Origin of the sequence: Streptomyces atriruber, from assembly GCF_001418325.1 — a bacterium.
Lineage (GTDB): Bacteria > Actinomycetota > Actinomycetes > Streptomycetales > Streptomycetaceae > Streptomyces > Streptomyces atriruber.
The window spans coordinates 1-56337 of sequence record NZ_LIPN01000002.1 but is presented as its reverse complement, the minus strand read 5'-3'; the positions used below and the strand labels follow the sequence as shown (position 1 = coordinate 56337).

Below are 56337 nucleotides of genomic sequence, written 5' to 3'. Positions count from 1 at the left end.
TCAGGGCGTGATCAACACCGCTCTCGGCAACGAGAAGGATCCGATCGACTGGCTCGGCGATTCCGACCTCAACCTCTGGATGATGATGCTGGCCGCGAGCTGGCGGCACACCGGATACGTCATGATCCTCTACCTCGCGGGCCTCAAGTCCGTCGATCCCGCCCTCAAGGAGGCGGCCGCGATCGACGGCGCCGACACCCGCCAGACCTTCTTCCGCGTCGTCTTCCCGACCCTGCGTCCGGTGAATGTCATCGTCGGCGTGATCACGGTCATCGAAGCGCTGCGGGCCTTCGACATCGTCTACGCGGTCAACAAGGGCCGCAACGGCCTGGAACTGCTCTCCGTGCTCATCACCGAGAACATCATCGGCGAGGCGAGCCGCATCGGATTCGGCTCGGCCATAGCGGTCGTCCTGCTCACCGTCTCCCTGGGATTCATCGTGACGTTCCTCGTCCAAGAGCTGAGAGGTGCGCGCGACCGATGACCGCAGACGTCCGCACGACCCATCACGGTGGCCCGCAGGCCCTTCCTCCCCGTACCCACCGCTCCCGGGCCCCTCGTCGCCGAGGCGCATTCGGAGTCCCCCTCTTCCTGACCGCCGTGTCCCTCGCTTTCCTGGCCCCACTCCTGCTGGCCGTCTACGCCTCGCTGCGCCCGTACGAAGAGACCGCGGAGAACGGCTACTTCTCCTGGCCCGACCGCCTGTCCTTCGACTACTACAACCAGGCCTACACCGAATCCGGTATGGGCCGGTACTTCACCAATACGCTCCTGATCGCCGTCCCCGCGGTGATCGTGACGCTCTTCCTCGCCTCGTTCGCGGCCTTCGCGATATCGCGTCTGCGGATCCGCGGCGGCGTCATCCTCCTGATGCTGTTCACTGCGGGCAACCTGCTTCCCCCACAGGTCATCGTCACCCCCCTCTACGCCCTTTTCCTGAAGATCCCGCTGCCCTGGTGGATGTCCGACTCGCTCACCCTCTACGACTCCTTCTGGGCGCTCATCGTCGTCAACATCGGCTTCCAGATGGGCTTCTGCGTCTTCGTCCTCTCCAATTTCATGCGGACCCTGCCGAGGGAGATCCTGGAGGCGGCGATCGTCGACGGCGCGGGAGTCTGGACCCAGTTCTGGCGCATCACACTCCCTCTGTGCCGTCCGGCCCTCGCGGCCCTGGCCACCCTCGAATTCACCTGGATCTACAACGACTTCCTCTGGGCCCTGATCTTCATCTCCAACCCGGACAAACTCCCGATCACGTCATCCCTGAACAACCTGCGCGGCCAATTCTTCACGGACTACAACTTGCTGGCGGCAGGCTCGGTCCTGGTGGCCCTCCCGACGGTCCTGGTGTTCCTGCTGCTGCAGCGGCACTTCATCGCGGGGCTGACGTTGGGGGCGGGGAAAGGATGACGGACCTCGGCCGCTCCAGTGGGCACGGAATCCGCACGGGCACGGACAACCTGAGCTGATCACTCTTGCGTAACTCTCCCGTGTCGGCGGCTCGCGCGGGCGAGGATCCGGCTCATGGAGATGACCGAATCGTTCGCCACGACTGCCGCCGCAGTCGCCCCCGTCGTCCTTCTCGCCGCGGCAGTGGAGGTAGCTGTCTACCAGAAGGCTGTCGAGACACAGATCAAGAGCATCGTCAGAACAGCCAGTGAGAAGGCCCGGGAGAGCGGATCCAGACAGGACGCACTCGATTACTTGACCAGTGCCGGTGGCGACTTGAGGAGGTCGGCCCTGCAGACGATCGCCGGGACTATCTGGGGATTCATCATGCTGGGGCAGGCCCTCGTGACCATCGGGTGTCTCGCCTGGCTCTCGGACCATCGGGATCCGATGCCCTGGGCGACCCCCAAGCTCGTCACGCTCATTGTGGGGGTGGGGGTTCTGACCGTCGCCGTGGTGCCCGTGCTGAGGCTGACCTTGGCGCCCGTCACCGCATTCAGGGCCGCTCGTGCCGAACTCCGTGCAGCCGTCCGGGAGGCGGGAGAAGGGGGTGAGGCGGGAGAAAGAGGTGGGGTCGCCGAGAGCGCGTGACCCCTTCGCCGCGGAGCCGCTGGGATCATGCTCCGCGCGGGAACGTACACCGCGCGGAAAATCCGCCCCGGCAACGCATCCATAACCGCCCCCGGCCACGAAGTAACTGACGCAGGGACGTGCCCGGCACCCCCGACCGGGCGCGACCCTGTGTCACGGTGCCGCCGCTGGCGCCGGGCGCCGAGATACCCCGACGCCAGCGGCAATCGCCAGGGGTGGCTGGCACGACGGCCGAGAGCGGGTGGCCCGCGCCGCTCGGTAACGCCCTGCCGCCGCCACCCGGCAGGGCGGTGTCGCGTCAGGGGGCGGTGATCAGGTCACGGTGCGGTCGGCAGGGAGGGCCGGGACCGGCCCCTGATCCTCCGCGCCATGAGGCTCCCCGCTGCCGCCAGCACCGCCGTCAGCGCGAACGTCGCCGTCAGGGCGACCGACACCGACGAACCGTTCGCGTCCGACAGGGCGACCGCCGCGCCTCCGAGGCCGCTGAGGACCGCGACCGACAAGGTCTGCGCGAGCTGCATCGCGCCGCTCGCCTCGCCCTGCCGGTCGGTCGGGGCCTGTTCCATGGTGTCGGTGGTCGCGGCGTTGAAGGCGACGCCCATGCCCGCACCCCCGATCGCCCAGCCCACCACGGCGGTCAACTCGGGCGTCGCGTCGACCAGGACACCCAGGGCCATCACCACGATGCCGACGAGCAGCACCGCGAACCCCGCGGCGATCGGCACCGCCCGCGACCGGCCGCTCCAGCGGCTGTCGGCCCTGCCCTGCCAGACCGCGCCGAGGACCCACGTGATCGCGCCCGCCGACAGCCCGAGCCCGGCCTCCGTCGCGCTCAGCCCGCGCAGCTCGACCAGGCCGAGCGGCAGGAACGCCTCGCTCCCGAAGTAGGCGCCGCAGAGCAGGAAGCGCAGCACGACGCCCGTCGGCACGCCGCGTCGCCCGCTGAGCGTGCCCGCCGGAGTGACCGAGCGCAGCGCGCCGACCGCCGCGGCGCCGCCGACCAGGACCAGCACGGTCAGCAGGACGGGCCGGCGCAGTTCGAGGCCGGCGAGGAGGACTCCGGTGCCCGCGGCGAGCAGAACGCTGCGCGCCACCGGTGAAGACCACCACGGTCCGTCGTCCGAGGCGGCGGGCGCCCGGTCGGGTCCGCTGAGGCGGCGCAGCGGTGGCAGTGCGAGCGCGGCGGCCAGAGCCACCAGCGGCAGCAGGAGCACGAACACGCCCCGCCAGGACACGTGGTCGGAGATCAGCGCGGCGATCGTCGGGCCGATCAGCGATGGCACGGTCCAGCCGCCCGACACGAGCGCGAACATACGGGCGCGCAGCCGCTGCGGGTAGGCGAGCGCGATCGCCGTGTACGCGAGGGCCATGACGGCGCCGACGCCGAGCCCTTGCAGGAAGCGTCCGCCGAGGAACAGCGGCCAGTTGGGCGCCGACCCCGCCAGCGCGCAGCCGACGGCGAAGACGGCGAGGCCGAGGGCCAACGGGCGCGCGGGGCCGCGCCGGTCGGCGGCGCGGCTCGCGGCGATGGTGCCGATGAGGTTGGCGAGCATCAGCGCGGACAGGCCCCAGCCGTAGGCGCCCAGGCCGCCGAGTCTCCCGGCGATCTCGGGGAGGACGGTGGCCACGCCCATCGACTCGAAGGCGACGAGGCCGACCGAGAGCACGGTGCCCCAGGTCAGTGCCGCGTAGGGGGCGCGGAAGACACTCTCGCGCGCGGCGTCACGCATCTCCGTGGACGCGGTGGGTGTGCTGGGTGCCGTGAACTCCCTGAACTCTGTGGACTCCGTGGACTCGGTGGACTGCGTGGACTCCATGGACTTCGTAAGCGCATGGTCGGCGGCCGACTCCTGCTCGGGCAAGGCAGCCCCTCCTTATGTTTCGATCCGGAGCGGAACGAAATGACATGCTACCTATACTGACTCCCATGGCAACCCCCGACCCTTCGCTCTACGCGGGCGGCGCAGGAAACGCAGGCGATGCGGGTGGCGCGGTCGGCGCGGACCGCTCGTCCCGCGCCACCCGCCCCGCGGGGCGCCCTCGTGACACCCGGCTCGACGAGGCGATCCTGACGGCCACGCAGGAGTTGCTGGAGGAGGCGGGCTATCCCGGCCTGACGATGGAGGCGGTGGCCCGGCGCGCGGGCACGACCAAGCCCGCCATCCGGCGTCGGTGGCCGTCCAGGCAGCACCTCGTCATCGCGGCTCTGGCCGACACGATGGGGACGGCGCCCACGCCGGACACGGGATGCACGCACTGTGACCTGATCGAAGGCATCGACACCCTCAGCCGCGCCTTCGGCGGCAGCCTCGGGCGGCGTACGCTGCCTGCGCTGATGGCCGAACTCGCCGACGATCCCGCGCTGGACCGCGTCTTCACCGAGACGATCTTCCACCCCAGGAGGGCCACCACGGAGGCGGCCCTGCGGCGCGGCATCGAGCGCGGTGACATCCGTCCGGACGCCGACATCGACCTGCTGTTGGACATGCTCGGCGCCACCACCTACCACCGGGTCCTCTTCGGTCACCTCCCCGTCACGGACTCGCTCGCCCACGACGTCGTGATGACCGTCATGGGCGGCGCGGCGACCCCGAGTTGGCGTGCGCACTATCAGCTCCACCACGAACCGGCGAAGCCCCTGAAGCCCCGGAAGTACCTCAGGAAGTCTGCTGGTCAGTCGGATCGAGGAGCGCCGCGCTGAGCGTCGGTGCCGGTGACAGGGCCGCGGTGAGCTGAGTGACGCGCAGCATGCGCAGCGTCAGCGGGTGCGTGCAGACGATGCGCAGCCGCCTGCCTCTCGTCGTCACCCGCCGGTGGGCCCGCATGAGCAGGGAGAGTCCGGAACAGTCGATGAACGTGACCTGACTCAGGTCGATGATCACGACGGGCTCCGGCCCCGCGGTCACGGCGTCGACCAGCGAGACCGACCGCTGGTAGGCCACGACGTCGACCTCGCCGTGCAGTTCGATCACGATCGCTTCGTCCAGTCCGTACACCCGCGGAGGCTGATCGGATTCCTCCCGCGCGTATGCCTTCAGTTCGTCTTGCCGCATTCATCCCCCCAGCGCCGGCGCCGACGGGCTCACGAAGGAGCGTGGCGCAACGGGAGTGCCAGTATCGAGAGGCCACCGGGGACTGGGGTGCCTGCCGGGAAAACGCTAGCGGGGGCGGATGCGCCCCGCAGTGCGGGAACGATTCACGGAAGGGCAGTGCCACACGTTGGGGTGAAGAATCGTCAATTCACTTGACGCGTAACGCGCGTTGTCCGGGAACCCGCCGGCCATCAGACGGCCATCGGGTTGGTGATCGGGATGAGCGACCCGGTGCCGGTGAACGTCACCCGGATCTGATCGAGGTCTCGGCTCCGCCGCCCTGCGGCTCCCACTTGGGCAGACCGTATCCCTCGTAGGCCTCGGGGAGCCCGTTGCGGTCCATGTACCGCATGTGGACCTTGGACGCCTCGCCGTACGCGAAGAACGCCGACCTGATCTTTTCGTGGACGGCGGCGTACGCGGTCGAGTCCGGCGTCGCCTTCCTGTCGAAGGTGACCTCGACTTCCCAGTCCCGGCGGGTCTTGGTGTTCTCGCCCACCCGTCCGTGTCGTAGCCCGTGTCGTCTCCCGAGCTCGGCTCGGCCGACCACTGAAACTCGGTTCTGAGTGCACACGGGCGACTGCGGCATGGCGCCCGGCCCGCCGAGGAGCCGCGGGCCGTCCCCCGCCTGCTGCGTCTCGTCGTTCATGCGATCCGGTACGTGCGGGTCCTGCCGGGGCGGCGCCCTCGTAGCCGGTGCGACGGGTCGTGAGCAGCGCGATGGTGATGCGGTCGCGGAGGTTGGTGTCGACGGTGCGGTCCTCGGGCGCGGTCTCGGCGAAGAACTTCAAGACGGACCACTGGGACCCGATGGGGGATGGCGCGGACGAACGCCCCTCGTAGGTGCGGTACGACCGGTGGCAGCGTCCCGAGATCCCCGCAGTGCCCGAGATGGCCGGCGAGGACACCCATCGGCTGCGGCACTGGGCGAAGGCGAAGCCGGATGGGCCGGGCGGCATCGCGAAGGTGGCGATCGAGGCCCGCGTGGGGCATGAACTGCCGGGCGTGGAGGGAACGTACAGTGAGGTGACGCCCGCTATGGAAGAGCGGATCGTAGAGTACCTCCAGTCCGTTTGGGAGAAGGAGGTAGTGGGGGCCGGACTGTGGATGCCACCGTTTCCCATCACGTCCCCAGATGATCTACTCAACGAGCCTCCGCCGCTGTTCAGCGGCCTTCCGGTCCTGGAGAATGAATGATCGTCTGGATCAACGGTGCGTTCGGCGCGGGAAAGACCAGCGCCGCACGGGAACTGATCGAGCTGATCCCGAACAGCACGCTCTTCGACCCCGAGGTCATCGGCGGCGCACTGCCCTGTCTCCTGCCGCCCAAGCGCCTCGACGAGGTGGGCGACTATCAGGATCTGCCGATCTGGCGCCGCCTCGTCATCGACACCGCGGCCGCGCTGCACGCCGAGGTCGGCGGCGTTCTCGTGGTGCCGATGACGCTGCTGCGCCAGGAGTACCGCGATGAGATCTTCGGCGGTCTCGCGGCGCGCAGGATCACCGTGCACCATGTCCTGCTCGCTCCCGACGAAACGATCCTGCGTGAGCGAATATCCGGCCGTCCCGTGCCGTCGGACCTGCCCGACGGCGACATGCGGGTGCGGCAGTGGGCCTTCGACCACATCGAGCCGTTCCGCGCCGCCCGCGCCGACTGGATCGACGGCGACGCCCACCGCGTCGACACCAGCCTCCTCACGCCGTTCGAGACCGCCGAACGTCTCGCCGAGGCCGTCCGCAGCGGCGCCGCTCCCGGCTCCGACATCGTGCAGACACCGGAGCCCACCGCGGAGACCCTCGCCGCCGGGGTGCTGCTCTTCGACGAGCAGGACCGGGTGCTCCTCGTCGACCCCACGTACAAAGCGGGCTGGGAGTTCCCCGGCGGAGTCGTCGAGCCCGGCGAGGCGCCCACACGCGCGGGCGTGCGCGAGGTGGCCGAGGAGACCGGCATCCAGCTCACCGAAACGCCGCACCTGCTGGTCGCCGACTGGGAGCCGCCGAATCCGCCCGGCTACGGCGGGATGCGGTTCCTCTTCGACGGCGGGCGGCTCGACAGCGGCGCGGTCCGCATGCTGCTCCCGGGTCCCGAACTGCGCGACTGGCGCTTCGTGACCGAACAGGAAGCGGCCGACCTGCTGCCCGCCGTGCGCTACGCACGACTGCGCTGGGCGCTGCGCGCGCGGGAACGCGGCGTCACGCTCTACCTGGAAGCCGGCGTCCCGCTCGGCGGATAGCCGTCCGCGGAGGCGCGCGGCACCGGGGAGGCTCGCTCCCGCACCGGGTCGCCGTGCCCGAGGCACGCCACCTCGTACGAAAGGCGCGTCGGCACGGTGCGCGTACACGGGGGGCGCCGCCCGCATCCATCAGGTCAGGACGAGCAAGAAGGAGCCCCGCCCGAAGGCGAGGCTCCTCAGCCGTCGGCAGAGCGCTGCCGGATCGGCGGTCCTCAGCTCGTCGCGTACTTCTGGAGGAACAGCGCCTCGGCCACCGAGAGCCGCTCCAGTTCCTCGGGAGACACGCTTTCGTTGACCGCGTGGATCTGTGCCTCCGGCTCGCTCAGGCCGATCAGCAGGATCTCCGCGCGCGGGTAGAGCGACGAGAGGGTGTTGCACAGCGGGATCGAGCCGCCCTGCCCCGCGTACTGCATCTCCTCGCCCGGGTAGGCCTCACCCATCGCCTCGGCCATCGCCGCGTACGCCGGGCTCGTCGTGTCCGCTCGGAACGGCTGGCCCTGACCGATCTGCTCCGTCCGTACCTGCGCGCCCCACGGAGTGTGCGCCTCCAGGTGTGCCTGGAGCAGCTTCGTGGCCTCGGCCGCGTCCACGCCCGGCGGCACCCGCAGGCTGATCAGCGCCCGCGCGGCCGCCTGCACCGACGGCGTCGCGCCGATCACCGGCGGGCAGTCGATGCCGAGGACCGTGACGGCCGGGCGCGCCCAGATGCGGTCGGCGACCGTGCCCTCGCCGATCAGCTCCACACCGTCGAGGACCTTGGCGTCCCGGCGGAAGTCGCTCTCCTCGTACTGCAGCCCGTCCCAGGCGGCGTCGCTCGTCAGACCGTCGATCGTCGTCGAACCGTCCTCGGCGCGCAGCGAGTCCAGGGCGCGCACCAGTGCGGCCAGGGCGTCCGGGGCCGCACCGCCGAACTGGCCGGAGTGCAGGTTGCCTTCGAGGGTGTCGACGCTGATGCGTACGAGCGTCATGCCGCGCAGCGTCGACGTCACCGTCGGCAGACCGACCCGGAAGTTGCCCGCGTCGCCGATGACGATCGTGTCGGCCGTCAGCAGGTCGGGGTGGGCCTCCGCGTACCGCTCGAGGCCGCCCGTGCCCTGCTCCTCCGAGCCCTCCGCGATCACCTTCACGTTCACGGGGACGCCGCCGTTGGCCTTCAGGGCGCGCAGCGCGAGCAGGTGCATGATGACGCCGCCCTTGCAGTCGGCGCTGCCCCGGCCGTACCAGCGGCCGTCCCGCTCGGTCAGCTCGAACGGCGGGGTGGCCCAGGCGGCCTCGTCGAGCGGGGGCTGGACGTCGTAGTGCGCGTAGAGCAGGACCGTCGGCGCGCCCTCGGGGCCCGGCAGGAAGCCGTACACCGACTGCGTGCCGTCCGGGGTGTCGAGCAGCGCCACGTCCTGGAAGCCCTCGGCGCGCAGCGCGTCCGCCACCCAGCCCGCGGCGGCCTCGCTCTCGCTCTTCGGGAACTGATCGAAGTCCGCCACCGATTTGAAGGCCACCAGTTCGGTGAGCTCCGCCTTCGCCTTCGGCATCAGTGAGGCGACGGTCTCGGCGATCGGATTCGGCGACATGGGCACGCTCCTCGTAGGTGCGACGTTGTGCATGTGGGTACGTGTGATCCTCCCACAGGAGGGGCCCGCGAGGCTCCGCCGTAGGATGCCTGGGGAAAGCGCGGCCAACAGCGGGATCAGGAGCGGTAGACCAACGTGAGCAGCGAGAACTCAGCGGACGACACCCGGCACGTGTGGGACGTCGTGGTGGTCGGAGCCGGCCCTGCGGGGGCCTCGGCGGCCTATGCGGCAGCGGTCGCGGGACGCAGTGTCCTCCTCTTGGAGAAAGCCGAGATCCCTCGCTACAAGACGTGTGGCGGCGGCATCATCGGCCCCTCGCGCGACTCCCTGCCGCCCGGCTTCGAGCTGCCGTTCCGCGACCGGGTGCACGCGGTGACGTTCACCCTCGACGGCAAGTTCTCCCGTACGCGCCGCTCGCGGCAGATGCTCTTCGGCCTGATCAACCGCCCCGAGTTCGACGAGCAGCTCGTCGAGCACGCGCAGAAGGCGGGCGCCGAGCTGCGCACCGGCGTCACCGTCGCGCGCGTGGAGCAGCACGGCACCGAGGTGCCGGACCGGCGCACCGTCGCCGTGATGCTGCAGGGCGGCGAGACGGTCCTGGCCCGCGCGGTGGTCGGTGCCGACGGCAGCGCCAGCCGCATAGGGGCGCATGTCGGCGTGAAGCTCGACCAGGTCGACCTCGGCCTCGAGGCCGAGATCCCGGTCCCCGAGACCGTCGCCGAGGACTGGGCGGGCCGGGTCCTCATCGACTGGGGTCCCATGCCGGGCAGTTACGGCTGGGTGTTCCCCAAGGGCGACACCCTCACCGTCGGTGTGATCTCCGCCCGCGGCGAAGGCGCGGCCACCAAGCGGTACTTGGAGGACTTCATCGCCCGGCTCGGCCTCGCCGGTTTCGAGCCCAGCATCTCCTCGGGGCACCTCACGCGCTGCCGCAGCGACGACTCGCCGCTCTCCCGCGGCCGGGTCCTGGTCTGCGGCGACGCCGCGGGGCTCCTGGAGCCGTGGACCCGCGAGGGCATCTCCTTCGCGCTGCGCTCCGGCCGGCTCGCGGGGGAGTGGGCGGTGCGGATCGCCGAGTCGCACGACGCGGTGGACGCCCGCCGCCAGGCCCTCAACTACGCCTTCGCCATCAAGGCGGGGCTCGGCGTGGAGATGAGCGTCGGACGCCGCATGCTCAAGGCCTTCGAGCGCCGCCCCGGCATGCTGCACACGGCGATCACGGGCTTCCGGCCCGCGTGGAACGCCTTCGCGAAGATCACGCGCGGCTCGACGACGCTGGGCGAGCTGGTGCGTACGCACCCGATGGTGGGCCGTGTTCTGCAGGCACGGGAAGAGCGCTGAGGGGCGCGGTGGGCCGTCGGCGGCCTACCGCTTCTTCTGCACGGTGATGCGGAAGACGGGGTGGTCGGGGGCGGCCGCCAGGATCTCCTCGTCGGAGGAGGCTGCGGTCACGCCCTGGAAGTACTGGTTCACCTCCCAGCCCCACTTCTCCAGATAGCCGCGCAGCAGGGGCAGCTTCTCGGCGTCGGGCACCTCCACGGCGGTGAACTCCCGCACCTTGCTCCCCACTCGCAGCTCCCCGCCCCCGGCGACGCGCATGTTGCGCACCCACTGGGAGTGCCCGCGCGCCGATACGAGGTACTGGGCCTGGTCGCCGTCGTACGTATACGGGTTGACGGGGATCCGCTGCATCTTGCCGCTCTTGCGTCCCCGGACGGAGAGCTCGGCGCTGCCCATCAGGCTGACTCCGTGCCGCGCCAGCCATCCGATCACGCTGTTCAGCCGGACGTTGAGACGGCTGCCCTTGAGGTAGTACGGCGAGCTGGTCGTGGACATGGCGCCCTCCTGGGGGTGGCGGCGTGGAACCGAATTACGAGAGCACTGCTCTCGCTTGAGAGCAGTGTGCACGAGGTCGGTGCTCCAAAGCAAGAGCAGTGCTCTCGAATGTGTGCACTGCTCCACGCGCATGCCACACTGGCCCTCATGAGCAGCAACACCAGTGCCACCCGAGGAGCCCGGGCCCGTGCCCGCGAAGAAGTGACCGCGGCGATCAAAAGCGAGGCGCGCAAGCAGCTCGCGGCCGACGGCGCCGCCAAGCTCTCCCTGCGTGCGGTCGCCCGCGAGCTGGGCATGGTCTCCTCCGCCCTCTACCGCTACTTCCCCAGCCGGGACGACCTCCTGACCGCGCTGATCATCGACGCGTACGACTCGCTCGGCGCCGCCGCCGAAGCGGCGCATGCGGCGGCGGCCGGGCAGGAGCCCATCCGGCGGTGGACGGCGGTGTGTGAGGCGGTGCGTGCCTGGGCGCTGGAGCAGCCGCACGAGTACGCGCTCATCTACGGCTCGCCCGTCCCCGGGTACAGCGCGCCGGACACGACCGTCCGGGCCGCCGCGCGCGTCGGTCTGGTCCTCATCGACATCGTCCGCGACGCCCACCAGGGGCGGGGCGTCGCCTTCGAGCCGCTGCCCGCCGAGCTGCGCACCGAGGGGGAGCGCCTCGCGGCGGACCTCGCGCCCGATCTGCCGCCCGCGACGATCACGGCGATGGTCGCGGCGTGGGCCCAGCTCTTCGGGCTCGTCGGCTTCGAGGTGTTCGGGCAGTTCAACCGGATCGTCGAGGCCCGCCCGGAGTTCTTCTCGCACGCGGCGGCGCAGCTCGCGCACGGGGTGGGCCTGCTGCGGCAGGGCTGAGGCCCCGAAAACGCCCTGGTCCGAACGGGTTCCGCGCCCGGTCGGGGGTCGCCGGACCGTCAACGGCCCCGCATTGTCACCTACTTGATGCTCCGCGCCCACAACTTCTGTCATGCGGCGCAAACTGCTGAAAGGTGGCGGCGGGGGGGCGCCCCGAGGGTCGGCCGCTGGACGGCCCCCACCTCTCTGTGCTGCAGATACCAACGTAGGGGCGCGGGCGACCTGCGGCTCCTACTCCCGTGGGAGTACGTGTGATCACCACGCCCGTCGGACGCCCGCCCCACCGGCTCCGGTCTAGCGTGACCGTCATGGAAGAGCAGCGCGAAGGCAGGCCGGTCGGTCCGCCCCCGTCCTGGGGCGGACCGCCGATGTGGCGGCACGGGCCGCCCTGGTGGAACTCCGGGTCCGACGGATCGACGGCCCGTCGCCTGCCGTGGCTCACGACGGCCGTGCTGACCCTGTTCGTGCAGGTCGGGTCCAGGTTCGCCGAGCACGGCCAACTCGACCGCGTGGACATCAACCCCTTGGCGCGGGTGCTGCTGTTCCTGGCCACGGCGGTCCTCCTGCTGCGTCACCGCCACCCCGTGCCCGTCCTGTACGCCAGTGCGGGGCTCACGCTCGTCTACATCGGGGCCGGGTTCCCCTACGGTCCGATCTTCCTGGCCGTCGCCGTGGGCTGCTTCGCCGCGATCGTCGCGGGGCACCGGCGTGCGGCCTGGGGAGCCGTCGGCGGGCTCTGGGCCGGGCATCTGCTGATCGCGCACTGGCTCTACCGGTGGCTGCCGCCCGGCGGTGACGGCGCCCGGCCCTGGGGCGAGGAGGTGGCGGCAGCCGTCTGGGTCGTCGCGATCATCGCCGTCTCCGAACTCGCCCGCGTACGCCGTGAACAGTGGGCCAAGGAGCGTGCCGAGCGTGCGCAGGCCGCGAAGCGGCGGGCGGACGAGGAGCGGCTGCGGATGGCGCGGGAGCTGCACGACGTCCTCGCCCACAGCATCTCCGTCATCAACGTCCAGGCGGGCGTCGGCCTCGCGCTGCTCGACTCCGACCCCGAACAGGCCCGCACCGCGCTGACCACCATCAAGGCCGCCAGCAAGGAGGCGCTGGGGGAGGTGCGCCAGGTCCTGGGCACCCTGCGCGCCCCCGGGGACGCGCCGCGCGCCCCGGCGCCCGGCCTCGACCGGCTGCCCGAACTCGTCGAGCAGGCCGGGAGCGCGGGACTGACCGTCGAAGTCACCACGGAAGGCGCCCTGGCGCAGTTGCCCCCGGGCACGGACCTCGCGGCGTTCCGCATCGTCCAGGAGGCGTTGACGAACGTCGTACGGCACTCGGGATCGCGCCGCGCACGCGTGCTGGTGCGCCACGAGGCGGCGTCGCTCACCCTGCGGATCGACGACGACGGGCCCTCCACCGGCGCCGAAGCGGGCGGCAGCGGCAACGGACTTGCCGGGATGCGGGAGCGCGCCGCCGCCCTCGATGGCACGATCGAGGCGGGCCCGCGACCGGACGGCGGCTTCCGCGTGACCGCCGTACTGCCCCTGGCGGCGGACGGGGCTGCCAAGGCCCGCACCGCACCTCGGGAGGACCAGTGATCCGCGTACTGCTCGCCGACGACCAGTCCCTGGTCAGGGCAGGTTTCAAGGCGCTCCTCGACGCACAGCCGGACATCGGCGTCGTCGGGGAGGCCGCGGACGGCGACGAGGCGGTGCGGATGGTGCGGGAACTGCGCCCCGACGTCGTCCTGATGGACATCCGCATGCCACTGCTCGACGGACTCGCCGCCACCCGGAGGATCACCGACGAGCCCTCTCTGGGCGACGTGAAGGTCGTCATGCTCACCACCTTCGAACTCGACGAGTACGTCTTCGAGGCGATCCGCTCCGGAGCGTCGGGTTTCCTGGTGAAGGACACCGAGCCGGACGAACTGCTGCGCGCTGTCAGGGCGGTGGTCGACGGCGACGCACTGCTGTCACCGGGGGTGACGCGCCGCCTCATCGCCGAGTTCGCGGCGCGTTCCAAGGAGCCCGCGGCCGCCGGCACCCTCGCAGGGCTGACCGAACGGGAGCGGGAGGTGATGGCCCTGGTCGGCATCGGCCTCTCGAACGAGGAGATCGCCCGCCGTCTGGTGGTCAGTCCGCTCACGGCCAAGACGCACGTCAGTAGGACCATGGTGAAGCTGAACGCCCGGGACCGTGCCCAACTCGTCGTCCTGGCCTATGAGTCGGGGCTGGTCCGTCCCGGCTGGCTGGGCTGATGCGGACCGGGCCCGCGCCCGCGCCCGCGTCTGCGCCTGCTCCCGCGCCCGTGCCCGTGCCCGTGCCGTAAGAGGATCGCCGCCAGGACCGTGAAGAAGACCACGGCCCCGGCGATCAGGCCTGCTCGGACCAGGGTGCCCTCGCTGGGTGACCGCACGCCGAAGAAGAACGCCGGTGATCCCACGGCGAGCATCGTGCCACCGGCGAGGGACGCCGCGACGAACAGGGCGTAGGCGATCTCGACCGTGTCCGCGTCCCGCTCGGCCTGCGTCCGTCGCCCCATTCTCCGAGTGTGCGGTGCGCGTTCCCGGTGGGCAATGACCTGGGCGCGGTCGAACCGCGGGGAACGGCGTCGGTGGGCGGCCCGCTCCAGTGGCGGGGCGAATGAAGCGTGCATAGAACGGGAGACACGCTTACGTGCGGGGCGAGGACGCCCCGCTGAAATGGAGAGACGAGATGGCCGCTGAGTCATTCTCCGCCGCAGGGGAAACATCCGGAACCGGCGAACCGTTGGTGTCGACATCGGTCCACTGGGGCACCGGGCAGCTCGGCGGCCCGGTCCGCGAGGGCACCGCCCAGCGACCGCAGGCAGCAGGCCACGCCACCGACGAGGCTTCCCCGGCAGGAGCCGTGGCCGTCGCCGACGGCGGACGCCCGGAACGGGCCGTGGGCGACGCCGACGGCCGGCCCCCGGAACCGGCGGCACCCGACACCGACGACGACGCCGTACGAGAGCTCATACGCGTGGCCGTGGTGTCGCGGCCCCTGGACGACGTGGTCGACCTCGTCACCCTCCTGGAGCAGTCGCCCGACGGCTTGCCGACAGCGGCCTCGATACTCCGCCTGGCCGCCGTGGCCCGCTCGGTCGACGACGTCACTCGGCTGGTGGAACTCCTCGGCCCGCCGGAACACCCCGCCGACCACATGGACGAGGCCATTCGGCATGCCGCCGAGGAACGGCCCATCCCGGACGTCAGCAGGCTCGTCCGCCTCCTGTCCCGTCCCCCGCACGATCCGCACAGCGGCGCCGAAGTGGTGCACGCCGCGGGCACGACCAGGTCGGTCGAGGACCTGATGCAGCTGATCGGCAGCCTGCGAGAACAGCAGGAACAGCAGGGACAGCCAGGACAGCAGGGACAGCAGCAAGCAACCGGCAGCACCCCGGACGCCGACAGCGCCCAGTCCGCCGACAAGGGCGCCGACAAAGCCAAGGGCAGCGACAGCAACCGCGGCGAGGCCAGGACCACGGCCTCGCCGCTCGCCGCATCCGCCGCCCGCCCCGCTTCCGCCCCGGACACCGCGGCCGCACAGGTGCGGAGTACGACCTCCCTGGTGTGGCTGCGTCGCGTGGCAGGCGTACTCCTGCTGCTCTGCGCGGCGGCCCACTTCCCGCTGAACTGGTCGGACGCGCCCGCCTTCGGCCTGCCCGCCGCACTCGGCGTCTCCGTCCTGTGTGCCGCGGCGGGCGCGGCCCTGTGCCTGAGCGGGTCGCCGTTCGTGGCCGTGGCGAGCACCTTGGTGGCCGGAGCGCTGACCGTCAGCCACCTCGTGGACGACCGGATCGACTCGACGACGCTCGCCTACGTCTTGCGGCCCGACCGTGTGACGGCGCCGCTCCCGACCCTGTCCGCGGCGATCGCGACGCTCGCCTCGCTGCTGGTCGTGGCGCTCACGATCGCCGCTCTCAGGGCCTCGGCCAACCGGGACCGCACCTGACCGCACCGCACCGCGCCCGACGGAGCCCGAGCGGCCGATTGCATCGGCATTGAATGCATGCGCATTTAATGCCGATGCAATGAAGTGGTGAAACTCTGCTAGCGTGCGGTCCCATGGCGGCGAAGAAGGCCGAGCAGGGGCTCGTGGATCAATGGCGCGGCATCCTCGCGGTGCACGCGCGCACGCTGTGCGAGCTCGACCGGGAGCTGCACCCGCACGGCCTGGGCGCGAGCGACTTCGAGGTCCTCGACGTACTGGCCGAGGGATCGTCGGACGACGGCGGCTGTACGTTCCGCGTGCAGGAGATCTCCGCGCAGGTCCATCTGAGCCAGAGCGCCCTCTCCCGCCTCATCGGGAGGCTGGAGAAGGACGGCCTCGTGGAGCGCGGCATGTGCAGCGAGGACCGCCGCGGTGTCCGCGTCTCCCTCACGGACAAGGGCCGGGCGCTGCACCAGGAAGTGCGGCCGCTGCAGCGGGCCGTCCTCGGGCGGATGCTCGACGCCGCCACGGGCTGACGATCACCCCATGACGATGGCGGACCTCTCCCGCCACAGCGACGCCAGCGCGCGGTCCCCGGTCACCTGCGGGAACGGCAGCCGGTTCCACAGCGCCAGATAGAGCCGCGCCGCGGAACCCGACACCTCGCAGTCGGCGGGCGCCGTCGTGCCGTGCTCCGTGACCGGGGGCTCGTCGGAGAGTCGTACGGTCCACGTCCGCTCTTCCCGCGGGTCCGTGGTCCGCACCCGCAGCACGGCCGGGGTGTCGCTGCGCACCCGGCTCCTCTTGCGGGCATGGAAGCCCAACAGCAGCTCCTCGATCCCGTCCACGGCGAAGGCGACGTCCATCGGGGACGGGGAGCCCCCGCGGGCGGACTCCGCGTCGACGCGGTGGACGGTCGTCTCGTGCGCCTGCCGCCGGGCCCAGAAGGCCAAGGGCGAGGGGGCGGGCAGAAAGGCCCAGCACTCCACGTCGGGCGGCGTCGTCTTGAGCGTGGCGACGAGCGTGGCGTGCCCCTCGCGGAACCACTCGACGAGGGTGTCGCCGTCCAGCTCGGGGAGCTCACCGCCGAGCCGGTACGAGGTGCGCCGCTCGGTGATGAACGCGGCCGCCCAGCGGTGGACCATCCCCGTGTGCCGCAGCAGGTCCCGCACCTGCCAGTCGGGGCAGGTGGGCACCTTGGCGTCGGTTCCCGCCTCCGCCGCGGCCCGGGCCAGCAACTGGCCTTCCACGTCCACCACTTGGATGTGCTCGGAAATCTCCATGGCGAAGATTCTGGCGGATTCGGTGCGCTGGAACCGGAACCTCCGGGTGATGTCGGACCAATGGCGTACGCTCCGTGGTCGCCCGCAACTCCGGGGCGCGGCAACGGGGTGCTCAACCACCCTGCATCACAGGCGCGTTGGGGGAGGCCCGTTGCTAGGGTGACACCTATGCGGATAGGTGTGAACGTCCCCAATTTCGGACCAGGGGCGAATCCGGATCACCTCGCCCGTTGGGCCGAAACCGTGGAGGGTCTCGGCTTCGATCTGCTGATGATGTCCGACCACGTGGCGATCACGGAGGACGTGGCCGAGCGGTATCCCGCGCCGTTCTACGAACCCTTCACCACGCTCGCCTGGATGGCGGGCATCACGACCGGGATCAAGCTGGGGACGACCGTTCTCATCACCCCCTACCGACACCCGTTGCTGGTCGCCCGCATGTCCGCCAACCTGCATCAACTCAGCGGTGGCCGACTCGTTCTGGGTGTCGGGGTCGGCTGGGCCCGGAGGGAGTTCGAGGCGCTCGGCGTCCCCTTCGAGCGACGCGGCGCCCTGACCGACGAACATCTGCGGACGCTGCGCGCCGCATGGGAGAACGACGCCGACTACCGCGCCGGACAGATCCCGATCTGGATCGGCGGAAACAGCGACGCGGCCATGCGCCGGGCCGTGCGTTTCGGCGCTCCGTGGCATCCGCTGCGGTTCACGATGCCCTGGTTCAGGGGCGCGTTGACGCGACTCCGGGGAACGGCCGCCCGGTTGGGCGAGCCCGTGCCGGGTCTGGCGCCGCGGATCCGGCTCAGGCTCACGGATAAGCCGGTCGGTGATCCGACGCGCCGAGCGGGAGAAGGCACCGTCGAGCAGTTCTTCGAGGACGTCGAGGAACTGCGTCTCGCCGGTGCCGACACCGTGCTGCTCGACCCCTACCACGGCGATCCCGAGGAGACCCTGCGGCCCGAGGCTGCCTGGCAGGCGCTGGCCGTCGTGGCCGCCCACCGGACGTAGCGACGTATCCGCACACGGCCGCAAGGGACGGAGTGACAGTGACACCCGACGACCCCGACCTTCCCGGAACCGGCGCGACCGCCGTAACCCAAACCGATCTGCCCTACCTCCGCCGCTGCGTCGAACTCGCGGCCGAGGCCCTCGAAGCCGGTGACTGGCCGTTCGGGTCCGTGCTCGTCGACGCGGACGGCGGGATCAGGGCCGAGGACCGCAACCGCGAGTCCACCACCGGCGACCCGACGGCCCACCCGGAGTTCGAACTCGCCCGGTGGGCCGCGCTCCACCTGACCCCCGAGGAGCGGGCCGCGGCGACCGTGTACACCTCGGGGGAGCACTGCCCGATGTGTGCGGCCGCGCACGGCTGGGTCGGACTGGGCCGCATCGTGTACGCGAGCTCGTCCCGGCAGGCCAGGGACTGGAAGGCCGAGTGGGGCGTGCCCGTCACCTCGCCCTTGAGCCCGCTGACCGTCCAGGACGTCGTGCCGGGACTGGAGGTGGCCGGTCCGGTGCCCGAACTCGCCGCTCAGGTCAGGGAGTTGCAGTGGCGCTTCCGTACGGGGAAGGGCGGCGGCGACGTCACACCATGAACTGGTCGTACTTCGCCATGTGCTCCCGCAGCTCCTCCATGCTGGGATTGCGCCCGTTCGCCGTCAGACGGCCGAGGCCCCGGAAGTAGTCCTCGCGGTCGTAGATCGGGTAGAACATGATCAGCAGCGTGGCGTCCTCGGTGCCCCGGTTCGTGAAGCCGTGCGGCTCCCCCTTGGGGATGTACGCGAACGCGCCCGGCTCACCGACCACCTTGCGGTCGCCGATGGTGAACTCGATCTCGCCCTTGACCACGTAGAACATCTCGGTGGACTGCTTGTGGATGTGCGGGGAGGCGCCCTTCGCCTCCGGAGCCATGTGGTGCTCGAAGAAGCCGAACTCTCCGTTGGAGTCGGGCGTGGTGAGCTTCAGATACGTCCTCTTCGTGTCCCGGATGTCGACGTATTCACCTTCACCGGCGGGAACGTACAGCGGAACGGACATCTTTTCCTCCTGGTTGATGTTCAAGCTGGTCGATGCTCAAGCCGGGTGATGTTCGAGCTGGGCGCCGTTGGAGTCGAGCCGCGCCTGGGCCCACCGGCCGATGACCGGCGCCGCGAACCCGCAGGCGGCGAACAGGGCGGCCAGGACGACCCACCCGGTGGTGCCGGTCGTGATGACCACGCCGACCACGACCGGTGCCGCGATCTGCTGGACGGCCACGCCGAGCCAGAAGACCGAGAGGTAGACGCCCTCCTGGCCGGGCGCCGCGAGAAGGTACGACCCGCCCCAGCCCCCGGCGGACTGGAACAGCTCGCCCGCGGTCAGCGCGATCATGGCGAGGAGCAGCACGCTGACCCCGACCACGACGGGCGGCTTCGGCGCCGCGACGAGCAGCAGGCAGCAGACCGCGAGGGAGACACCGGCCCGCACCAGTCCGCGTGCGGACCCGGCGATGGTTTCGGTGCCCCGGCTGGCCCGTACCTGGAGGGCGACCGCGAGCACGGTGTTGACCGCCACGAGGGGCGAGATCACCGCGGCCGGGGCCTCGGTGTGCTCGACGATCCACAGCGGGATGCCGATGCTCAGCAGGGTCATGTGCATGGTGAGCACCGCGTTGATCCCGGTGAACGCCAGGAACGGCCGGTCCCGCAGCGCGTCGACCGAGAAGCGGCGCCGCAGGCTCTTCGCCGGTGTGCTGAGCACCGGTAGCCGGTGGGCCAGGGCCGCGAGCACGGCGAACGAGACGGCGTTGAGCAGCAGGATCGCGCCGTAGCCGACCCGGGTGTCGATCAGCAGTCCGATACCGCCCAGCAGGGCGCCGACGGTGAAGCCGACATTGCGCAGCGAGCGCAGCACCGCGACCACCTTGACCCGGTCCTCGGTCACCGTCACCTGCCCGACCAGGGCCTGCTCCATCGGCGCCGCCGCCTTGTCGACCAGGCCGAGCAGGCACACCACCGTCAGGAACTGCCACAGGTTCTGGACGAACGGGTAGAGGACGAAGCAGGCGCAGCGCCACAGGCTCACGCCGACCAGTACCTTCTTCGGGCCGACCCGGTCGGCGAGGATGCCGATCGGGACGGCCGTGGCCAGTGCGATCGCGGCGGACAGGGCCAGACCGAGACTGAGCTGCCCCACGGAGAGGCCGACGGACCGGGTGATGAACGGCACGGAGACGGCCAGGAAGGCACCGGTGCCGACGGCGTCGATCATCGCCATCACGGACAGCCGGAGGCCGACCCGTCCTCCGGGGACGGCCCGGCGCCACCCCTGGACGCGCTGCCACAGAACAGACATCTGCTTCCTCATTCCGTGGTGATGCGGATGGCGGCGTCGGCGTCCAGGACGCGGCGGCGCGCGCTGTCCGCGTCGGGGCCGGTCGCGATGACGTGTCCGGCGCGGTCCCAGGAGGACGCCCACGGGCGGACCTCCTGCCCGGCCTCGACATCGACCTCCACGGTCCGGACCCCGGGCAGGGCCCGCGCCGCATCCGTCCCGGCGACCTCGGTCACGGTGCCGGGCTCGGCGGCCAGGAACCGGATCGCCGACGTCAGTTGAGCGGTACGGGGAAGGGTGACCGGACGGCCTGCCAGCAGGTCGATGAGGGCCACCCTGATCCGCGTGCCGTAGGCCAGGTCGTTGAGGTCGATCAGGTAGTCGCCGGGGCAGCGTCCCGCGCACTCCACCAGCGCCGGACCGGATGCGGTGAGGATCCACTCGGCGTGCAGGATCCCGGTGCGGTAGCCGGTCGCCGCGACGAGCGCCCGCATGGCCGCCTCGAACGCGCCCTGCGTGTCCCGGTCGACCGGTGCGGGCAGCAGATGGCCGAGCTCCACGGGGTACGGTCCCAAAATCACCGTCTTGGCCGTGATGTTGTGGAAGATGATCTCGCCCTGCCGCACCAGTGCCTCGACGCTGAACTCGGGCCCGCGCAGGCGTTCTTCGGCCAGGAAGCGCCACTTCAGGTGCCGGTCGGGCACCTGCTCGTACTCGGCGGCGGAGGAGGTGCGCTCCCACGCCCGCGCCGCGGTGGCCGCGTCGACCGAGTCGAGGAGCTGTACGCCGACGCTGGCCTGCCGGTTCGCCGGCTTGACCACCACCGGTCCTCCGGCAGCGAAGTCGAGGATGTCCTCGGGCCCGTGCACCTCGCGCCAGCGCGGACCGCGGACGCCTCCGGCGTCGCAGACCTCGCGCAGCCGGACCTTGTCCCGCAGCGCCTGCGCCGCGGATTCGGTCGCGCCCGGCAGCCCCAGCTTCTCGGCGAGGGCGGCCGCCGCGGGCACCGCGTACTCCAGGCCGGGGACGACCGCGGCCACCGGGTGTTCCGCCTCCAGCTCGGCCACCAGATCGAGGGCGCCCGCCGACTGCTGGTAGTGCGCCGGAACGATCCGGTCCAGGCAGGCGAAGCGCGCCGCCGCGTCCCGCAGTTCCCGTTTGCGGATGATGTCGGGCTCTTCAAGCACCACGACGGACCCGGCGGGCACACTTCCGTCGATGGCGCGCAGGTAGGCCGCGTTGTAGCCGACGAACACCACCTGCGCGTCGTCGTCCGGGACGGCCCGCGGCTCCTCGGCCCTGCCGTCCGCCCGGACCGTGGTCCCGTCGATGACGAGCCGGATGGTGGCGAGCACCTCCGCGCACCTGCTCCGGGTCTCCTCGGGCGTGGCGCCGGAGACGATGACGTGCCCGTGGCGGCCCTTGGAGTCAAGGACCTCCTCCACGGTGTCCCCGGGGCGCAGCCGCATCCTCAACTCGTCGACGTACGGCAGCGCTTGCACCCGCTGCAGGCCATGGACCACCTCGACACGGCCGGGCGGGAAGGTGAAGAACCGCACGGCCGCCGTCGCCGTCGGCTCCGGCACCTCGGCCGGTGTGCCCGCGAGCCCCGCGAAGACCGCCTGCTCGATGTCGAGGCCGCTCGCCAGCTCGACGAGCCTCGGGATCCGGTCGCCGCCGAGCCGGGCCTGCGACTCGACGATGCGCGGGCCGCGCGCCGTCCAGATCACCTCGGTGTGCGCGGGACCGAACCGGTACCCGCACACGGTGAGGAAGCGGACCGCCAGTTCCTCGATGGCCTGCCTGCGGTCCGTGGGCAGCGGCGCCGGATGGACGTGCCCCACCTCCACGAACAGCGGCGGCGCTCCCAGCAGCTTCTCCGTGGTGCCGACGACCCGGTGCCCGCCGTCCTGGCTGAGCGTCTCCACGCTGTACTCGGGCCCGCTCAGATACTCCTCGACCAGGAACGGGCCGTCATAGGCGTACGAGTCCACGAGCGCCGTCCAGTGAGCCAGGTCCCGCGGCTCCCGCCACAGGAACACACCCCGGCTGCCGGCCAGCGCGACCGGTTTGACGACCGCAGGCAGGCCGATGCGCTCGACCGCGGCCGGTACCTCGTGGCGCGTCGGTGCCGACTCGTAGGCCACCGGCGACAGTTCGTGCCGTGCGAGCAGCTCCCGCATCGCGAGCTTGTCGGCGAGGCAGCGGACCGCCGTGGCCGGATTCACCTCGGCGTGCAGCTCCTCGGCCACCTCGTGGGCGGCGACCATCGTCTCCTCCCTGCCGAGGTGGTGGATCACCGAGACGCGGTGCTCCGCGGCCACCTCGCGGATGGTGCGGCGCAGCAGCTCCTCGTCCCGGAAGTCCACCGTCACGAACAGGTCCGCCCCGGCGCGTACGTCGTCGAGATAGTCCGGCGTCTCCAGCCGCGGATCCCAGATCGCGCCGACCCAGAACCCCTCGGCCTGTGCCTTGCGCACGAACTGGCGGTAGGGCATCACCATCAGCAGCCGCGGCCGGTCGTCGGCCCGCAGGGCGTCCGGGGCCAGAGGTGTTGTCATCGGGCACCGCCCCGGCCGGCCGCCGCCGTGGGCGTCACGGGCGTCGGCGCCTTGTCGTGGGCGAGCAGGCTGAGATACCGCTCGCCGGTGTCGGGCAGGAGCGTCACGATGCGTCGGCCCCGGTACTCCGGACGGGCGGCCAGGACGCCGGACGCGTGGACGACCGCGCCGCCCGAGACACCGGCCAGCAGGCCGGCGTGCAGGGCGAGCCGCCGGGTGGTGTCCATGGCGTCGGCATCGGACACCGTGATCACCTCGTCGATGAGGCTCTGTTGCGTGGTCGGCGCGATGAAGCCGCCGTTGAAGCCCGGGATGCCGTGCGTGCCGGGCCTGCCACCGGACAGCAGCGGTGAGCCCGCGGGCTCGACCGCCACGATCCGCACCGCGGGGTGGCTCTCGCGCAGATAGCGCCCCGCGCCACTGAGCGTACCGCCGGTGCCCACTCCGCAGACGAACACGTCGATCCGCCCGCCGACGTCGCTCCAGATCTCGGGGCCGGTCGTCTCGTAGTGCGCCCGCGTGTTGTCCGGGTTGTCGTGCTGGCGGCAGAACCACGACCCGGGTGTCCGCAGGTGGAGTTCCTCGGCCTTGTCGACCGCCGCCTGATAGCCGCCGCTGTGCGGGGTCCGCACCACTTCGGCGCCGAGCGAGCGCAGCATCGCCACCCGTTCCCGGGTCGCGTTGTCCGGCAGGACGATGACGCAGCGGTAGCCGCGGTTCGCCGCCAACGCGGCCAGCGAGATGCCGGTGTTGCCGGAGGTCGCCTCGATCACGGTGCCGGAGCCGGGCACGAGCAGCCCCTGCTTCTCGGCGCCGCGCAGCATCGTCAGCGCGGCCCGGTCCTTGCTGCTGGACCAGGGGTTGAACAGCTCCAGCTTCGCCAGCACCTCGGCGTCGGCCGGGGCGCCGTCGACGATGCGATCGACCGGCAGCCGCAGCAGCGGTGTTCCGCCGATCAGGTCGACGACGGAGTCCGCGACCGGACGCCGGGAGACCGGCTCGGTGCGGATGCCGATCTCCTGGGCGGCCGACTCCGCGGTGCGCGCCGCCAACTCGGCCGTCTCGGCCACCACCAGCACATGCCCGGCGCGGTCGCCGTTGCGGCGCAACTCCCGTACGACGGAGCCCGGCTTGGGCTTGACGACGACCTCCTCGACGCCGGGCAGCGCGGCGGCCCGCTCCCGGCCGGTGACCGACACCACCCGGCCGGGTTGCGCGGTCAGATAGCGGATGGCGGCGCCGCGGACCGGACGCCGGGGCAGCACCGGGTCCGGCAGCGGCTGCCCGAGGTACTGGCGGGCCACCAGCTCCAGGGACTTGACGCCCAGTGCCCGGTCGACCAGGTAGGTGATCTTTCCACCGGCGGGACGTGGGTTGATCTCGATGAGCTTGGGGCCGGACCCGGTCAGCTTGACCTCGACATGGGCCATGCCCAGGTCGAAGCCGACCGCGCGCAGCGCCTCCACGGCCACGTCGCCGCAGGCGCGCACGAGCGGCTCGGGCAGCCCGGAGGGGAAGGTGTGCGCCAGCTCGACGAAGTAACCGAGGCCCACGACCGACTTGTCGGTCACCCCGAACACCTCGTACCGGTCGCCGTCGGCGAGCACCTCCACACTGACCTCGGGCCCGGTCAGATACTCCTCGACCATCAACTCGTGGTAGCGCGCCTGACCGCGGGTGTTCTCCGCCCGGGAGCGGATCAGGGCGACGTGCTCGGCGGCCTGCTCCGCGGTGTCCACGAGGCGGACGTCGGCACTGCTGGTCTCGTCGGCCGGCTTCACCACACAGGGCAGACCGATGTCCGCCGCGGCCGCCGCCGCCGCCTCGGGCGTGCGTACGGTGCGGAACGCCGGTATCGGCACGCCGAGTTCGGCGCAGCGGCGGCGCATCAGCGCTTTGTTGCGTGCGGTGGCGACGCCGTCGACGCTCACGGTGGGGAGCCCGAGGTGGACCGCGACCTCCGCGGCCACGACCACGTCGTACTCGGCCAGGGTGAGGAACGCGTCGAAGGGGTGCTCGGCCCCCGCCGCGTGCACGTGCGGCAGGAGCTCCTCGAAGACGTTCGTCTCGCAGCGGACGATGTCGTCGACGTAGCGGTCGAAGTAGGCGGGCCCACCGGGGACCGCGAGGTAGCGTTCGAGGTCGCGGGTGAAGAAGGTGACGCGGCAGTCGAGTTCCTTGATGATCTGCAGGCCCTCGAAGCCGGAACCGGAGAGATTGCTCTCCAGGACTCCGACGTGAATCATCTGTGCCTCCGTTGGCAGACCGGCGCGTGGCCGGGTCGAGCTTCGGTGTATGTCCGTGCCCCGGCGCGTTCCGTGCCGTGGCGCATGTCCGTGCAGCAGGGAGCGGCGGGGTCGTCACCAGCACCCGGCGGTGGCCAGGGTGCGCAGCAGCTGCTCGGACTCCGCGCGCTCCGCGGGCGACAGCGGTACGACGACGTCGGCCACGGGAGCCGTCACCCGGGCCCGGGGCGGCACATCGCCCAGGACCAGCGAGCCGGCGCCGATCAGCGCGTCGTCGCCGACGGTGACGGGTCCGAGCACGATCGCGTTGGTGCCGAGCACCACCCGGTCGCCGACGACCGGGTGCCGCCGGGCCCCCGGCTCGCGCCGCTCGTCCCGCCACCAGCCGACCGCGCCCAGCGTGACCTGGTGGAAGATCGTGACGTCGTCGCCGATCTCGACGGTCTCCCCGATGACGACGGCGGCTCCGTGGTCGATGAACACGCGGCGGCCGAGCCGCGCACCGGGATGGATCTCGATGCCGCCGGTCACCGCCCGCGCCAAGTAGGCCAGAAACCGGGCGAGTTGACGGTGCCCGCGGATGTAGAGGACGTGTGCCGTCCGGTGGGCCCACAGGGCCGGCAGCGCGGGGTGCAGCAGCGCCTCCGCGTGCGTGTGGATCGACGGGTCCCGGGCCACGATCATGGCGAGGTCCTGTCGCACCCTGGTGATTGTCCTGCGCATCGCTCAGCCGCCTCAGTAGTCCGGACTCTTCACCAGATGGCCCGGATCCTCGACGATCTCCGGGATGTAGACCCGCTCGTTCCACGCGTCCTGGGCGACGGGTTCCAGGGCGATGGACACCACGCCCTCGTCGACCGAGAAGGCGGTCCTGACCGCGCTGGTGATCGCGTCCACCAGCGCCGAGATCCGGTTCTCCTCAAGGTTGTCCGGGAAGTGCTTGATGGTGACGTGGGGCATGGGGCTGACCTTTCTGGTGAGTCGCGCGGTCCTGATGGCGGCGACGAGTTCGTCCACTCCGCGCGCACGCAGCAGCGCGTAGTGGTCGGCCCGCAGCCGGTGGATCCTGGGAGGCGTGCTCGACAGCGCGTGGCCCAGGTCGATGAAGGAGTCCTGGTCGCCCGCGGCCCGGAACACCGTGACCGGCGCCGTGACCCGGTGCCCGGCCATGTCCTCGGGGGCGTACTCGAAGAGGAAGGTCAGCCGGACGACGCCGACGATCCTGCGCGCCAGCTCGCGGTCGAGATGCTCGAACCGGGAGCAGAGGCACGCGATGAACGATTCCTCGTCGTGCGTCGATGCCAGGCATTCGGCGATCGCCGCCCGCTGGATGTTTCCGGCGAACACGGAGTAGAGGATCGAGACGAAGGCGGGGTCGGTGAAGTCGACCGTCGCCCCCGTGGGCGCCCCGCCCCTGGCCTCCACGGGCGGCTTGCCGGGGGCCAGGAGCAGCACCTCGTCGACGCGCTCCCCGGCCAGCTCCAGCTGCCGGGCCACCGCGAAGGCGACGCGGGCCCCGAACGAGTAGCCCCACACCGTGTACGGGCCCGCCGGCTGCACCTGCCGGATGAGCTCGATGTCCTTGGCGACCATCTCGTCGAACGTCGGGTACGCGGTCTCGCCCGGGTTGATCCCGTACGCCTGGATGCCCAGGAACGGCCGGGTGAGGTCGAGCCGTCCGGCCAGCAGCCGCAGGCTCATGGGGTAGCCGCCGAGGCCGGGCCAGCAGAAGACCGGCAGCCCGCCGTCCGTGCCGCCGAGGCGTACCGTCCGGGACAGCGCGGTGGCGGGCGTACGGTCGACGAGCCGGGCCAGGCCCGCGACGGTCGGCGCGTCGAACAGCACCTGGAGCGGCAGCGAACTGCCCAGCTCCCGGTTGATCCGGCCGACCAGATTGACCGCGGTCAGCGAATGGCCGCCGACGGCGAAGAAGTTGTCCCGGATCGACACCCGGTCCTGGCGCAGCACCTCGCGCCACAGCGCGGCGACGGCCTCCTCGGTGGGCGTGCGCGGCGGGACGACCGGCGCGTCGGTGTCGTCGACGGCGGCCTTGTCCAGCTCGCGCAGGGCCTGGTGGTCGATCTTGCCGTTCGGGGTGAGCGGGAAGGAGTCGAGGACGGTGACCCGGTTGGGCACCATGTAGGGCGGCAGGATCTCGGCGAGGTTGTCCTTGACGATCTCGGCAGGGCCCCGCATGTGGACGGAGTCCTCCTTCATGCCCTCGCTGAGCCGTTGCTCCGAGCTGACCCGGCCGCCGACGGCGAAGTAGGAGGCCGTGTCCGGGTGGGTGGCCGGGTCCAGGCCGGTGCCGAGGAGGTCCGCGATGCGCCGGGCCGAGCCCAGGGGGTTGCCGGTCTCCGAGCTGTAGCCGGAGGACATCAGCCCCAGGCCGACGTCGTTCATCTGGAGGCGCTGCAGCTCCCGGCCGAGGTCGACGTAGCGCTGCCACGGTGCTGCCGCGCTGCCGAGCATGCTGATCCCGAAGCTCGACCGCCCGTAGACCTCCTGGTTGATGGCGATGACGTCCTGCTTGCGGATCAGGCCGTCGGAGACCCGCACCAGATCCCCGTCCCGGTACCGGTACTGGCCCTCGGGCAGATCGGCGATCCGGCCGGGGTGAGCCTGTACGTACAGCTCGACCGGGCCGGGCGCGACCGGCGCGGCGGCCGCCGCCAGTTCGTACGTGGCGAGGTAGAAGTCCTCGTCCGGGCAGCGCAGCACGTCCTTTATGCCCGGCTCGTCCGCGCGGGCGCCGACGCGCAGCCCGTACTCGGGAAGCACGTGGTCGAACAGGCCGACCATGTGGCCCGCCTCGAACCGGAGGACTTCCTCGATGTTGTTCTGGTAGACCGGCTCGATGGCCGAGCGGTGCCCGATGAAGTGGATCCGCAGCCGGGGCCTGCCGACGGGCGCCGGGCCGATCAGCGTGAGGCGGTGGTCGACCGGGTGGTAGTAGTAGTGGCCCGCCTCCAGACCGGCGATGCCGGACAGCTCCAGGTACAGCTGGGTGGCGTACAAGGAGCCGGGCGAGGCATACCCGTACTTGGGCAGGAGCCGTTCGCCGCTGGAGAACTGGCCGAAGTAGCGCAGCAGGGAGCCCAGTTCGGCCAGGGTGAGGGTGTCCGGGTCGCGGGGCGCGGCGGCTCGCTCCGTCGACCGGGCGAGCAGGGCCAACAGGTCGTCCCGGGTGACCGGGCCGCCCTCGTAGAACCGGTAGGTCTTGCGGGCGAAGACGGTGCGCCGCTGCCGGGCCGTCGCCGCCCGTCCGGGCAGGTCGACGACGGGCAGTCCGTCGTCCTGACGGGCCCCCAGATTGCCCAGCTGGGCCTTGAGCTGCAGCTTGCTCTGCTTGGACTGGTGGTGCGCGCCGTGGTTGCCCTGGTCCATGAGCGCGGCCCGGTGGGGGTCGAGTTCGACGAACGCCACGAGATTGGCGCCGGTCCGCGGGTCGTCGCGGACCAGTACGGCGGCGGACTTGACCCAGTCGTGCTTCTCGACGGACACCTTGATCTCGTCCAGCTCGACCCGGAAGCCCCGCAGTTTGACCTGGCTGTCGGTGCGGCCGAGGAACTGCACGGTCCCGTCGCCGTTCAGCCGGGCCAGGTCTCCGGTGCGGTAGAGGCGGACGGAGCGGGACTCGCCGGTGCCGGTGAACGCGGCGGTGACGAACCGTTCGGCGGTCAGCTCGGGGTTGTTCAGATACCCACGGGCCAACTGCGGCCCGGATATGTACAGTTCACCGGAGTCGCCGGGGGAGACCGGCAGCCGGGCGGTGTCGAGGATGTGGAAGCCGGTGCCGCGCACCGGCCGTCCGATGGGTAAGTGGTCCGGACCTTGCTGGAGGGTCCGCCGGTCCACGCGGTGGGACGACGCGTTGATGGTGCACTCGCTCGGGCCGTACAGATTGACCAGCTCGCACTCCGGCAGCGCGTCGAGCAGCTCGGTCGCCAGACTCTTGGTGAGCGCCTCGCCACCGCTGAATACCTGGGTGAGCGAGGTGCAGTCGGACAGCCGGCCGGTGTCGGCGAGCGCCTGCAGCAGGGTCGGCACGCCCTGGAGAGTGGTCACCCCGTTCGCCAGGATCAGGTCGACGAGCCCGCCGGGGTCGGCGTAGATCCCCGGTTCGCTCATCACCACGCTCGCGCCGCAGGCCGGTGCGAGGATCTCCCACTGGGCCGCGTCGAAGCTCAGCGGTGTCTTCTGGAGCACCGTCCTCGTCCGGTCGAGGCCCTGTTCGTCGGCCAGCCAGCGCAGCTGGTGCACGATGCTCCGGTGCTCGATGCCGATGCCCTTCGGGTTGCCCGTGCTTCCGGACGTGTAGATGACGTACGCGAGGTCGTCGCCCCGAACGGGCGCGGTGGCCGGTGCGCTCGTGGCCCCGCCCCGATCCACGGTGACGATCTTCGTCTCCGGGGGAGTCAACGCCGCCAGTCGGGAGACCAGTGACTGCTCCGTGAGGATGACCTCGGTCCGTGAGTCCGCGACCATGTAGCGCACCCGCTCGTCCGGATACTCGGGCGACAGCGGCAGATAGGCCGCTCCCGCGCGCAGGACGCCCCAGACGCTCACCATCAGGTCGATGGAGGGCTGCAGGAAAATGCCGACCCGGGCATCCGCCGCGGCACCGACATGTCGCAGGCGGTCCGCAAGGTCCCCGCTCCGCTCGCCGAGCTGGTGAAAAGTCAGTCTTTCCGTGCCGCAGGAGACGGCGGTCCGGTCGGGCTGGGCGATTACAGCCGCGCGCAGCATGTCTGGCAGGGACAATTCTTTGGGCCCCGTGGGGTTCGTCATCATTGTCTGACCTGGAATCCGTAGACTTTTGGGATGCGTCATGGGAATGCTTCGCTGCTGAAGCATGCGGAAACGTGGCGATGCGGTCGTGTCGAACGGGCAGCCGGAATCGACCGTCGGTGGCCGACCATCACACGGAAACAGCCTGGTTGGGCTGGAAATAGGAAGGGCGCGACGAAATCAGGTGTGCTTGCGGTACCTGGATTTCGTCTCGACCAGAAAGCGCTCAGGCGTATGGTGTGCGTGTCGTGCATGTCTGGCATATGGGGTGTGACATGCGGAGGCGCACGCGCCTGCCATGAAGGGGAGTTCCGCGACCTAGCGCGAAGCCCTGTCAGCGCTCAGAAGGCCTCAGCAGCGTGAACCGATGCGCCGAGTCGCCTCAAGGAATTTCACGTACATGCCTTTACACTCTCCCCGTTTTGACTGGCCGGATTGCGATCAAGCGTATGGATCAAAGGAACGGTTCGGCTCAAAGGGTCCGATCTCGAATTCCTGATCCCGGCGAGTCATCTCTAGTTGAGCGCTCACCTTAATTCCTGAGAGCGCCGCTTGTAAAACATTATTTTTGATGCATAACTCAGGAGTTGGCCTGACTGCACGAGTTATGAACGCTCGATCGGCATCCGGTTGCATCCCGGGGCGGCGGGCGGGCAGGTGCGTGCTGGCGAAACGGGCGCCCGCTTTACAGAGGCCGGGTTCCGGCAAGCTCCGGAGAGTTGGCCGGAAAAGGGGGTTGACGCGGCGGGCGGTGGGGTTCGCTCCGGTCACTCTTCACACATGACGCGCAGGCGCGCCGCCCGTTTCCCCCGGGGCGTGTCCTCAGTCGCGGGTCGTGTAGCCGATGACGGCGGCGAGACCTGCGAGTACGGCCACGCTGGTCAGGGCGGTGGGCAGGGTGAACCAGTCGGCCATGAAGCCGATGGCGGGCGGGCCGAGGAGCATGCCTCCGTAGCCGAGCGTGGAGGCGGTGGCGACGCCGTTGGGCCCGGCCAGCGCGCCCGCGCGTTCGACGGCGACGGGGAAGATGTTGGCCAGTCCGAGTCCGGTGACCGCGAACCCGAGGAGCGCGAGCCAGACGGTGGGGGCGAGCGCGCCGAGCAGCATGCCCGCGGCCGCCGTGGCGCCGCCGGCGACGAGTATCGGGGTCTGGCCGAGCCGTTCGAGCAGGGTGGTGCCGCTGAGGCGGCCGAGGGTCATGGCGAGGGCGAAGCATGAGTAGCCCGCTGCCGCGACGCCCGGGTGGGCGGCCAGGTCCTGTTCGAGGTGGAGGGCGCCCCAGTCGGCAAGCGCCCCTTCGCCGAAGGCGGTGCAGAGCGCGATGAGGCCGAAGACGACGACCATGCGGCGGGTGCGGCCGTCGAGGCGGCGGGGGCTGCTGGCGCTGCCGCTGTTGCTGTCCGGGTCGGGGCGGTCGGCGGGCGCCGGGGGGTCCAGGCGCAGCAGGGCGCGTCCGGCGACGGCGGTCACGAGCAGGCCGATCACGGTGAGGCCGAGCAGGTGCCGGGTGGGCGACAGGGACCCGGCGATCAGCCCGCCGAGCCCGGCACCGGCCATGCCGCCGAGGCTGAACGCCGCGTGGAAGCTCGGCATGATCGGGCGGCGCAGTGCGGCCACGAGGTCGACGGCGGCGCTGTTGAAGGCGACGTTGATGCCCCCGTACGCCGCTCCGAAGATCAGCAGCACCACTCCCAGTGCCGCCGCCGAGTGCGTCAGGGGAGGCAGCGCGACGCTGAGCGAGAGCAGCACGCCGCAGACGACGGTCACGGGATGGGTGCCGAAGCGGCGGCAGAGCCGCCCGGTCAGCGTCATCGTGATGACGGCGCCGACGGAGACGCCGAGCAGTGCGAGCCCGAGATCGCTGGCCGACGCGCCGGTCTGTTCCTTGATCGCGGGGATGCGGACGACCCACCCGGCGAAGATGAAGCCGTCCAGGGCGAAGAAGACCGTAAGGACGACGCGGAGGCGGCGGAGGTCGGGGGCGACGGCGGAGGGCCGCGACGCTGCGGTCCCGATTTTGTTTAGTAGCGGCACAAAGTCAGAGTAGGGGTGCGCATGGGACGTGGACAAGACGGTTCCGTGGCGGTGTGCGCGACCGTCCCGTGGCGCACGGGACGGTCCGGTGGCGGTGCGCGCGATGGTGAGCCACCGGCGTACGCGACGGTTCTGGGGAGGAACGGGCGGATGACGACTGAACGGCCGGGGCGTGTACGGATCATGGGAGACTCGCCCTCATGAACGGCAAGGCTGACCCCCGTGCCGAGGGGGAAGTGACCACGCGTACCCGCCTGGAGCGAGGGCGCGGCGCGCTGGGCCCCGCGCTCGAACTGGTCCACACCGGGCGCGCCCCCACCCGTGCCGTACTCACCGCGGAGCTGGGCGTCACCCGCGCCACGGCGGGCGCCGTCGCCGCCGAGCTGGAGGCGCTCGGGCTGATTCGGATCGACGCGAAGCCCAGCGCGGCCGCGGGCTCGCAGGGCAGGCCCTCGCACCGGCTCGCCGTCGCGGAGGAAGGGCCGGTGGCGCTCGCCGCGCAGGTGCACGCCGACGGGTTCCGGGCCGCGCTGGTCGGGCTCGGCGGGAGCATCGTGGCGACCGCGCCGGGCTGCGAGGCCGTCGACGCCGATCCCGCGCGGGTGCTCGGCTCGGTCGTCGACGCGGGCGCGCGCCTGCTGCGCGACACCGGCAGGCGCTGTGTCGGCGCGGGACTCGCCGTGCCGTCCGCGGTCGCCCAGCCGGAGGGCACCGCGCTCAACCCGCTGCACGTGGCGTGGCCCGCGGGCGCGCGGGTCAGCGAGATCTTCGCCGGCTGCGTACGGGACGCGGGCATCGCGGGACCGGCCTTCGCGGGCAACGACGTGAACCTCGCCGCGCTCGCCGAGCACCGCCACGGCGCGGGCCGCGGCGCCCGGGACCTGCTGTGCGTGGCGACCGGCCACCGGGGCGTCGGCGGCGCGCTCGTCCTCGACGGCCGCCTGCACACCGGGAGTTCGGGCCTCGCCCTGGAGGTGGGGCACCTCACCGTGAACTCCGAGGGGCGCCCCTGCTACTGCGGCAGCCGGGGCTGCCTGGACGTCGAGACGGACCCCCTGGCCTTCCTGACGGCGGCGGGCCGCGAGCCGGGGCCCGAAGGCCTGCTCGTGCAGGCCCGCGAACTCCTCCGCGGCGGGTACGACGACCCCTCCGTGCGCTCCGCGGCCGAGGCCCTGATCGACCGCCTCGGCCTCGGGCTCGCGGGCCTGGTCAACATCCTCAACCCCGACCGCATCATCCTGGGCGGACTGCACCGCGCCCTCCTGGAGGCGGACCCGGAGCGGCTGCGCGCCGTCGTCGCGGACCGGAGCCTGTGGGGCCGCAGCGGTGGCGTACCGATCCTGGCCTGCACGCTGGACCACAACAGCCTGGTCGGTGCCGCCGAGTTGGCCTGGCAGCCGGTGCTCGACGATCCGCTGGGGGCGCTGGGCCAGGGCTAGCGGGATTCTGCAGGGACCGGTCCGACCTGGTCCGGCGGTGCCCGGTCCGACCTGGTCCGGCGGTGCCCGGTCAGGTCCGGCCGACCGGGTGGACCGCCTCGAACCGGGGCGACACTGACGTCCACGACGGTCGGCCGGACCCGCGGCCCGGCGGCCCGCTCGGTCCGACCGTCACCTCGACTGCCTCTGCGCGGAGGGGCGTGAGAGCCCGGGGCGCGCCCTGGTGAGGGGAATCGATGTCCGTACCGGTCAGGAGGCGCGCCGCACCCGTTCCGCCACGCCGTGGGTCAGCTCCAGTTGGTCGTCCTCGAGGTTCCATGTCCCCTTCTGGTACGCGTGGTTGCTCACCCAGAACACCATGATCCGCCGGTGGCGGAACTCCGCGACCGTCGCCAGCGACCAGTCGTTGCCCCCGTCGTGCCAGGCGACCCGGCCGTCGCCCGGGTCGACGACGACCCAGCCGTAGCCGTAGGACCCGTCCAGCTCGGGCACCCGCACCTGCGGGGCGAACAGCTTTTGTCGGGCGGTCGCGGACAGGACGGTGTCGCCGGTGAGGGCGCGGTGCCAGCGGAACATGTCCCGCGCGGTGGAGAGCATCCCGCCGTTGCCGCGCAGATTCCAGTACGGCCCGTCGGGCGCCCAGGGGTGATCCATCGGCAGTCCCCGCGCGCGCCCGTGCCGGTCGTACTCGACGGCGACCTGAGCACGCTCCCAGGCCGGCAGCACATAGCCGGTGTGCGTCATCCCGGCTGGCCGGAAGAGGTGCTCGGCCAGAAAGCTCTCGTAGCTCTGCCCGGAGACCCTTTCGACGATCGCGGCCAGCACGCTGTATCCGGCGTTCGAGTAGTGGAACTCTTCGCCGGGCGCCGACCGCAGGCGTGCCTTCTTCGCCCCGGCGAGCAACTCCGCGCGCGACGCCGGGTCGTAGTCGTCGCCGAGCGACTCGGGCAGGCCCGACGTGTGCGTGAGGAGCTGGTGCAGGGTGATGTCCCGCTTGTCCTCGGGGACCGGGCCGATGTACTCGTCCATCCGGTCGGTCACCCGCAGTTCGCCCGCCATCTCCAGCTTCAGGACGGCGGCCACGGTGAACTGCTTGGTGATCGACATGACGTCGTACACGGTGTCGCAGGTGGCCGGGGTCTTCGCCGCGCGGTCGGCGAGACCGCGGCCCGCGCAGTGCTTGAGCTCGTCTCCCCGGGCGGCGGCCACGGTGATGCCGGGCCCCTTGGGGAGCGCCTCGTCGAGATAGCGGTCGACAGCGGGGTCGACCCGCTCCCGCGGCGTCGGCGCCCCCCTCGCCTCCGCACTCCCGCCGGTCCCCGCTCCGGCAACGGTACCCACGTCCGAGCACCCGACGAGTGCGAGCACGAGCAACAGCACGAGGGAACCAAGGCGATCCACGCAGGCCTCCATGACAACGACGACAGATACGAGGCCGAGGTTGGCCGCCGCTCGTCGGCTCGTTCAACGGATGAGCTGTTCGAGCTTGTGCGAGTTCCTGTACGCGCAGGTCAGCGGGGCACGCCGGAACCCGGAGGAACCCAGATGATGTCACCGCCCGTGCCGACCCCCGCCGCCGGCGAGGCCGCGTTCATGGCCGAACTGCGCCGACTCAAGGCCTGGTCGGGCCTCAGCTACCGGGAGTTGGAGCGTGCGGCGGCCGCGGCGGGGGAGGTGCTGCCGTACTCGACGGCGGCGACCATGCTCCGCCGGGACCGCCTGCCCCGTGAGGCCCTTCTCGTCGCCTTCGTCGTCGCGTGCGGCCTGGACGCGGACGACACCCGGCGATGGGCGGCTGCCCGCCGGGAACTCGCGGTGGGCGCACGGCCGGACGCCGCGTCCGCGGGGGAGCGGCCCGAGGAGTTCGTCGAGTCCGTGGAGCCCGAGCCGGGCGCGCGGTCCGAGCAGCGCACGAGCCGACGGGACAGCCGTCGCCGAGCCTCTCACCGAGGCCGACCGCGCCTGCGGCTCGCGTTCGTCGGCATGGCGGCGGCCGCGGCGGTCCTCGTCGGCGCGGGCACGGCGGCGCTCGGCGTCACGGGCATGACCGTGCAGGAGGAGCGGACGGTGGAGCAGAGCGCCCCCTGACGCCGAGCGATCGACCCGGCCCCGGGGCGGCGCCCGACGCCCTCGACGGCTGCGGACTCCTTCACCAGCGACCAGGGGCACCGAAACCAACGGTCAGCGCGTGTGTAGCAGCACCCCGACCCACAAGGAGGGGCCGACCCGACGGGTCGGCCCCTCCTTCGTTCTGCTGCGTTCTGCGTGTGGAGCCTGAAGTCGGCGTTGTGCCGTCTCGACGCTGTCCGTACCGCTCGTGTTGAACGCGATGGCGGCCTGCGGCGCATGGCGGTGGATCAGGTTCACGATCAGCTCGAAGAGCGGGAGCAACTGCTCCGTCCCGCGGATCCCCGCCCCGACGACCACCACGTCCCATGCGCGCTCGGTCAGCGACGAGACGAGGGTGGGCTCGGCCGATTCACCGAACGTGACCTACTCGGGTCCCTCCGTGCGTGACCGGCGTGACCGATGCTGCCCATGGGGCTCACACCCCCTGCGGAACCTCGGCGGCGGCCTTCTCCACCGCCGGGGACGGGGCCGGGTCGAGGAGGCGGCGCCGCAGGTCGGGTACGAGGGACACGAGTCCGAGCAGGGCCAGGCCGGCGCCGATCCACAGCGGGGCCCGCAGCCCGACCGCGTCGATGGCGGGGCCGCCGACGGACGTGGCGATGATGATGCCGAGCGTGATGAAGGACGAGTGGACGGTGTTCACCAGGGACCGGGCGTTGCCGACGCGCTGGACACGGGTCACCAGCGCGGGGTTCATGGTGACGCCGACCAGCCCGATGCCCAGCATGAACACCACTGCGGGGACGCTCAGTTCGGCGAACAGCGCGAATCCGACGAGGAAGGTCAGGTTCAGCGCGAGACCGACGACGAGCACGGGGATGGTGCGGCGGTCCGCCAACCGGCCGACGACGGTGTTGCCGATGACGGTGGCGGCGCCGTACGCGATGAGGAGCAGCGGGACGGTTCCGGAGGAGAAGCCCGTGAGCTCGGTGAGGATCGGGTTGAGGTAGCTGAAGGCGGAGAAGGTCGCGCCGATCACGAAGGTGCTCGTGGTGAGGACGAGCCACAGCCGGGGGTTGCGGAGTGCGCCCAGTTCCTGGCGGAGGCTGCCGTTCTCCTCGCTCTCGCCGTCGGCGCTCGGTACGCCGACGAGCGTGGCCACCGCGGCGAGCACGGTCAGCACGGTGATCGCCCAGAACGCGGCGCGCCAGCCCAGGTGTTCACCGACGACCGTGGCGAACGGCAGCCCGAGCAGCGTGCCCAGCATCAGACCGTTGAGGGCCACCGCCACGGCGCGGCCGCGCACTTCGGGCCGGGTGATGCGGGAGGCCAGGGAGATGGAGACGCCGAAGAACGCCTGCGAGGCGATGCCGGTGAGGACCCGGGCGACCAGCATGGTGCGGTAGTCGGGCGCGAGGGCCGCCAGCACGTTGCCCGCGAGGAAGATGCCGAACAACAGCATCAGGGCCGACTTCTGACGCAGTTTCAGTACGGCGACGGTGAGGAAGGGGCCGCCGAGTGCCATCGCGGCCGCGAAGGCGGTGATGAGATAGCCGATCTCGGGGATCGTGGCGTCCAGCCCGTCCGCCATCTGCGGCATCAGTCCTGCGACCACGAATTCGCTGGTGACCATGGCGAAGATGCCGAGGGCCAGTACGTATACGGCGCGGGGCATGGTGGGGTGCTCCTGTCGGGCAAGTTTTGGATGGGTCGGTACAGAAAAAGGGCAGGGGAGGGCACGGCGAGTCCCCGAGTGAACCCGAAGTCGCTTGCGCAAGCCGAAAAGAGCGCAAGCCGGAATGAGTGCGAGCCGGAAAGAGGGAGGGAGTGGGGAGGTGGGTGTCGCTACCGGTCCACGGTGAGCGCGTCCATCGCGGTCTCGGCGATGGCCTGCAGGGTGGCCCGGTCGGCGCCGCCCTGCGCGGAGACCCGCATGCCGCCGATCACGGCGTTGAGGTAACGGGCGAGCGTGTCCGCGTCGCGTCGGGACGTGATGTCGCCGCTCTGCTGGCCGGTGCGGATCACGGTGCGCAGCGCGGTGAGCCGAGTGTCGAGGTCCCGCTCCAGCATTCCCGCGGCCTCGGGGTCGCGCCCGGCGAGCTCGACCGTGGTGTTGACGGTGAGGCAGCCGATGCTGTGGCCGTCCCGGCGCTGTTCGAACTCCCCGTCGATGACCCGGTCGAACAGCGAGCGCACGCGCTCCGTGGCCGACCGCTCCACGTCCTCCAGGATCGCGAGCTGGTTGGCGTTCATGCTGTCCATGTACCGGGTCAGGGCTCGCCGGAACAGGTCGTGCTTGCTGGTGAACGTGTTGTAGATGCTGCTGCGGCCCAGGCCGGTGGCGTCGCACAGGTCCTGGGTCGAGGTGGCCTCGTAGCCGTTCGCCCAGAAGGCATGCATTGCCGCGTCCAGGGCCCGCTCCTCGTCGAAGCTTCTCGGTCGGGCCATGTCGGAACCGTACCGGTTCTGGAACGGTCAGTGCAATACGGGGCGGGGTGAGCCGGGCTTCCAGCCCACTGAGCCGGGCTCCCAGTCCACCGCGAACGCCCGCCCCGGGTTCACCGTCAGGATCTGCTCCACCAGCTCCTCGCCCACGGCGAGCCCGAGCCGGGGGCGCACCCGCCGCAGCAGATGCGGCATGCCGGGACCACCGTGCACCGACTGCGCCCCCGCCGTCGTCGTGTCACCGCCCAGGAGGAGGCGGTCGCCGAATCCCGCGTCCGCCAGGGCGCGCATCGCGTCCGGCATGCGCCAGTCCGTGGCGTGATGGGCGCGGGAGGGGCCGTCGAGGGCCAGATAGGCGCCCGACTCGGCGGCCTGGAGGTGGCCGGTGAGGTCGGGGGAGCGGTTCAGGTGGCCGAGGACGACGCGGTGCGGCGGCACGTCGCAGTCGCCGCAGAGCAGGTCGAGTACGTCGAGCGCGCCGGTGCCGAGCTCCAGGTGGACGGCGATGGGCGCACCCGTCGCGTGATGCGCCTCGGCCGCCGCTGTCATCGTCCAGCGTGCGTGCGCGTCGAGGCCGTGGAAGCCGCCCGCGACCTTGATGAGGCCTGCCCGTACGCCGGACTCCCCGATGCCCTCGGTGAGTTCACGGACGAAGAGGGTCGCGAGGTCGTCCGCACGGAGTCGGCCGAGCAGCTCCTGGGGGTAGTGGACCGCCTGGTGCAAGCCCGTCGCGGCGACGAGCCGCACGCCCGTCGCCCTCGACAGCTCCGGCAGTAGTCCGGCATGCCGCCCCATCCCGTGCGGCGTCCACTGCACGACGCTCTGGCCGCCCGCCCGGCGGAACGCCGTCAGCTCCTCCGTCGCGGCCAGGGGCGAATCCAGCTCCTGGCCCGGGAGCTGGGGGCTGCGGAGGAAGAGGTGGTCGTGGGCGTCGCAGACGCCGAGATCCGCCGGGGCGATGTCCCCGAGGACGCTCCGGATCGTGGGAGTACCGCTGCCGGTCACCACTGCCGCCCCCACCGCAGCTTCTCCCGCTCGGGTGCCGACACGTGCAGCACTTGGAAGACCTCGCCGATGCCCGGTGGCGCCTCGCTCTCCCAGAGCGAGAAGTGCACGGCCTCCCAGGTCCGCGGGTCCACCGCGGTCAGCGCGCTCACCGCACCGTCGGCCCGCGCCAAACGCCGTGCCTCCGCGGCGAGTTCGGCCGCCATTCCTGGCAGGTGCATCGGTGCCGGGATGCGCTGTCGGCGGCGGACCGCCGCTCTCGGTACGGCGTCGGACGCGGGCCCCTCCTCGTACGCAAGCGTCGTCCAGTGCTCCACCACCGGCCGCCCGAAGTCCTCCCCGAGGCCTTGGAAGCCGGGCCCCCAGAGGAAGGAGTTCATGCCCTCGGCCGTGTTCCAGAGGTAGAACGGCGCGTACTGGTTCACCGGCGAGTCGTCCCTGCCGCGCTCGCGCATCAGATACGCCTTGAAGCCGAGTCCGGGAAAATCGTCCAACAGGTGGCCCTTCGACTCGACCCGGTGGCGGATGATGCCCATGTCGTAGTCGGCGGGCAGGGTGATCTCGTACTGCATCGCGTGCAAGGCGTACTCCTTCGGCAGCAGGCTCAGTTGGGGTAGGTGCAGGCGTCGACCAGGTCGCCCCAGTCGACCGTGGTGCCGTCCGCCGCCGCTTCGACCACGGCCAGGTGCGTCATGAACGTGCGCGGCCCCGCGCCGTGCCAGTGCGACTCGCCGGGTTCGATCCAGACCGTGTCGCCGGCCCTGATCGGCTCGACCGGACCCCCTGCGCGCTGCACGAACCCCTCGCCCTCGGTGACGTGCAGGACCTGGCCGTGCGGATGGCGGTGCCAGGCCGTGCGGCCGCCGGGGGCGAAGTGGACGCTGAACATGCGCAGGCGGGACGGCGCGTCGGGCGCGGCGATCTCGTCGAGCCAGACGGTGCCGGTGAAGTGCTCGGCGGATCCCTGGCGGCTGTCGGGCCGGTTCCGGGTGATGTGCAACGTACGCGTCCTCACTGGGTGGTGGTGGTCCCGGACCGGATGTCGTCCGGGGTGCGGGCGGCGGCGAGCAGCGCGAGCAGCCCGCGCACCGCCGTGTCGAACGCGGCGGGCGACCCCGACGACCGGGCCAGGACATAGCCGCCCTGCACCGTCGCGACGACCGCCGACGCGATGTCCACGGGATCGAGCGCCGTCGTGAACTCGCCCTGGACGAGCCCCTCTTCGACGATTCCGGCGATCCGATCGCGGAGCCATTCGAGGGTCTCGGTGACGGGCGCGCGCAGCTCGTCGCTCGCGACGACGTCCGGGTCCATCGTGAGCCGCCCGACCGGGCAGCCCTTCAGCACGTCGCGTTCGCGCAGCAGATAGGACTCGATGCGCGCGTACGCCGAACCGCCGCCGCTCAGGGTCGCTTCGGCGGTGGCGCGCATCTCCTCGGCGGTGCGCCGGATCGCGGCGAGCGCGAGGTCGGGCTTCCCGGCGAAGTGGTGGTACATGCTGCCCTGGCCCGCCCCCGCGTGCTGCTGGATGGCCTTGGGGCTCGTGCCGACGTACCCCCGCTCCCACAGCAGCTCGCGAGTGGACTCGATCAGGCGCTCCGGAGTGCTCATGGCGACACTGTACATACTAGTAGGTACAGAGATCCAGTGGTCGGGCGTAGGGGTGGCCGCCGCGCGTACTCCCGCGGTGGTACGCGCGGTGCCGCTGGCCGTACGACGACGTGAGGGCACCCCCGGGGCGAGTTTGGAGGCAGCACAGAAACCGCTTCGGAGGAGATGAGTTCAGATGCAGACCCTGGCGCACTGGGACGGCGGGCCCGGCCCGTGGATCCTGTTCTTCCCGCTGATCTGGGCGGCCGTCGTCGTCGGCGCCGTCACCCTGCTCCGCCGCACCGTGTGGCGCGGCCGCCGCGGTCCGTTCCGGGGCGTGCTCGGGCCCGCCGGGCACACCGGCGTCGACGAGAACTCGCCCATCGCCGTGCTCGGCCGCCGTTTCGCCTCCGGCGAGATCGACGAGGACGAGTACTGGCGGCGGCTGACCGTCCTCAACGAGGAGTTCGGCCGTACCTCCAAGGGCGGTGCGGCATGAGCACCGCCACCGGACAGGCCGCCGGGCCGGTGGGCGTCGGCGCCGCCCGCGTCGCCGACGCCGTGAAGGTCTACGGCAGCGGGGACACCGCCGTACGGGCCCTGGACGGGGTGAGCGTCGACTTCCCCGCCGGACGCTTCACCGCGATCATGGGCCCGTCCGGGTCCGGCAAGTCCACCCTGATGCACTGCGCGGCGGGCCTGGACACGCTCACCTCGGGCGCCGCCTTCATCGGTGACACCGAGCTGGGCAAGCTCGACGACCGGCGCCTGACCCTGCTCCGGCGCGACCGAATCGGCTTCGTCTTCCAGGCCTTCAACCTGGTGCCGACGCTGACCGTCGCCGAGAACATCACGCTGTCCATGGACCTCGCCGGAGTCCGCGGCGACCGCGAATGGGCGGACGCCCTCGTCGACGTCGTCGGGCTGCGCGACCGGCTGCACCACCGGCCCGCCGAACTCTCCGGCGGCCAGCAGCAACGCGTCGCCGTGGCACGGGCGTTCGCGGGCCGCCCCGACGTCGTCTTCGCCGACGAACCGACCGGCAACCTCGACTCGCGCTCCGGCGAGGAGGTGCTGAACCTGCTCGGCCGGGCGGTGCGCCAGATGGGCCGTACCGTCGTCATGGTCACCCACGACCCGGTGGCCGCCGCCCACGCCGACGAGGTCGTCTTCCTCGCCGACGGGCGCCTCGTGGACCGCATGGAGTCCCCGACGGCCGACCGGGTCCTGGACCGGATGAAGGCCTTCGACGCGCGACCGCCCGCGAGGGATGCCGCCCCGCACTCCGACACGCACTCCGCCGCGATGCCCCAGGCCTCCGGCGCCCGTCCCGGCAGGCAGGGGGCGCCGTCATGAGCTCCCCGAATTCCCGTGGTTCCCTCGGTTCCCTGAACGCCTCCGTCCGCCTCAGCATGTCCTCGCTGCGCGGCCACAGACGCCGTTTCGCCGGTACGTTCCTCGCCGTCATGCTCGGCGTCGCCTTCCTGGCGGGCACCCTCGTCATGGGCGACACCCTGCGCGCCAGCTTCGACACCATGTTCGGGAATGCCACGAGCGGCACCGACGCGGTCGTCCGCAGCGCCGACACCATCACCACCCCCGACGACAACCGGGGCACCCGCGAGCCGGTCGACACCGACCTCGTGAAGACGCTGGAGAAGAACGGGCAGGTGGCCGCCGCCGCGCCCGACATCGAGGGCGCGGGTCAGCTCCTCGGCAAGGACGGCGAACCCATCGGCGGCAAGGGCCCGCCCACCCTCGCGGGCAACTGGATCGACGACACCGAGCTGAACGCGTACCGACTCGCCGAAGGGCGTGCCCCGTCCGGGCCCCGCGAGGTCGTGGTCAACCGGGGCGCCGCGAAGACCGGCGACTTGAAGATCGGCGACACGACGACGCTGCGCACCCCCGACCCCGTGCGGGTGAAGATCGTGGGCCTCGCGACCTTCGGCGGCGAGGACGGCATGGCGCAGACCACCTTCACCGGCATGACGCGGGCCGACGCCGAGAAGTACCTCACCGCGAAGCCCGGCGAAGCCGCGGCCATCCGGGTGCGGGCCGAGCCCGGCGTGACCGAGCAGGAGCTCGTCGACGCGCTGAACCCCGTACTGCCCAAGGGAGTCGAAGCCATCACCGGGGAGGCGTCGGCCGCGGAGAACACCGACAACATCTCCGGCCAGTTCCTCGGCGTCTTCACCACCCTCCTGCTGGTGTTCTCCGGAGTGGCCCTGCTGGTCGCCACCTTCAGCATCCACAACACCTTCGCCATCGTCGTCGCCCAGCGCACCCGCGAGAACGCGCTCCTTCGCGCGCTCGGCGCCTCGCGCCGACAGGTCACCGTCTCGACCCTCGTCGAAGCGAGCGCCGTCGCCGTCATCGCGTCGGCCGCGGGACTCGCGGGCGGCATCGGCGTCGCGGCCGGCCTGCAGGCGCTCTTCCCGGCCATCGGATTCCCCTTTCCCGAGGGCGACCTGGTGATCGGCGCGCTCTCCATGCTGCTGCCGCTCGCCGTCGGCGTCGTGGTCTGCCTGGGCTCCGCGCTGCTGCCCGCCGTACGGGCCGGGCGCACCGCCCCGCTCGCCGCGCTGCGCGAGACGGCCGTCGACCACTCCGGTGCCTCGCGCCGCCGTGCCGTCGTCGGCAGCGGCCTCGCGCTGGCCGCCGTGGGCCTCGCCCTCACCGGTGTCCTGGTCAGCCCCTCCATCTGGCTGGCGGCGGCCGGGGCGGTGCTGGCCCTCGTCGCCTTCGTGGTGCTCGGGCCCGTCGCCTCCTCGCGAGCGGTACGCGTCCTCGGCGGCCCCCTCGACCGGCTGCGCGGCGTCACCGGCGGCCTCGCCCGGCGCAACGCCCTGCGCAGCCCGAAGCGGACCGCGGCCACCGCGAGCGCGCTGATGATCGGCGTCGCCGTCGTCTCCCTCTTCACGGTCTTCGGCGCCTCGCTGAAGGCCACGATGGACCAGACCGTGAACCGGTCCTTCGCCGGAGACATCGCGGTCAGCACCCCCGGCTTCGGCGCGGGCGGCAGCGGGCTCAGCCCGAAGCTGGCCCCCGCGCTCGCGAAGCAGCCCGAGGTCGAGACCGCCGTCGGCCTCGGCAAGGGGGCCGCCGAGGTCAACGGCCAGGGGCGCGCCCTGACCATCACCGACCCGCAGCCGTTCGCGCGCTCCTTCGACCTCGGTGACGTCGACGGCTCGCTGGGAGCGCTCGGCGACCGCGGCATCGCCATCACCAGGTCGGAGGCGGAGAAGCAGGACCTGAAGGTCGGCTCCCGGGCCGACCTGACCTTCGCCGACGGCAAGAAGGAGACCTTCACGGTCCGCGCGGTCTTCGGCAGGTCGGAGCTCGCCGGTGACTACGTCATCAGCCGCGAGGCCTGGGCGCCGCACCGCATGCAGGACTCCGACAGCCTCGTCTCCGTCACGTTCAAGGACGGCGTGACCCCGGCCGCGGGCAAGGCAGCGGTCGCCGAGACGGCGCAGGACTACGGCAATCCGGATGTGCAGACCCGCTCCGAGTACGCGGAGGCCTCCGCGAGCGGAATCGACATGATGCTCACCCTCGTCTACGCGCTGCTCGCCCTCGCGGTGTTCATCGCCCTGCTCGGCATCGCCAACACGCTGACCCTCGCGATCCACGAACGCACCCGCGAGCTGGGCCTGTTGCGCGCGGTCGGCCAGACCAGGGCCCAACTGCGCGCCATGGTCCGCTGGGAGTCGGTGCTCGTCGCCGCCTTCGGAACGGCGGGCGGACTCGTGCTCGGCGGCTTCCTCGGCTGGGTGCTCGTCAAGGCGTCCGACAGCACGACCGAGAGCGCCTTCGCGTTCGCCGTGCCGCCGGTGCAGCTGGTGGTGGTCGCTCTGGTGGGGCTGGCCGCGGGCGCCTTGGCGGGCCTGCGTCCGGCTCGGCGGGCGGCGCGCCTGGACGTGCTGCGGGCCATCGCCACCGAGTGACGCCTGCGGAACGGACGATCACCGCCCGGTCAGCCGACAACGGCCGACCGGGCGGGAGTCTTCTCTGCCGCCCCGTACACGGGATACGGGGACATGGCCACCGCGGGGGAGGGGGCGGGGAGCGTGAACCACACGACTTTTCCCGCGTCGCCCTGCGGGCGCACGCCCCAGCTCTCGCTCACCGCCGCGACCATCGCGAGTCCCCGGCCGCAGGTGGCGAAGGGCTCCGCGTCACGGAGCTGGGGGAGGCGCGGATCGTGGTCATGGACGGAGACCGTGAGCCGGTCGAGCAGCAGCTCGATCTCCACGGTGCACATCTTGTCGGGCTCGGCATGCCGGTGGACGTTGGTGAGAAGCTCCGTCACACCTAGGGCGGCCTGGTCTATCAATGGATCGAGATGCCAGTAGCGCAACTGCGCAGATACGATTCTGCGGACCTGGCCGATCCGCGACGGCAGGGCTTGGAGCTCTACCGTGCAATGCCTGCTTGGCTGGCTGATCACGGCTGCGACTCCCCGAATTGAGGTCCGGAAGAAGACGACGATCGGATCCAGCAGGGGCCGCGTGGTCTGCCGCCTGCTGTATGGCCGGCGGCGGCTGGTTCGCAGCGTCATCGCCGGTAAACCCAGAGTGATGTGAGACCAGAGTGGCCCAGGGGGTGCGGGCATGCAACTCGCGCATCGCGCCGACCGGCCCCGTCAGCTGTTGGGGAGGCGGTGTTCCGTGGCGCTGCGCACGGCCTCGATGAACCTGCGTACCGTCGGCGGACCGGCCTCGCCGGGGCGTGGTTCGTGCTCGCCGAGCGTGAGCCGATAGCGGGTGCCGTTCACTTCGGCAAGGGCCCGGTCGTCCGCGGCGAACCACGGCTTGCCCGTGCGCACCGCCTGCACCGGCGCGCTGTCGATCTCCGTGCCGTAGCTGGTCAGCAACTCCAGCCTGCCGTCGGTGATGCGGACCTGGCCGGCGCGCGTGAGGGAGCGCAAACGCCGCCCGATCCGCACACCCGTGGCCGTGAACTCCGGCTCCGCCATGGCACTCCGCCCCCTAGTGCGTTGTGGGTGAACCGCTCCGACACGAGACAGCTGCCCCGTGCGGTGAAGTCTGCACGCCCCAGGCGTCGAGCACCAGTACGCATGGAGACGTCGGACCTGGGCTTCCTCGCTGCTCGCGACGGCGCGCCGTCAAGCTCTCCCCAAGGCTGCGACAGCTGCTCCTTTGAGGGCCTCAAAGGTGTGTTTATGCAGGTGAGAGCGGTGTTGGAGGTGTTTAAGATCGAGGTGTACGGCCGCGTCGAAATCGCGTCCGGCACGACGCGAAGGAGCCCCGCCGTGAGCACCCCACAGCAGTTTCGAGCCGACGAGCCCATGCCGACGCTCGACGTCGACCACAGCGACGCAACGTACCGGGCCTGGCTCAAAGAAGCCGTGCGCAAGGTCCAGGCCGACGCCAACCGCTCGGCCGACACCCATCTGCTGCGCTTTCCGCTGCCCGAACACTGGGGCATCGACCTGTACCTCAAGGACGAGTCGACGCACCCGACCGGCAGCCTCAAGCACCGCCTCGCCCGCTCGCTGTTCCTCTACGGCCTCTGCAACGGCTGGATCAGGCCAGGGCGTCCGGTCATCGAGGCGTCCAGCGGGTCCACGGCCGTCTCCGAGGCGTACTTCGCGAAGCTGATCGGGGTGCCCTTCATCGCGGTGATGCCCCGCACGACCAGCGCGGAGAAGATCCGTCTCATCGAGTTCCACGGCGGCCGGTGCCACTTCGTGGACGACTCGCGCACGATGTACGCGGAGTCCGCTGCCCTCGCCGTCCAGACGGGCGGGCACTACATGGACCAGTTCACCTACGCGGAGCGGGCCACCGACTGGCGGGGCAACAACAACATCGCCGAGTCGATCTACCAGCAGCTGCGGCTTGAGCGCTACCCCGAGCCCGCGTGGGTCGTCGCCACGGCGGGCACCGGCGGCACCTCGGCGACCATCGCGCGCTACGTCCACTACATGCAGCACGACACCAACATCTGCGTCGCCGACCCGGAGAACTCCTGTTTCTTCGACGGGTGGACGAAGAGCGACCCGGACGCGTCGAGCGACTGCGGCTCCCGCATCGAGGGCATCGGCAGGCCCCGCATGGAGCCGAGCTTCGTGCCCGGCGCCATCGACCGCATGATGAAGGTGCCGGACGCGGCGTCCGTCGCCGCCGTACGCGCCCTGGAGCAGGCGATCGGCCGCAAGGCGGGCGGCTCGACCGGCACCGGCCTGTGGAGCGCGTTGAAGATCGTCGCCGAGATGGTGGCCGCGGGGCGCACGGGTAGCGTCGTCACGCTGATCTGCGACCCCGGTGACCGTTATCTGGACAAGTACTACTCGGACGCGTGGCTGGCCGAACAGGGCCTGGACATCGCGCCCTACGCGCAGACGATCGACACGCTGCTGGCCACGGGGGCGTGGCCCGAGTAGCGGGCACGGGACGGCGGTGCCCGCGGCACGGCTATGTCTTGGACGAGCCGATCCGCTTGTCCAAGGCCGTGACGGCGTCCCGGAACGCCCGCCCGAGGCCCGCGCGGCCGAGCTTCAGGGCGACGCGCAGCGGGGCGGGTCCGTCCACGGCGAAAGTCCACTGCACACGGGTGCCGGTGCCGGCCGGGGAGAGCCGCCACTCCTCGACGAGGGCGCGCAGGCCGGGCGTGTTCGTCTCGTCGATGCGGTAGGCGTACCGCTCGGGTCCCTCGGCCGCCAGGATCGACTCCTGGAAGCGCGTGCCGCCCTTGAGCCGGACCTCGCGGCCGGCCCCGCCCCCGGTCGGCCTGCACAGGGTGACCGCGGAGAACCACTGGGGCCAGCCCGTCACGTCGTCGGCCAGGGCGCGGTACACCGCGTCGGGAGGTGCGCCCACCTCGCGCGAGAAGACCAGACGCACCGGAGCGGACTGTATGAAGTCGAGCCCAACAGGGCTCAGTCGGCGTGCCATGGAACGCTGCCCCCCAGGAGAACGGACGGTTGACCGGGTGCCGTCACCATAGCTGGCGGCCCGTCAGATGTCTGCGCGGGCCTCGGAGTCGTCGATGTTCGCGGTGGCGGTGTCGGCGGCCGCGGCGTCGTCGGCCCCACCGGGCGTCGTGAGCTCGCCCGTCACCACGATCCGGTTCACGTGCTCGGAGATCTCCACGCGCGCCTCCGCAGCCAGCCCCGCATCCGTCACGAGCGTGTCGACCTGCGAGAGCGAGGCGAACGAACTCAGGCCCACCGTCCCCCACTTGGTGTGGTCCGCGACCACCACCACCCGCCGCGCCGACTGCACCAGCCGCCGATTGGTCTCCGCCTCCGCCAGGTTCGGCGTCGACAGACCGGCCTCCAGCGATATGCCGTGCACACCGAGGAAGAGCACGTCGAAGTGGAGCGCCCCGATCGCCTGGTCCGCGACCGGACCGACCAGCGAGTCCGACGGGGTCCGCACGCCACCGGTCAGCACGACCGTCGCCGCGCCCTGCCGCTGACCGGAGGTGCGCTGCGCGGAGTGGAAGACGTCCGCGACCCGCACCGAGTTCGTCACCACGGTCAGGTCCGGCACGTCCAGGAGGTGCTGCGCCAGCGCATACGTCGTCGTACCACCGGACAGGGCGATGGCCGTGCCGGGCGCCACCAGGGACGCCGCGGTCCGCGCGATGTCCTCCTTGGCCGTCAGCTCCAGGCCCGACTTGGCCTCGAACCCCGGCTCGTGCGTGCTCGCCTCCATCACCGGGACCGCGCCGCCGTGCACCTTCTCCAGCACGCCCTGGCGGGCCAGCGCGTCCAGGTCGCGGCGGACCGTCATGTCGGACACGCCGAGCTTGCGGGTGAGTTCGTTGACACGGACGCCGCCGCGGCGGCGCACCTCGTCCAGGATCAGGGCGCGGCGCTGCTCGGCCAGGAGGTTCTGATTGTCGCTCACGCCCGGTGCGGCCCTTCTGCCTCGTCATGCCCGGCGCGCCCGCCCGGCGCGCTGCCTCATCCTCGCACGGGCCACCGACAGCGGTGCCACCGACCGGGTGAGCCGCCCGGGACAGGGAACAACCAGGAAGGGGGAGATTGCGTGACGAGGGGTGCGCAGTGGGCCCCGAGTCGAGATCCTTGTCCTCTCACCATGCTCATCTCGGGGGAAGCGGAACAGTGGAGCGTGCCACGCAGGACGAGACCGCCCTCGAACTCCTGGTCCACGGAGTCGGGGGAACCACACCGGAGGAAATGCTGGGCGACCCGCGCACCGTGCGGATCTCCGGCGACGACACGGCAGCCGTGTTCCGCCGCACCGAGGACGCCGACGCGGAACGGCGCCCCGACGACTATCGCGGCAAACCGGTGCCCGAGGCGTACGTCTGGTGCAATCTGACCTCCGGCAACGGCTCCCGGGCCCTGTGGCTCCTGCTGCTGCCCTTCATGGTGGTCAACCTCGCCCACTGGATGCGGCCCACCTCCCGCCACCGCAAACGGCTCGTGCGCACCTACGGCCTCCTGGTGAGGCTCGTCGGCCTCACCCTCACCGTGCTGCTCGTCGCCGCCGCCTGCGAGCTCGCCCTCGACCTCACCGCCTGGCAGTGCGCGGGCACCCCCGAGTGCGCCGACGACCGCGCCTGGCTCGGCTTCCTCGCCACCGACGGCTCCGGAAACGGCGGCTGGTGGTCCCAGCCCGGCCGCCGCCTCGCCCTCGCCGCCCTCCTGCCCGGCGCCCTCACCGGCCTCCTCTGGTACCTGTCCCACCGCACGTGGAGCGCGTACGAATCCCAGCAGCCGCTGCCCCAGCAGCCCGACCCGGAGGAGGAGACCAGCCGCACCGCACTCGGCAGGCCCGGGTTCTGGTACGGACGCAGGCTGGTGGCCCGGCTGCGCGCCGCCCACACGGCCGCGGGCCTCCTCACCGTCGCCGCGGCCGTCGGCACCTCGGCGGCGCGGTACGACCGGCGACCCGGAGGCCCCGCCCCGCTCGACTCCATCGGCTGGGCCCTGGACGCCACGCTCGTCCTGGGCGGGGTCTTCGTGGTCTGGGTGGTGTGCCGCAGGGGGCGTTCGGAGAACAGGCTCGACCGGACGCTCGACAAGACGCTGGTCCGCTGGCTGCCGCTGGGCGCCCTCGTCCTGCTCGCCCTCGCCCTGCTGTACGCGGGCTGGTCCCGCCCCGGCTGGCGCTCCGAGGGCAGGCTGCCGGGCGACGCGACGTTCGGCGGCATCGCGCTCGTCCAGGGCCTCCTGATCCTCTGCCTCGCCGTGGTCGCCCACCTGCTGTACCGGACCTCTCCCGACTCCCGCACCGCCATCCGCGGCTTCGGCGGGCCCGCCGTCGCCATGCTGTCCTGCGCGCTCGGCGGCGTCATGACCGGCGGCGGGGCGCAGCGCGTCGCCGACTGGCTGGACGGTACGCAGGGCTCGATCGACGGACCGGCCCTGGTGCTCACCTGGCAGGCCTCCGTGATCCCGCCGCTCCTCGTGGTCGTCGCGGTGCTGTGCGGCTGGTTCGGCTTCCGCACGGTGCAGCGCAAGCGCAGGGAGATGGCGCGGATGGCGGTGGACTACCCCGACGAGCGCAAGGACTCCACCCGCACCCGCCGGATCGCGGGCACGCGCGCGCGTGCCGCCCTCACCGACCGCGCGCCCCTGCTCGTCGGCATCATCTCCGCCGTGACGCTGCTGCTGGGCGCCGCCGCGCTCACGGGCGCATGGATGTCGGACGAGGTGCCGGGGCAGGCCGCGGACGACATGCCCGACGTCCTGGAGGGCGCGGCGCAGACCTCCCAGGCGCTCGGCTCCTGGCTGATCGGCTTCGGCTTCATACTCTTCGTCACCTGGGGCCGTCGCGCGTACAAGGACCCCTCGGCCCGCCGCACCATCGGCATCCTCTGGGACGTCGGCACCTTCTGGCCGCGCGCCGCCCACCCCTTCGCCCCGCCCTGCTACGCCGAGCGCGCGGTGCCCGACCTGACCTGGCGGATGGCCAGTTGGACGCGCGCCACCAGCGCCACCGGCGGCCGACTCGTCCTCTCCGGCCACTCCCAGGGCAGTGTCCTCGCGGCGGCCGCCGCCTGGCAGCTGCGACCGTCGGTCCGCAGGCGCGTCGCCCTGCTCACCTACGGCTCGCCCCTGGAGCGCCTGTACGGCAGGTGGTTCCCGGCCCACTTCGGCCCGGCGGCCCTGACCTCGCTGCACCGCGAGGTCGACTGCTGGCGGAACCTGTACCGCACCACCGACCCGATCGGCGGCCCCATCCAACTGCACGGCGACTGCGGCCCGCAGGTCGACCGCCCCGCCCTCAAGGACCCCCTCGCCTACGGCCGCACCGAGGAACACCCGCTGCCCGCGCCGATCCTCGGCCACGGCGACTACCAGGCGGACGCCGCGTTCGCGGAGGAACGGGCGCGGCTCCTCGCGCGCCTCAAGCCGGAGGTGCCGTCGCCGAGGCCCGCGGAGACGCGGACGGGGGCCTCGGAGACCCCGGAGGGTGCCCCGGAGCCCCCGGCGACGGAAGGCCTCACACCGGCTCCGGCAGATCCTCCGGATACAGCAGCGTGAGGTCGTCCGTGCTCGGCTCGCCGAACTGGGCGACCCGGCCCGCGTGCCGCTCCACCATCGCCTCGAAGGTCTGACGCGCGGTACGGCCGTTGCCGAACGCGGGCCCCTTGGGGAGCACCGTGAAGTACTTCAGGAGCGCCTCGGACGTGCCCGTGCCGAGGCGGTACTCGTGCTCGTCGGCCTGCTGCTCCACGATCCGCAGCAGCTCCTCGGGCGCGTAGTCGCCGAAGGTGATGGTCCGTGAGAAGCGGGACGCCACCCCGGGGTTGACGGAGAGGAACCGCTGCATCTCCGCGGTGTACCCGGCGACGATCACCACGACGGCCTCGCGGTGGTCCTCCATCAGCTTCACGAGCGTGTCGATGGCCTCGCGGCCGAAGTCACGCCCGGAGTCCTCGGGCGAGAGGGCGTACGCCTCGTCGATGAACAGCACGCCGCCGCGCGCCCGGTCGAAGGCCTCCTGGGTGCGGATCGCCGTGGAGCCGATGTGCTCGCCCACCAGGTCGACGCGGGACACCTCGACGAGGTGGCCGCTCTCCAGGACGCCGAGCGAGGCGAGGATCTCGCCGTAGAGGCGGGCGACGGTCGTCTTGCCGGTGCCGGGGGAGCCGGTGAAGACCAGGTGGCGGCGGACGGAGGCGGCCTTGAGCCCGGCCTGCTGCCTGCGGCGGCCCACCTCGATCATGTCGGTGAGGGCGCGCACCTCGCGCTTGACGCTGTCCAGGCCGACCAGGGCGTCGAGCTCGCCGAGGACCTCCGTGGAGGCCCGGGAGCTCTTCGCCTCGGCCGGGGAGGCCGTCGGCTGCGGTGCCTGCGCGGCCTGCTGGGCGGGCAGGGCGCCGAGCAGGCCCACGGTCTGGGTGGCCGTCTGCACGGCGGGCGTCGGCTGGGCCGGTGCCGCGGGGGTGCGCAGGCCGCCGCTCTCGTCGCTCGCGCAGTCCTCGACGAGCGGGCCCTCCTCCGAGAACTCGAAGCCGCCGCGCGCGCACCGCTCCGTGCGGCACTTCTTCAGCGTCGTACGACATCCGTCTATGACGTGGAAGCCGTAGCCGCCGCTGCCGCTGACCCGGCAGCCGTGGAAGCTGCCGCGGCCGCCCGCCGACACGTAGAAACCGGCCTCGGCGGGTGCGGTGACCGTGCAGCGCTCGATGGTCGGGTCGGCGCCCTTGGTGACGATCACGCCGGTCTGGACGGCGTCGACCGTGCAGTTGGCGAGGGTGCCGCCGCTGCCGTGGTCGCGGAACCAGGCGCCTGTCGCGGCCTCGCGGATGCGGCAGTCGTCGAGCTGGGCGGTCGCCCCGTCGCTCACCGACACCGCGGTGTTGCGCACCTGGGAGAGGTCGCTGTCGACGACGTCGGTGCGGGAGCCGCGGTCCAGGACGAACAGGGCGTCCGGCACGTCGTGCACCCGGCACGACTCCAGGACGGCCGTCGCGCCGTCGCTGACCCAGACCGCAGGATAGTCACCCGTGCTGTCGTGGATCTCGCACTGGTTGGCGTCCACGCGCGTGCCCGGGTCCCAGACCGACAGGCCGTTGCGCCCGAACCGGCTCACCGTGGAGCGGGTGAGGGTCAGCACGGAGCGCGAGCGCAGATCGATCGCGTTCTCCGGGATGTCGTGGATGCGGCAGTCGGCCAGGGTGAGCACGGCGTCCGTGTCGAGCGTGACGCCGTCGGAGGTGGTGCGGTGCACGTCGCAGTCGGTCAGGTGGGCCGTGGCCCGCCCGGTGATCTGCACACCGGAGCCCTTGACCTCGTACACCTCGCAGCCGATCGCCTCGAGTCCCGTGTGCTCCCCGGTCACCGAGAGGCCCGCGCCCGACGCGTGGTGCACCCGGCACCGCTCCAGGCGCGGATGGGCGCCGCCGCGCACCGCGACGCCGGACTGGCCCGCCGCGACGATCTCGCACTCCTCGAAGACACCGCCACCGCCGTCGAGCACCGCGATGCCGATGCCGCCGGGGTTGTCGACGGTGCAGCGGCGCACCGTGGGACGCGCCCCGCCGCGCACTTCGAGCCCGGCCGCGGACCGGGTCACCACGCGGACGCCGATGAGCTCCGGGGCCCCGTCCTCGACGAGCAGCGCGGGCGCGGACGAGTCCTGGCCCTCGATGTGCAGGTCCTGTATGACAGCGGAGGCGCGGACGGTCAGCGGCACCCCGTCGGACGGTGCGATGCGCACCGAGCCGGGGGAGCTCTCGGGGCCGCGCAGTGTCACCGCGCGCTGGACGACGAGGTTCTCGCGGTAGGTGCCGGCGGCAACGGTCAGTACGTCCCCGTCGCTCGCGGCCTCCAAGGCAGCGGCGAGCGATGCGTACTCGCCGGTGCGGCGCCGCCACCGCGACGTGCCGGTGTGCGTCACCTGGACCGTGCCCTGTGCCATGGAGTTGCTCTGCCCCCACCTTGTCGTACGCGGGACCTTGCGGCGCTGTCGTGTGTCACTGCATGTCGTGGCACTGCGCAAGGGGCCGAGGAGTTCGGCCGGTCCACCGTAGCGCGCGCGAGCAGGCGGAGTTGACCCGATGGCCGGGGCGGGTCCGTCAGGAGCCGGTGCCGGTCCGTCCCCAGTCGGGTCCGGCCTTCTCCCACGCCCGGTCCAGCCGTGCGTGACGCCCGCGCACGATGCGCCAGAGAATCAGCCTGCGGCCGCCCTCGATGAGGCCGACGCTCGCCGCTGCGGTGCCGAATCCGGCCAGGACCGCGTGTGTCGTCGCCGTCGCGCCGTCCAGCGGGCGGCCGACGACGCGGCCGTGCTCGTCCGTCCAGAGCCTGAAGTGGTCGCCGGGGTCCGGGGACTTGAGGTCGGACAGCACCACGCCGTAGTGATCGGTGTGGTCCGGGGCCTTCCAGCGGGCGAGGACACGGCTGTGCGCGTCGCGCGCCGATGAGGTCTCGGGGTCGGGGTCGATCGGGGAGGAGCCGACCTTGCGCAGGACGGTGCCGGTGATCGCGTGGCGGTCCTCGTGCTGTTGTTGCACCGAGGCGAGGAGGGCGTCCCGCGACAGGCTCGCGGTGAACACGCCGACGACCGGGGCGCCGACGATGATCAGCACCAGGGCGACCAGGGCCAGCCAGGCCTCGACCAGGTCGGTGCCGCGGCGCAGCGGATTGTGCCGCCACCGCCACAGGCCGACGATTGCTCGCACTGCCCTGCACCCCCTTCCGCGTCCGTCTTAGCCGGGAACGGCACGGACTTCGCGCGGGTGGCGGGAAGAGAGAGCGAAATCACTCTCCGCAGCCGCCCCCCTTCGTTGCGCTTCATGTCCAGGATCCCAACGTCCGTGCCCCGGCGTCGAGTTCCCATTCGGGCATCGATCATTCGAGGACCGTGAACGTGTCACCGATGCGGATCTTTCCGGTTGTTTCGGGCACCAGATTCTGCCCGAAGACGAGTTGGTCGCCGAAGCGGCGGTGCCGGGCGAGCGTCCGCAGGGGCTCCTTGCCGCGCTCCGCGGTGTGCTGGTCGGTGGTCGTCACGACACAGCGCCCGCACTTCTTGACGACGCGGAAGGTGACGTCGCCGATGGCGACGCGCCGCCAGTCGTCCTCGGCCCAGGGCGGGGTGCCGTCCACGACGACATTGGGCCGGAAACGGTTCATGGGCAGCGGGCCCTCGTCGGAGTGGTCGCCCTGGGCGATGAGGGAGTTGACCGCGTCGAGCGAGGAGAGGGCGGTGAGCAGCAGCGGAAAGCCGTCCGCGAAGGAGACCGTCTCGCCCGCCCTGCCGTACGCCGGGTCCACGGGGCGGCGTGTCGCGGGGGCGTCCAGGTGGACGAGCCGGACGTCGGTCTCCAGGTGGGCGCTGAACCAGGCGTGCGCCGCGTCGTCGGCGGGCACCGCCTCGACCTTGTCCCGCCAGACCTCCACCGGCACGGTCCGGCCGGGGTCGGGCACGCCGACCGTGAGGGCCTCGCGGCCGGGCGCGGACACACGGATGCCGCCGCCGGGCCGTGCCTCGGCGGCGACCAACGCCATGCGCGGATGCGGTCGTTGCGACACGAACCGTCCGTCGCCGTCGACCAGCATCCATCGACGGTCACCCGCGAGCCCCCAGGGCTCCACGACGGCCTCACGCGGAGCGTGCCCCCTGGCCGCCTTGAGCGGGTGAACGTGGAGGGACCTCAGTGCTGGGTACGGCATGCGGCCATCCTGCCAGCAGCCGCTGACAGCGGACGGCCGCCGGTGATCAGTACCCGCGGTAGGGGCGGTTGTACGGATCCTCGTACGACGCCGGGGCCGGGCGGGGCGCCGCGGGGCGCATCGCCTCGTACCCCGTGCCGGGCGCGGGCCGCTGGGGCTGGGCGCCCGGATAGCCGCGCGGGCCGGCGGTCTGCTGCGGGATGTACGGCGCCGGGGTCTGCTGCAGCGGTGCGGGCTGCTGGGCCTGCGGGTAGCCGTACGCCTGGTTGGGATGGGACGGGGCGGCCGGCAACGCGGGCAGCGCGGCCGGCAGCGCGGGCAGGTGACTGCCCGTGTCGTACGCGGAGGGGACCCGGATCGGGGCGATCTGCGGAGTGCCCCGCTCTGCAACGAGGGAGTCGTAGATCGGAGTGTCCGGGAAGGACGGCGCGGAGTAGTAACCGCCGCCATAGGTGGAGCGGGGGGAGGTCATGCTCCATAAGTTAAGCCCTTGATGTGCTGGTTGGGGAGACCGATAAGAGGGTTGTTTTACGTGTCGGCTGTGGCTGTGGATCCCCAATGCGAGCGAACTTGGGAAAATCGGTCGCCGGACGATGTTCGGATCGTGTAAAGGCCGAGCTCCTGGGGGGTTACCTGGGGTTGGCCACGGGGCCCGCGGGACACGGTCGTGGGCCTCCGTGAGGTCCGGGTAATAGGTTGGTCATGAACGGAAACGGCGGGCCCAGCCGGATGGCGACTTACGATGGGGGCGGACATGACAATGTCTAAAGGATCGAATGTTCCCGTACCGGCACCCGCGGTACGGATCGAATTGGGCTGGGGTTCCGGAGCCGGAGTGCCGGACGCCGATGCGTCCGCGCTGTTGCTGTCGCCTTCCGGAAAGGTGCGCTCGGACGCGGACTTCGTCTTTTACAACCAGCCCGCGCACTCCTCCGGCGCGGTGCGCCACGAGGGCAAGCAGCGCTCCGGCGCCGGTGTGACCGATGTGCTCGGCGTCGACCTCGCGCGCGTGGAGCCCGAGATCGAGACCGTGGTGCTCGCCGCGTCGGCCGACGGCGGCACGTTCGGCCAGGTCCCCGGCCTGTACATCCGCGTCCTCGACGCGGTGAGCGGCGCCGAACTCGCGCGCTACGACAGCGCGGACGCGACCGTGGAGACCGCCTTCGTCCTCGGCGAGCTCTACCGCAGGCAGGGTGCCTGGAAGTTCCGCGCCGTCGGCCAGGGGTACGGCAGCGGCCTCGAAGGGCTCGCCATGGACTACGGCATTTCGGTGGACGAGCCGCAGCAGGCCGCCGCCCCGACTCCGGCGGCCCCGTCGGCGCCCGTAGCCGCTCCGCCCGCTCCCGCGCCCGTGCGACTG

52 protein-coding genes and 2 pseudogenes (1 of these 54 only partly in view) are annotated in these 56337 nt (G+C 71.6%); 23 read left to right on the top strand and 31 right to left on the bottom strand.

Features of this window, described 5'->3' with window-relative positions; translation table 11 throughout:
- The 3 genes from AOK03_RS00425 to AOK03_RS00415 all read left to right on the top strand — a co-directional run.
- Positions 1-484 carry the 3' portion of a carbohydrate ABC transporter permease gene (locus AOK03_RS00425; protein WP_055563063.1) on the top strand. 401 nt of this gene lie to the left of the window's left edge, so the window shows 484 of its 885 coding nt (coding positions 402-885); the start codon falls outside the window, past its left edge; the stop codon is at positions 482-484.
- Positions 481-1410, top strand: coding sequence for a carbohydrate ABC transporter permease (locus AOK03_RS00420; protein WP_055563062.1), 930 nt, complete (start codon positions 481-483; stop codon positions 1408-1410). The genes AOK03_RS00425 and AOK03_RS00420 overlap by 4 nt, the downstream gene beginning before the upstream one ends.
- A gap of 114 nt (positions 1411-1524) precedes the next feature.
- Positions 1525-2040, top strand: coding sequence for a hypothetical protein (locus AOK03_RS00415; protein WP_055563061.1), 516 nt, complete (start codon positions 1525-1527; stop codon positions 2038-2040).
- 317 nt (positions 2041-2357) lie between these two features.
- Here AOK03_RS00415 and AOK03_RS00410 read toward each other — a convergent pair whose 3' ends face one another.
- A complete protein-coding gene (locus AOK03_RS00410; RefSeq protein WP_244177436.1) occupies positions 2358-3902 on the bottom strand; it encodes an MFS transporter in 1545 nt (514 codons plus the stop codon).
- A gap of 65 nt (positions 3903-3967) precedes the next feature.
- Between AOK03_RS00410 and AOK03_RS00405 the strand changes: the two genes are divergently transcribed.
- Positions 3968-4741: a TetR/AcrR family transcriptional regulator gene (locus tag AOK03_RS00405; RefSeq protein ID WP_079074365.1), complete on the top strand. Its 774-nt coding sequence runs from the start codon at positions 3968-3970 to the stop codon at positions 4739-4741.
- Here the strand turns inward: AOK03_RS00405 and AOK03_RS00400 are convergent.
- Entirely contained in the window at positions 4698-5036 is a 339-nt protein-coding gene (locus AOK03_RS00400) for an STAS domain-containing protein (RefSeq protein ID WP_244177435.1), read from the bottom strand. The two genes, AOK03_RS00405 and AOK03_RS00400, sit on opposite strands and share 44 nt — an antisense overlap.
- 340 nt (positions 5037-5376) lie before the next feature.
- Complete coding sequence (locus AOK03_RS00395) at positions 5377-5631, bottom strand: phage tail tube protein (RefSeq protein WP_055563059.1); 255 nt, start codon at positions 5629-5631, stop codon at positions 5377-5379.
- Between the two features lie 209 nt (positions 5632-5840).
- Here AOK03_RS00395 and AOK03_RS44810 point away from each other — a divergent pair, with 209 nt between their 5' ends.
- Genes AOK03_RS44810 through AOK03_RS00385 form a run of 3 tightly spaced genes read left to right on the top strand, consistent with a single transcriptional unit; the run spans position 5841 to position 7366 of the window.
- The gene (locus AOK03_RS44810; protein ID WP_279616295.1) at positions 5841-5975 is read left to right on the top strand and encodes a hypothetical protein; all 135 of its coding nucleotides are present in this window, start codon (positions 5841-5843) and stop codon (positions 5973-5975) included.
- Between the two features lie 48 nt (positions 5976-6023).
- Positions 6024-6329, top strand: coding sequence for a hypothetical protein (locus tag AOK03_RS00390; RefSeq protein WP_157868824.1), 306 nt, complete (start codon positions 6024-6026; stop codon positions 6327-6329).
- Positions 6326-7366: an NUDIX hydrolase gene (locus AOK03_RS00385; protein WP_055563057.1), complete on the top strand. Its 1041-nt coding sequence runs from the start codon at positions 6326-6328 to the stop codon at positions 7364-7366. The genes AOK03_RS00390 and AOK03_RS00385 overlap by 4 nt, the downstream gene beginning before the upstream one ends.
- A 212-nt stretch (positions 7367-7578) precedes the next feature.
- Here the strand turns inward: AOK03_RS00385 and AOK03_RS00380 are convergent, their stop codons facing one another.
- Positions 7579-8934 (bottom strand): dipeptidase, encoded by a 1356-nt coding sequence (locus AOK03_RS00380; protein ID WP_055563056.1) that lies wholly within the window; start codon positions 8932-8934, stop codon positions 7579-7581.
- A gap of 135 nt (positions 8935-9069) precedes the next feature.
- Between AOK03_RS00380 and AOK03_RS00375 the strand changes: the two genes are divergently transcribed.
- A complete protein-coding gene (locus AOK03_RS00375) occupies positions 9070-10275 on the top strand; it encodes a geranylgeranyl reductase family protein (RefSeq protein WP_055563055.1) in 1206 nt (401 codons plus the stop codon).
- A 24-nt stretch (positions 10276-10299) separates the two neighbouring features.
- Here the strand turns inward: AOK03_RS00375 and AOK03_RS00370 are convergent, their stop codons facing one another.
- On the bottom strand, positions 10300-10770 hold the full coding sequence (locus AOK03_RS00370; RefSeq protein WP_055563054.1) for a nitroreductase family deazaflavin-dependent oxidoreductase: 471 nt from the start codon (positions 10768-10770) through the stop codon (positions 10300-10302).
- Positions 10771-10917: 147 nt separating this feature from the next.
- Between AOK03_RS00370 and AOK03_RS00365 the strand changes: the two genes are divergently transcribed.
- The 3 genes from AOK03_RS00365 (at position 10918) to AOK03_RS00355 (ending at position 13876) form a co-directional block, all read left to right on the top strand.
- Positions 10918-11625, top strand: coding sequence for a TetR/AcrR family transcriptional regulator (locus AOK03_RS00365; protein ID WP_055563071.1), 708 nt, complete (start codon positions 10918-10920; stop codon positions 11623-11625).
- A gap of 308 nt (positions 11626-11933) precedes the next feature.
- Positions 11934-13214 (top strand): sensor histidine kinase, encoded by a 1281-nt coding sequence (locus tag AOK03_RS00360; RefSeq protein WP_167355559.1) that lies wholly within the window; start codon positions 11934-11936, stop codon positions 13212-13214.
- Entirely contained in the window at positions 13211-13876 is a 666-nt protein-coding gene (locus tag AOK03_RS00355) for a response regulator (RefSeq protein WP_055563052.1), read from the top strand. Before AOK03_RS00360 ends, AOK03_RS00355 begins: the two co-directional genes overlap by 4 nt.
- On the opposite strand, the gene AOK03_RS43675 is transcribed toward AOK03_RS00355, so the two are convergent.
- Positions 13837-14160: a DUF6332 family protein gene (locus tag AOK03_RS43675; RefSeq protein WP_063792385.1), complete on the bottom strand. Its 324-nt coding sequence runs from the start codon at positions 14158-14160 to the stop codon at positions 13837-13839. The two genes, AOK03_RS00355 and AOK03_RS43675, sit on opposite strands and share 40 nt — an antisense overlap.
- Before the next feature lie 173 nt (positions 14161-14333).
- On the opposite strand from AOK03_RS43675, the gene AOK03_RS00345 reads away from it, so the two are divergent.
- Complete coding sequence (locus AOK03_RS00345) at positions 14334-15593, top strand: hypothetical protein (protein WP_157868823.1); 1260 nt, start codon at positions 14334-14336, stop codon at positions 15591-15593.
- Positions 15594-15706: 113 nt separating this feature from the next.
- Positions 15707-16108, top strand: a complete 402-nt coding sequence (locus tag AOK03_RS00340; protein ID WP_055563050.1) for a MarR family winged helix-turn-helix transcriptional regulator — start codon at positions 15707-15709, stop codon at positions 16106-16108.
- Positions 16109-16111: 3 nt separating this feature from the next.
- Here the strand turns inward: AOK03_RS00340 and AOK03_RS00335 are convergent, their stop codons facing one another.
- Entirely contained in the window at positions 16112-16855 is a 744-nt protein-coding gene (locus AOK03_RS00335) for a maleylpyruvate isomerase family mycothiol-dependent enzyme (RefSeq protein WP_055563049.1), read from the bottom strand.
- Positions 16856-17023: 168 nt separating this feature from the next.
- Here AOK03_RS00335 and AOK03_RS00330 point away from each other — a divergent pair, with 168 nt between their 5' ends.
- Together AOK03_RS00330 and AOK03_RS00325 are read left to right on the top strand one after the other, a co-directional pair.
- A complete protein-coding gene (locus AOK03_RS00330) occupies positions 17024-17860 on the top strand; it encodes a TIGR03619 family F420-dependent LLM class oxidoreductase (protein WP_055563048.1) in 837 nt (278 codons plus the stop codon).
- A gap of 38 nt (positions 17861-17898) precedes the next feature.
- On the top strand, positions 17899-18447 hold the full coding sequence (locus AOK03_RS00325; protein WP_055563047.1) for a nucleoside deaminase: 549 nt from the start codon (positions 17899-17901) through the stop codon (positions 18445-18447).
- Here the strand turns inward: AOK03_RS00325 and AOK03_RS00320 are convergent.
- The 8 genes and pseudogenes from AOK03_RS00320 to AOK03_RS00285 all read right to left on the bottom strand — a co-directional run bounded on the left by AOK03_RS00320 (position 18437) and on the right by AOK03_RS00285 (position 31796).
- The gene (locus AOK03_RS00320; protein WP_055563070.1) at positions 18437-18889 is read right to left on the bottom strand and encodes a cupin domain-containing protein; all 453 of its coding nucleotides are present in this window, start codon (positions 18887-18889) and stop codon (positions 18437-18439) included. The genes AOK03_RS00325 and AOK03_RS00320 overlap by 11 nt on opposite strands.
- A gap of 36 nt (positions 18890-18925) precedes the next feature.
- Positions 18926-20185, bottom strand: coding sequence for an MFS transporter (locus AOK03_RS00315; protein ID WP_055563046.1), 1260 nt, complete (start codon positions 20183-20185; stop codon positions 18926-18928).
- A gap of 8 nt (positions 20186-20193) precedes the next feature.
- The gene (locus tag AOK03_RS40395; protein ID WP_079074363.1) at positions 20194-22725 is read right to left on the bottom strand and encodes an ATP-grasp domain-containing protein; all 2532 of its coding nucleotides are present in this window, start codon (positions 22723-22725) and stop codon (positions 20194-20196) included.
- Positions 22722-23990 (bottom strand): pyridoxal-phosphate dependent enzyme, encoded by a 1269-nt coding sequence (locus AOK03_RS43350; RefSeq protein ID WP_425264341.1) that lies wholly within the window; start codon positions 23988-23990, stop codon positions 22722-22724. The genes AOK03_RS40395 and AOK03_RS43350 overlap by 4 nt, the downstream gene beginning before the upstream one ends.
- Positions 23979-24971 (bottom strand): annotated as a pseudogene (locus AOK03_RS43670) (ATP-grasp domain-containing protein); the annotation flags it as partial. The gene AOK03_RS43350 and the pseudogene AOK03_RS43670, both read right to left, overlap by 12 nt.
- 114 nt (positions 24972-25085) lie before the next feature.
- On the bottom strand, positions 25086-25694 hold the full coding sequence (epsC, locus tag AOK03_RS00295; RefSeq protein ID WP_079074362.1) for a serine O-acetyltransferase EpsC: 609 nt from the start codon (positions 25692-25694) through the stop codon (positions 25086-25088).
- Positions 25695-25706: 12 nt separating this feature from the next.
- Entirely contained in the window at positions 25707-29735 is a 4029-nt protein-coding gene (locus tag AOK03_RS00290) for an amino acid adenylation domain-containing protein (RefSeq protein ID WP_244177434.1), read from the bottom strand.
- Between the two features lie 849 nt (positions 29736-30584).
- A complete protein-coding gene (locus AOK03_RS00285; RefSeq protein WP_079074361.1) occupies positions 30585-31796 on the bottom strand; it encodes an MFS transporter in 1212 nt (403 codons plus the stop codon).
- A 200-nt stretch (positions 31797-31996) separates the two neighbouring features.
- Between AOK03_RS00285 and AOK03_RS00280 the strand changes: the two genes are divergently transcribed.
- Positions 31997-33235: an ROK family protein gene (locus AOK03_RS00280; RefSeq protein ID WP_055563043.1), complete on the top strand. Its 1239-nt coding sequence runs from the start codon at positions 31997-31999 to the stop codon at positions 33233-33235.
- A gap of 249 nt (positions 33236-33484) precedes the next feature.
- Here AOK03_RS00280 and AOK03_RS00275 read toward each other — a convergent pair whose 3' ends face one another.
- The gene (locus AOK03_RS00275) at positions 33485-34636 is read right to left on the bottom strand and encodes a serine hydrolase domain-containing protein (RefSeq protein ID WP_244177433.1); all 1152 of its coding nucleotides are present in this window, start codon (positions 34634-34636) and stop codon (positions 33485-33487) included.
- A gap of 144 nt (positions 34637-34780) precedes the next feature.
- Here AOK03_RS00275 and AOK03_RS43665 point away from each other — a divergent pair, with 144 nt between their 5' ends.
- Positions 34781-35323, top strand: coding sequence for a hypothetical protein (locus tag AOK03_RS43665; RefSeq protein ID WP_055563041.1), 543 nt, complete (start codon positions 34781-34783; stop codon positions 35321-35323).
- A 189-nt stretch (positions 35324-35512) separates the two neighbouring features.
- Here AOK03_RS43665 and AOK03_RS43660 read toward each other — a convergent pair.
- From AOK03_RS43660 to AOK03_RS00235, 7 genes and pseudogenes are all read right to left on the bottom strand, one after another.
- Positions 35513-35728, bottom strand: a pseudogene (locus AOK03_RS43660) (hypothetical protein); the annotation flags it as partial.
- Positions 35729-35780: 52 nt separating this feature from the next.
- Positions 35781-36980, bottom strand: a complete 1200-nt coding sequence (locus AOK03_RS00260; protein ID WP_055563039.1) for an MFS transporter — start codon at positions 36978-36980, stop codon at positions 35781-35783.
- 170 nt (positions 36981-37150) lie between these two features.
- Complete coding sequence (locus AOK03_RS00255) at positions 37151-37753, bottom strand: TetR/AcrR family transcriptional regulator (protein WP_055563038.1); 603 nt, start codon at positions 37751-37753, stop codon at positions 37151-37153.
- Positions 37754-37780: 27 nt separating this feature from the next.
- Positions 37781-38770 (bottom strand): phosphotriesterase family protein, encoded by a 990-nt coding sequence (locus tag AOK03_RS00250; protein WP_244177432.1) that lies wholly within the window; start codon positions 38768-38770, stop codon positions 37781-37783.
- Positions 38752-39336, bottom strand: a complete 585-nt coding sequence (locus AOK03_RS00245; protein WP_055563037.1) for a DUF4865 family protein — start codon at positions 39334-39336, stop codon at positions 38752-38754. Before AOK03_RS00245 ends, AOK03_RS00250 begins: the two co-directional genes overlap by 19 nt.
- A gap of 23 nt (positions 39337-39359) precedes the next feature.
- Positions 39360-39755 (bottom strand): (R)-mandelonitrile lyase, encoded by a 396-nt coding sequence (locus AOK03_RS00240; RefSeq protein WP_055563036.1) that lies wholly within the window; start codon positions 39753-39755, stop codon positions 39360-39362.
- A gap of 11 nt (positions 39756-39766) precedes the next feature.
- A complete protein-coding gene (locus AOK03_RS00235) occupies positions 39767-40366 on the bottom strand; it encodes a TetR/AcrR family transcriptional regulator (RefSeq protein WP_425264339.1) in 600 nt (199 codons plus the stop codon).
- 175 nt (positions 40367-40541) lie between these two features.
- On the opposite strand from AOK03_RS00235, the gene AOK03_RS00230 reads away from it, so the two are divergent.
- Genes AOK03_RS00230 through AOK03_RS00220 form a run of 3 tightly spaced genes read left to right on the top strand, consistent with a single transcriptional unit; the run spans position 40542 to position 44295 of the window.
- Positions 40542-40844 carry an SHOCT domain-containing protein gene (locus AOK03_RS00230; RefSeq protein WP_055563034.1) on the top strand — a complete coding sequence of 101 codons (303 nt, stop codon included), beginning with the start codon at positions 40542-40544 and terminating at the stop codon, positions 40842-40844.
- Entirely contained in the window at positions 40841-41701 is an 861-nt protein-coding gene (locus tag AOK03_RS00225; RefSeq protein WP_055563033.1) for an ABC transporter ATP-binding protein, read from the top strand. The genes AOK03_RS00230 and AOK03_RS00225 overlap by 4 nt, the downstream gene beginning before the upstream one ends.
- Positions 41702-41733: 32 nt before the next feature.
- Positions 41734-44295 (top strand): ABC transporter permease, encoded by a 2562-nt coding sequence (locus AOK03_RS00220; protein ID WP_055563066.1) that lies wholly within the window; start codon positions 41734-41736, stop codon positions 44293-44295.
- A 29-nt stretch (positions 44296-44324) separates the two neighbouring features.
- Here the strand turns inward: AOK03_RS00220 and AOK03_RS00215 are convergent, their stop codons facing one another.
- On the bottom strand, positions 44325-44798 hold the full coding sequence (locus AOK03_RS00215) for an ATP-binding protein (RefSeq protein WP_055563032.1): 474 nt from the start codon (positions 44796-44798) through the stop codon (positions 44325-44327).
- A gap of 195 nt (positions 44799-44993) precedes the next feature.
- A complete protein-coding gene (locus AOK03_RS00210) occupies positions 44994-45326 on the bottom strand; it encodes a hypothetical protein (protein ID WP_055563031.1) in 333 nt (110 codons plus the stop codon).
- Between the two features lie 333 nt (positions 45327-45659).
- On the opposite strand from AOK03_RS00210, the gene cds1 reads away from it, so the two are divergent.
- Positions 45660-46757 carry an L-cysteine desulfhydrase Cds1 gene (cds1, locus tag AOK03_RS00205; protein ID WP_055563030.1) on the top strand — a complete coding sequence of 366 codons (1098 nt, stop codon included), beginning with the start codon at positions 45660-45662 and terminating at the stop codon, positions 46755-46757.
- Positions 46758-46788: 31 nt separating this feature from the next.
- Here cds1 and AOK03_RS00200 read toward each other — a convergent pair whose 3' ends face one another.
- Both AOK03_RS00200 and AOK03_RS00195 read right to left on the bottom strand, forming a co-directional pair.
- Complete coding sequence (locus AOK03_RS00200) at positions 46789-47268, bottom strand: SRPBCC family protein (RefSeq protein ID WP_055563029.1); 480 nt, start codon at positions 47266-47268, stop codon at positions 46789-46791.
- Between the two features lie 63 nt (positions 47269-47331).
- Positions 47332-48228, bottom strand: a complete 897-nt coding sequence (locus AOK03_RS00195; RefSeq protein WP_055563028.1) for a DeoR/GlpR family DNA-binding transcription regulator — start codon at positions 48226-48228, stop codon at positions 47332-47334.
- Positions 48229-48521: 293 nt separating this feature from the next.
- Here AOK03_RS00195 and AOK03_RS00190 point away from each other — a divergent pair, with 293 nt between their 5' ends.
- Positions 48522-50837 carry a hypothetical protein gene (locus AOK03_RS00190; RefSeq protein ID WP_244177437.1) on the top strand — a complete coding sequence of 772 codons (2316 nt, stop codon included), beginning with the start codon at positions 48522-48524 and terminating at the stop codon, positions 50835-50837.
- Here the strand turns inward: AOK03_RS00190 and AOK03_RS00185 are convergent.
- The 4 genes from AOK03_RS00185 to AOK03_RS00170 form a co-directional block, all read right to left on the bottom strand.
- A complete protein-coding gene (locus AOK03_RS00185; RefSeq protein WP_055563027.1) occupies positions 50797-53220 on the bottom strand; it encodes a right-handed parallel beta-helix repeat-containing protein in 2424 nt (807 codons plus the stop codon). The two genes, AOK03_RS00190 and AOK03_RS00185, sit on opposite strands and share 41 nt — an antisense overlap.
- Before the next feature lie 157 nt (positions 53221-53377).
- A complete protein-coding gene (locus tag AOK03_RS00180; RefSeq protein ID WP_055563026.1) occupies positions 53378-53983 on the bottom strand; it encodes an Rv1733c family protein in 606 nt (201 codons plus the stop codon).
- 169 nt (positions 53984-54152) lie between these two features.
- Entirely contained in the window at positions 54153-54977 is an 825-nt protein-coding gene (locus AOK03_RS00175; RefSeq protein ID WP_055563025.1) for an MOSC domain-containing protein, read from the bottom strand.
- A gap of 46 nt (positions 54978-55023) precedes the next feature.
- A complete protein-coding gene (locus AOK03_RS00170; protein ID WP_055563024.1) occupies positions 55024-55449 on the bottom strand; it encodes a DUF6643 family protein in 426 nt (141 codons plus the stop codon).
- A gap of 270 nt (positions 55450-55719) precedes the next feature.
- Here AOK03_RS00170 and AOK03_RS00165 point away from each other — a divergent pair.
- Positions 55720-56337 (top strand): TerD family protein (locus AOK03_RS00165; protein ID WP_244177431.1); only part of this gene is annotated, 618 nt, incomplete at its 3' end.

Coding starts and splice junctions, on each gene's coding strand:
- AOK03_RS00420 (WP_055563062.1), top strand. CDS start 481: ATGACCGCAGACGTCCGCACGACCCATCACGGTGGCCCGCAGGCCCTT.
- AOK03_RS00415 (WP_055563061.1), top strand. CDS start 1,525: ATGGAGATGACCGAATCGTTCGCCACGACTGCCGCCGCAGTCGCCCCC.
- AOK03_RS00405 (WP_079074365.1), top strand. CDS start 3,968: ATGGCAACCCCCGACCCTTCGCTCTACGCGGGCGGCGCAGGAAACGCA.
- AOK03_RS00390 (WP_157868824.1), top strand. CDS start 6,024: ATGGCCGGCGAGGACACCCATCGGCTGCGGCACTGGGCGAAGGCGAAG.
- AOK03_RS00385 (WP_055563057.1), top strand. CDS start 6,326: ATGATCGTCTGGATCAACGGTGCGTTCGGCGCGGGAAAGACCAGCGCC.
- AOK03_RS00380 (WP_055563056.1), bottom strand. CDS start 8,934: ATGTCGCCGAATCCGATCGCCGAGACCGTCGCCTCACTGATGCCGAAG.
- AOK03_RS00370 (WP_055563054.1), bottom strand. CDS start 10,770: ATGTCCACGACCAGCTCGCCGTACTACCTCAAGGGCAGCCGTCTCAAC.
- AOK03_RS00365 (WP_055563071.1), top strand. CDS start 10,918: ATGAGCAGCAACACCAGTGCCACCCGAGGAGCCCGGGCCCGTGCCCGC.
- AOK03_RS00360 (WP_167355559.1), top strand. CDS start 11,934: ATGGAAGAGCAGCGCGAAGGCAGGCCGGTCGGTCCGCCCCCGTCCTGG.
- AOK03_RS43675 (WP_063792385.1), bottom strand. CDS start 14,160: ATGGGGCGACGGACGCAGGCCGAGCGGGACGCGGACACGGTCGAGATC.
- AOK03_RS00345 (WP_157868823.1), top strand. CDS start 14,334: ATGGCCGCTGAGTCATTCTCCGCCGCAGGGGAAACATCCGGAACCGGC.
- AOK03_RS00340 (WP_055563050.1), top strand. CDS start 15,707: ATGGCGGCGAAGAAGGCCGAGCAGGGGCTCGTGGATCAATGGCGCGGC.
- AOK03_RS00335 (WP_055563049.1), bottom strand. CDS start 16,855: ATGGAGATTTCCGAGCACATCCAAGTGGTGGACGTGGAAGGCCAGTTG.
- AOK03_RS00330 (WP_055563048.1), top strand. CDS start 17,024: ATGCGGATAGGTGTGAACGTCCCCAATTTCGGACCAGGGGCGAATCCG.
- AOK03_RS00320 (WP_055563070.1), bottom strand. CDS start 18,889: ATGTCCGTTCCGCTGTACGTTCCCGCCGGTGAAGGTGAATACGTCGAC.
- AOK03_RS00315 (WP_055563046.1), bottom strand. CDS start 20,185: ATGTCTGTTCTGTGGCAGCGCGTCCAGGGGTGGCGCCGGGCCGTCCCC.
- AOK03_RS40395 (WP_079074363.1), bottom strand. CDS start 22,725: ATGACAACACCTCTGGCCCCGGACGCCCTGCGGGCCGACGACCGGCCG.
- epsC (WP_079074362.1), bottom strand. CDS start 25,694: ATGCGCAGGACAATCACCAGGGTGCGACAGGACCTCGCCATGATCGTG.
- AOK03_RS00280 (WP_055563043.1), top strand. CDS start 31,997: ATGAACGGCAAGGCTGACCCCCGTGCCGAGGGGGAAGTGACCACGCGT.
- AOK03_RS43665 (WP_055563041.1), top strand. CDS start 34,781: ATGATGTCACCGCCCGTGCCGACCCCCGCCGCCGGCGAGGCCGCGTTC.
- AOK03_RS00260 (WP_055563039.1), bottom strand. CDS start 36,980: ATGCCCCGCGCCGTATACGTACTGGCCCTCGGCATCTTCGCCATGGTC.
- AOK03_RS00255 (WP_055563038.1), bottom strand. CDS start 37,753: ATGGCCCGACCGAGAAGCTTCGACGAGGAGCGGGCCCTGGACGCGGCA.
- AOK03_RS00235 (WP_425264339.1), bottom strand. CDS start 40,366: ATGAGCACTCCGGAGCGCCTGATCGAGTCCACTCGCGAGCTGCTGTGG.
- AOK03_RS00230 (WP_055563034.1), top strand. CDS start 40,542: ATGCAGACCCTGGCGCACTGGGACGGCGGGCCCGGCCCGTGGATCCTG.
- AOK03_RS00225 (WP_055563033.1), top strand. CDS start 40,841: ATGAGCACCGCCACCGGACAGGCCGCCGGGCCGGTGGGCGTCGGCGCC.
- AOK03_RS00210 (WP_055563031.1), bottom strand. CDS start 45,326: ATGGCGGAGCCGGAGTTCACGGCCACGGGTGTGCGGATCGGGCGGCGT.
- cds1 (WP_055563030.1), top strand. CDS start 45,660: ATGCCGACGCTCGACGTCGACCACAGCGACGCAACGTACCGGGCCTGG.
- AOK03_RS00200 (WP_055563029.1), bottom strand. CDS start 47,268: ATGGCACGCCGACTGAGCCCTGTTGGGCTCGACTTCATACAGTCCGCT.
- AOK03_RS00190 (WP_244177437.1), top strand. CDS start 48,522: ATGCTGGGCGACCCGCGCACCGTGCGGATCTCCGGCGACGACACGGCA.
- AOK03_RS00185 (WP_055563027.1), bottom strand. CDS start 53,220: ATGGCACAGGGCACGGTCCAGGTGACGCACACCGGCACGTCGCGGTGG.
- AOK03_RS00175 (WP_055563025.1), bottom strand. CDS start 54,977: ATGCCGTACCCAGCACTGAGGTCCCTCCACGTTCACCCGCTCAAGGCG.
- AOK03_RS00170 (WP_055563024.1), bottom strand. CDS start 55,449: ATGACCTCCCCCCGCTCCACCTATGGCGGCGGTTACTACTCCGCGCCG.